General features: G+C 55.5%; 55 protein-coding genes (1 of these 55 only partly in view). 31 read left to right on the plus strand and 24 right to left on the minus strand.

What is annotated here, in order from left to right:
• Window positions 1-161: 161 nt before the first annotated feature.
• Together mobB and mobA are read right to left on the minus strand one after the other, a co-directional pair.
• The gene (mobB, locus tag A1WC_RS00780) at window positions 162-668 is read right to left on the minus strand and encodes a molybdopterin-guanine dinucleotide biosynthesis protein MobB (RefSeq protein ID WP_016162031.1); all 507 of its coding nucleotides are present in this window, start codon (window positions 666-668) and stop codon (window positions 162-164) included.
• Window positions 665-1,246 (minus strand): molybdenum cofactor guanylyltransferase MobA, encoded by a 582-nt coding sequence (gene mobA, locus A1WC_RS00775; protein WP_016162032.1) that lies wholly within the window; start codon window positions 1,244-1,246, stop codon window positions 665-667. The genes mobB and mobA overlap by 4 nt, the downstream gene beginning before the upstream one ends.
• Window positions 1,247-1,317: 71 nt before the next feature.
• On the opposite strand from mobA, the gene A1WC_RS00770 reads away from it, so the two are divergent.
• From A1WC_RS00770 to dsbA, 3 genes are all read left to right on the plus strand, one after another.
• Window positions 1,318-1,587: a YihD family protein gene (locus A1WC_RS00770; protein WP_002882612.1), complete on the plus strand. Its 270-nt coding sequence runs from the start codon at window positions 1,318-1,320 to the stop codon at window positions 1,585-1,587.
• 75 nt (window positions 1,588-1,662) lie between these two features.
• Window positions 1,663-2,649, plus strand: a complete 987-nt coding sequence (locus tag A1WC_RS00765; RefSeq protein ID WP_016162033.1) for a serine/threonine protein kinase — start codon at window positions 1,663-1,665, stop codon at window positions 2,647-2,649.
• A 27-nt stretch (window positions 2,650-2,676) separates the two neighbouring features.
• A complete protein-coding gene (gene dsbA / locus A1WC_RS00760) occupies window positions 2,677-3,300 on the plus strand; it encodes a thiol:disulfide interchange protein DsbA (RefSeq protein ID WP_008807917.1) in 624 nt (207 codons plus the stop codon).
• A gap of 49 nt (window positions 3,301-3,349) precedes the next feature.
• On the opposite strand, the gene A1WC_RS00755 is transcribed toward dsbA, so the two are convergent.
• On the minus strand, window positions 3,350-4,249 hold the full coding sequence (locus tag A1WC_RS00755; RefSeq protein WP_008807916.1) for an acyltransferase: 900 nt from the start codon (window positions 4,247-4,249) through the stop codon (window positions 3,350-3,352).
• A gap of 396 nt (window positions 4,250-4,645) precedes the next feature.
• Here A1WC_RS00755 and polA point away from each other — a divergent pair, with 396 nt between their 5' ends.
• Window positions 4,646-7,438, plus strand: a complete 2,793-nt coding sequence (gene polA / locus A1WC_RS00750) for a DNA polymerase I (protein WP_012543290.1) — start codon at window positions 4,646-4,648, stop codon at window positions 7,436-7,438.
• 347 nt (window positions 7,439-7,785) lie between these two features.
• Here polA and yihA read toward each other — a convergent pair whose 3' ends face one another.
• Window positions 7,786-8,418 carry a ribosome biogenesis GTP-binding protein YihA/YsxC gene (gene yihA / locus A1WC_RS00745; protein WP_008807914.1) on the minus strand — a complete coding sequence of 211 codons (633 nt, stop codon included), beginning with the start codon at window positions 8,416-8,418 and terminating at the stop codon, window positions 7,786-7,788.
• Between the two features lie 584 nt (window positions 8,419-9,002).
• On the opposite strand from yihA, the gene yihI reads away from it, so the two are divergent.
• Both yihI and hemN read left to right on the plus strand, forming a co-directional pair.
• The gene (yihI, locus tag A1WC_RS00740; protein WP_008807913.1) at window positions 9,003-9,509 is read left to right on the plus strand and encodes a Der GTPase-activating protein YihI; all 507 of its coding nucleotides are present in this window, start codon (window positions 9,003-9,005) and stop codon (window positions 9,507-9,509) included.
• 188 nt (window positions 9,510-9,697) lie between these two features.
• The gene (hemN, locus tag A1WC_RS00735; protein ID WP_008807912.1) at window positions 9,698-11,071 is read left to right on the plus strand and encodes an oxygen-independent coproporphyrinogen III oxidase; all 1,374 of its coding nucleotides are present in this window, start codon (window positions 9,698-9,700) and stop codon (window positions 11,069-11,071) included.
• Window positions 11,072-11,110: 39 nt separating this feature from the next.
• On the opposite strand, the gene A1WC_RS27725 is transcribed toward hemN, so the two are convergent.
• The 4 genes from A1WC_RS27725 to glnA form a co-directional block, all read right to left on the minus strand.
• Entirely contained in the window at window positions 11,111-11,221 is a 111-nt protein-coding gene (locus A1WC_RS27725; protein WP_004152951.1) for a YshB family small membrane protein, read from the minus strand.
• 110 nt (window positions 11,222-11,331) lie between these two features.
• On the minus strand, window positions 11,332-12,741 hold the full coding sequence (glnG, locus tag A1WC_RS00730) for a nitrogen regulation protein NR(I) (protein WP_008807911.1): 1,410 nt from the start codon (window positions 12,739-12,741) through the stop codon (window positions 11,332-11,334).
• A gap of 8 nt (window positions 12,742-12,749) precedes the next feature.
• Window positions 12,750-13,799 carry a nitrogen regulation protein NR(II) gene (gene glnL, locus A1WC_RS00725; RefSeq protein ID WP_008807910.1) on the minus strand — a complete coding sequence of 350 codons (1,050 nt, stop codon included), beginning with the start codon at window positions 13,797-13,799 and terminating at the stop codon, window positions 12,750-12,752.
• A 188-nt stretch (window positions 13,800-13,987) separates the two neighbouring features.
• Window positions 13,988-15,397: a glutamate--ammonia ligase gene (gene glnA, locus A1WC_RS00720; RefSeq protein ID WP_004203622.1), complete on the minus strand. Its 1,410-nt coding sequence runs from the start codon at window positions 15,395-15,397 to the stop codon at window positions 13,988-13,990.
• A gap of 378 nt (window positions 15,398-15,775) precedes the next feature.
• Between glnA and typA the strand changes: the two genes are divergently transcribed.
• From typA to fabY, 5 genes are all read left to right on the plus strand, one after another.
• Window positions 15,776-17,599, plus strand: coding sequence for a ribosome-dependent GTPase TypA (typA, locus tag A1WC_RS00715; protein ID WP_008807909.1), 1,824 nt, complete (start codon window positions 15,776-15,778; stop codon window positions 17,597-17,599).
• A 134-nt stretch (window positions 17,600-17,733) separates the two neighbouring features.
• The gene (gene yihX / locus A1WC_RS00710; protein WP_008807908.1) at window positions 17,734-18,333 is read left to right on the plus strand and encodes a glucose-1-phosphatase; all 600 of its coding nucleotides are present in this window, start codon (window positions 17,734-17,736) and stop codon (window positions 18,331-18,333) included.
• Window positions 18,327-19,187: a virulence factor BrkB family protein gene (locus A1WC_RS00705; RefSeq protein ID WP_008807907.1), complete on the plus strand. Its 861-nt coding sequence runs from the start codon at window positions 18,327-18,329 to the stop codon at window positions 19,185-19,187. The genes yihX and A1WC_RS00705 overlap by 7 nt, the downstream gene beginning before the upstream one ends.
• Window positions 19,184-19,621, plus strand: a complete 438-nt coding sequence (gene dtd / locus A1WC_RS00700; RefSeq protein WP_012543288.1) for a D-aminoacyl-tRNA deacylase — start codon at window positions 19,184-19,186, stop codon at window positions 19,619-19,621. The genes A1WC_RS00705 and dtd overlap by 4 nt, the downstream gene beginning before the upstream one ends.
• 44 nt (window positions 19,622-19,665) lie before the next feature.
• Window positions 19,666-20,607, plus strand: a complete 942-nt coding sequence (gene fabY / locus A1WC_RS00695; protein ID WP_012543287.1) for a fatty acid biosynthesis protein FabY — start codon at window positions 19,666-19,668, stop codon at window positions 20,605-20,607.
• A gap of 13 nt (window positions 20,608-20,620) precedes the next feature.
• Here fabY and A1WC_RS00690 read toward each other — a convergent pair whose 3' ends face one another.
• On the minus strand, window positions 20,621-21,538 hold the full coding sequence (locus A1WC_RS00690) for an alpha/beta hydrolase (RefSeq protein WP_016162034.1): 918 nt from the start codon (window positions 21,536-21,538) through the stop codon (window positions 20,621-20,623).
• A 204-nt stretch (window positions 21,539-21,742) separates the two neighbouring features.
• On the opposite strand from A1WC_RS00690, the gene A1WC_RS00685 reads away from it, so the two are divergent.
• Together A1WC_RS00685 and A1WC_RS00680 are read left to right on the plus strand one after the other, a co-directional pair.
• Window positions 21,743-21,985: a CopG family transcriptional regulator gene (locus A1WC_RS00685; RefSeq protein ID WP_172437970.1), complete on the plus strand. Its 243-nt coding sequence runs from the start codon at window positions 21,743-21,745 to the stop codon at window positions 21,983-21,985.
• Window positions 21,985-22,368 carry a type II toxin-antitoxin system VapC family toxin gene (locus A1WC_RS00680; RefSeq protein WP_008807903.1) on the plus strand — a complete coding sequence of 128 codons (384 nt, stop codon included), beginning with the start codon at window positions 21,985-21,987 and terminating at the stop codon, window positions 22,366-22,368. The genes A1WC_RS00685 and A1WC_RS00680 overlap by 1 nt, the downstream gene beginning before the upstream one ends.
• 173 nt (window positions 22,369-22,541) lie before the next feature.
• Here the strand turns inward: A1WC_RS00680 and fdhE are convergent, their stop codons facing one another.
• The 4 genes from fdhE to fdnG are packed head-to-tail and all read right to left on the minus strand — an operon-like array spanning window position 22,542 to window position 28,065.
• Complete coding sequence (gene fdhE, locus A1WC_RS00675; protein ID WP_004150358.1) at window positions 22,542-23,471, minus strand: formate dehydrogenase accessory protein FdhE; 930 nt, start codon at window positions 23,469-23,471, stop codon at window positions 22,542-22,544.
• A complete protein-coding gene (fdoI, locus tag A1WC_RS00670; RefSeq protein ID WP_008807902.1) occupies window positions 23,468-24,103 on the minus strand; it encodes a formate dehydrogenase cytochrome b556 subunit in 636 nt (211 codons plus the stop codon). The genes fdhE and fdoI overlap by 4 nt, the downstream gene beginning before the upstream one ends.
• The gene (fdxH, locus tag A1WC_RS00665; RefSeq protein WP_002882822.1) at window positions 24,100-25,002 is read right to left on the minus strand and encodes a formate dehydrogenase subunit beta; all 903 of its coding nucleotides are present in this window, start codon (window positions 25,000-25,002) and stop codon (window positions 24,100-24,102) included. Before fdxH ends, fdoI begins: the two co-directional genes overlap by 4 nt.
• A gap of 12 nt (window positions 25,003-25,014) precedes the next feature.
• Entirely contained in the window at window positions 25,015-28,065 is a 3,051-nt protein-coding gene (gene fdnG, locus A1WC_RS00660) for a formate dehydrogenase-N subunit alpha (protein WP_086512137.1), read from the minus strand.
• A 156-nt stretch (window positions 28,066-28,221) separates the two neighbouring features.
• On the opposite strand from fdnG, the gene fdhD reads away from it, so the two are divergent.
• The 9 genes from fdhD to A1WC_RS00610 all read left to right on the plus strand — a co-directional run bounded on the left by fdhD (window position 28,222) and on the right by A1WC_RS00610 (window position 34,653).
• On the plus strand, window positions 28,222-29,058 hold the full coding sequence (fdhD, locus tag A1WC_RS00650) for a formate dehydrogenase accessory sulfurtransferase FdhD (RefSeq protein WP_012969233.1): 837 nt from the start codon (window positions 28,222-28,224) through the stop codon (window positions 29,056-29,058).
• A gap of 128 nt (window positions 29,059-29,186) precedes the next feature.
• Window positions 29,187-29,399, plus strand: coding sequence for a YdgH/BhsA/McbA-like domain containing protein (locus A1WC_RS00645; RefSeq protein WP_004127125.1), 213 nt, complete (start codon window positions 29,187-29,189; stop codon window positions 29,397-29,399).
• A 393-nt stretch (window positions 29,400-29,792) separates the two neighbouring features.
• Window positions 29,793-30,773 (plus strand): 6-phosphofructokinase, encoded by a 981-nt coding sequence (locus tag A1WC_RS00640; protein ID WP_016162037.1) that lies wholly within the window; start codon window positions 29,793-29,795, stop codon window positions 30,771-30,773.
• Window positions 30,774-30,784: 11 nt separating this feature from the next.
• Window positions 30,785-31,099 (plus strand): PTS sugar transporter subunit IIB, encoded by a 315-nt coding sequence (locus tag A1WC_RS00635; protein ID WP_004151864.1) that lies wholly within the window; start codon window positions 30,785-30,787, stop codon window positions 31,097-31,099.
• Window positions 31,092-32,459 carry a PTS sugar transporter subunit IIC gene (locus A1WC_RS00630; RefSeq protein ID WP_004203642.1) on the plus strand — a complete coding sequence of 456 codons (1,368 nt, stop codon included), beginning with the start codon at window positions 31,092-31,094 and terminating at the stop codon, window positions 32,457-32,459. Before A1WC_RS00635 ends, A1WC_RS00630 begins: the two co-directional genes overlap by 8 nt.
• The gene (locus A1WC_RS00625) at window positions 32,446-33,288 is read left to right on the plus strand and encodes a class II fructose-bisphosphate aldolase (RefSeq protein WP_008807896.1); all 843 of its coding nucleotides are present in this window, start codon (window positions 32,446-32,448) and stop codon (window positions 33,286-33,288) included. The genes A1WC_RS00630 and A1WC_RS00625 overlap by 14 nt, the downstream gene beginning before the upstream one ends.
• Window positions 33,289-33,346: 58 nt before the next feature.
• Entirely contained in the window at window positions 33,347-33,616 is a 270-nt protein-coding gene (locus A1WC_RS00620; RefSeq protein WP_002882858.1) for a hypothetical protein, read from the plus strand.
• Window positions 33,617-33,625: 9 nt separating this feature from the next.
• Window positions 33,626-34,063 carry a PTS sugar transporter subunit IIA gene (locus tag A1WC_RS00615; RefSeq protein WP_008807895.1) on the plus strand — a complete coding sequence of 146 codons (438 nt, stop codon included), beginning with the start codon at window positions 33,626-33,628 and terminating at the stop codon, window positions 34,061-34,063.
• A complete protein-coding gene (locus tag A1WC_RS00610; RefSeq protein ID WP_008807894.1) occupies window positions 34,060-34,653 on the plus strand; it encodes an AAA family ATPase in 594 nt (197 codons plus the stop codon). The genes A1WC_RS00615 and A1WC_RS00610 overlap by 4 nt, the downstream gene beginning before the upstream one ends.
• Here A1WC_RS00610 and A1WC_RS00605 read toward each other — a convergent pair.
• Entirely contained in the window at window positions 34,650-34,973 is a 324-nt protein-coding gene (locus A1WC_RS00605; RefSeq protein WP_008807893.1) for an AzlD domain-containing protein, read from the minus strand. The genes A1WC_RS00610 and A1WC_RS00605 overlap by 4 nt on opposite strands.
• Entirely contained in the window at window positions 34,973-35,632 is a 660-nt protein-coding gene (locus tag A1WC_RS00600) for an AzlC family ABC transporter permease (RefSeq protein ID WP_008807892.1), read from the minus strand. The genes A1WC_RS00605 and A1WC_RS00600 overlap by 1 nt, the downstream gene beginning before the upstream one ends.
• A 100-nt stretch (window positions 35,633-35,732) precedes the next feature.
• On the opposite strand from A1WC_RS00600, the gene A1WC_RS00595 reads away from it, so the two are divergent.
• The 7 genes from A1WC_RS00595 (at window position 35,733) to A1WC_RS00565 (ending at window position 45,238) form a co-directional block, all read left to right on the plus strand.
• Complete coding sequence (locus A1WC_RS00595) at window positions 35,733-36,281, plus strand: helix-turn-helix domain-containing protein (protein ID WP_002882865.1); 549 nt, start codon at window positions 35,733-35,735, stop codon at window positions 36,279-36,281.
• Between the two features lie 87 nt (window positions 36,282-36,368).
• Window positions 36,369-37,364, plus strand: a complete 996-nt coding sequence (locus A1WC_RS00590; RefSeq protein ID WP_016162039.1) for a substrate-binding domain-containing protein — start codon at window positions 36,369-36,371, stop codon at window positions 37,362-37,364.
• Between the two features lie 115 nt (window positions 37,365-37,479).
• Window positions 37,480-39,603, plus strand: coding sequence for an alpha-galactosidase (locus A1WC_RS00585; RefSeq protein ID WP_016162040.1), 2,124 nt, complete (start codon window positions 37,480-37,482; stop codon window positions 39,601-39,603).
• A gap of 41 nt (window positions 39,604-39,644) precedes the next feature.
• Entirely contained in the window at window positions 39,645-40,910 is a 1,266-nt protein-coding gene (locus A1WC_RS00580) for an MFS transporter (RefSeq protein ID WP_016162041.1), read from the plus strand.
• Window positions 40,911-41,290: 380 nt separating this feature from the next.
• The gene (locus tag A1WC_RS00575; protein WP_016162043.1) at window positions 41,291-42,301 is read left to right on the plus strand and encodes a LacI family DNA-binding transcriptional regulator; all 1,011 of its coding nucleotides are present in this window, start codon (window positions 41,291-41,293) and stop codon (window positions 42,299-42,301) included.
• Window positions 42,302-42,371: 70 nt separating this feature from the next.
• Window positions 42,372-43,760 carry a glycoside-pentoside-hexuronide (GPH):cation symporter gene (locus A1WC_RS00570; RefSeq protein ID WP_004187899.1) on the plus strand — a complete coding sequence of 463 codons (1,389 nt, stop codon included), beginning with the start codon at window positions 42,372-42,374 and terminating at the stop codon, window positions 43,758-43,760.
• Between the two features lie 104 nt (window positions 43,761-43,864).
• On the plus strand, window positions 43,865-45,238 hold the full coding sequence (locus A1WC_RS00565) for a NosD domain-containing protein (protein WP_016162044.1): 1,374 nt from the start codon (window positions 43,865-43,867) through the stop codon (window positions 45,236-45,238).
• 90 nt (window positions 45,239-45,328) lie between these two features.
• Here A1WC_RS00565 and rhaM read toward each other — a convergent pair whose 3' ends face one another.
• The 9 genes from rhaM to rhaB all read right to left on the minus strand — a co-directional run bounded on the left by rhaM (window position 45,329) and on the right by rhaB (window position 55,381).
• Window positions 45,329-45,643 carry an L-rhamnose mutarotase gene (gene rhaM / locus A1WC_RS00560; RefSeq protein ID WP_002882870.1) on the minus strand — a complete coding sequence of 105 codons (315 nt, stop codon included), beginning with the start codon at window positions 45,641-45,643 and terminating at the stop codon, window positions 45,329-45,331.
• Window positions 45,640-46,788, minus strand: a complete 1,149-nt coding sequence (gene fucO / locus A1WC_RS00555; RefSeq protein WP_016162045.1) for a lactaldehyde reductase — start codon at window positions 46,786-46,788, stop codon at window positions 45,640-45,642. The genes rhaM and fucO overlap by 4 nt, the downstream gene beginning before the upstream one ends.
• Before the next feature lie 157 nt (window positions 46,789-46,945).
• Window positions 46,946-47,950, minus strand: a complete 1,005-nt coding sequence (locus A1WC_RS00550; protein ID WP_016162046.1) for an ABC transporter permease — start codon at window positions 47,948-47,950, stop codon at window positions 46,946-46,948.
• Window positions 47,947-48,954, minus strand: a complete 1,008-nt coding sequence (locus A1WC_RS00545; RefSeq protein WP_016162047.1) for an ABC transporter permease — start codon at window positions 48,952-48,954, stop codon at window positions 47,947-47,949. Before A1WC_RS00545 ends, A1WC_RS00550 begins: the two co-directional genes overlap by 4 nt.
• The gene (locus A1WC_RS00540) at window positions 48,951-50,462 is read right to left on the minus strand and encodes a sugar ABC transporter ATP-binding protein (protein ID WP_016162048.1); all 1,512 of its coding nucleotides are present in this window, start codon (window positions 50,460-50,462) and stop codon (window positions 48,951-48,953) included. Before A1WC_RS00540 ends, A1WC_RS00545 begins: the two co-directional genes overlap by 4 nt.
• A gap of 146 nt (window positions 50,463-50,608) precedes the next feature.
• Window positions 50,609-51,595: a rhamnose ABC transporter substrate-binding protein gene (gene rhaS, locus A1WC_RS00535; protein ID WP_008807884.1), complete on the minus strand. Its 987-nt coding sequence runs from the start codon at window positions 51,593-51,595 to the stop codon at window positions 50,609-50,611.
• 81 nt (window positions 51,596-51,676) lie between these two features.
• Complete coding sequence (rhaD, locus tag A1WC_RS00530) at window positions 51,677-52,507, minus strand: rhamnulose-1-phosphate aldolase (protein WP_008807883.1); 831 nt, start codon at window positions 52,505-52,507, stop codon at window positions 51,677-51,679.
• A gap of 151 nt (window positions 52,508-52,658) precedes the next feature.
• Window positions 52,659-53,918: an L-rhamnose isomerase gene (gene rhaA / locus A1WC_RS00525; protein WP_012543272.1), complete on the minus strand. Its 1,260-nt coding sequence runs from the start codon at window positions 53,916-53,918 to the stop codon at window positions 52,659-52,661.
• A complete protein-coding gene (rhaB, locus tag A1WC_RS00520; protein ID WP_016162049.1) occupies window positions 53,915-55,381 on the minus strand; it encodes a rhamnulokinase in 1,467 nt (488 codons plus the stop codon). The genes rhaA and rhaB overlap by 4 nt, the downstream gene beginning before the upstream one ends.
• Window positions 55,382-55,691: 310 nt before the next feature.
• On the opposite strand from rhaB, the gene rhaS (A1WC_RS00515) reads away from it, so the two are divergent.
• Together rhaS (A1WC_RS00515) and rhaR are read left to right on the plus strand one after the other, a co-directional pair.
• Window positions 55,692-56,528, plus strand: a complete 837-nt coding sequence (gene rhaS, locus A1WC_RS00515; protein ID WP_008807880.1) for an HTH-type transcriptional activator RhaS — start codon at window positions 55,692-55,694, stop codon at window positions 56,526-56,528.
• A gap of 73 nt (window positions 56,529-56,601) precedes the next feature.
• Window positions 56,602-56,815: the 5' portion of an HTH-type transcriptional activator RhaR gene (gene rhaR / locus A1WC_RS00510; RefSeq protein WP_008807878.1), read on the plus strand. It continues 632 nt past the right edge of the window; 214 of the gene's 846 nt are visible here — the first part of the coding sequence; the start codon lies at window positions 56,602-56,604; its stop codon lies off the right edge, out of view.

Here is a 56,815-nt window from a genome sequence, read left to right on the forward strand (position 1 = left end):
TCTCCCCGGTGGCGCTGCGCTTACCGGGGCTACGGATTCGCACCCGCCCTGCACGACCTGTAGCCCGGACAAGGTGCGCAGCACCGCCTCCGGGGAGGCCCCTGTCTGCCGATGCCATTCATTAACGTCTGTGTTAAGAAGCAATCCCTACCGATAAACTGCTAATGCCTCTCTAACCAATTCGCAATAAATGTCGCGATCTGTTGAATATCATTTAAATCCAACTGCGGAAGCGAGGTCGCGATGGGCATATCGCTGGCCACGGCGATGGTATGTTCATCAATTATCAGCTCTTCTACACGATGGCCGCTGTTTTGCCGAAAAAGTAGGATCTTCGGCACGGGTTCATGTTTGAACCCCTCCACTAAAACCAGGTCCAGTTTGCTGACATCCATTCGACTGACAAGCCACGTGAGATCTAATCCCGGCGTCTCTGGCGTCTCCGTCATCAACGCCCAGCGCTGTTCGCTGGCGACAATAGTCTGCGCAGCGCCCGCCTTACGTAATTCATAGCTATCTTTGCCGGGCTTATCGACGTCCATATCATGATGGGTATGTTTTATCAGCCCGGGACGCAGACCTCTGACGCAAAGCTCAGGGATAAGACGCTTTAATAATGTTGTTTTTCCGGTACCGCTCCATGCGGCGATCGCCAGTAATGGGGTCATGATGGCTCCTGCATCTGCTGCAAATCTTCAAGCGTATTTACATTGATGAACGCTGATTTCACATCGCTGAAATTCACCGGGCGCCCACCCACTTGTCGCATAAAGACCATCACCCTGCGCTCTCCATGAGCCAGATAAGCCTCCAGTTCCGGAATGATTTGACGATGAACTAATGCAACGGCGGGATGATCCCGTTCGCCGTCATGGGCCCAAACGACCGGTGCGGCCCCTTTCTGCTGGATAAAGCGCTCCACCAAAAAGGATGGAATGAACGGCGTGTCGCAGGGGCAAAAAACAAACCATGGGCTCGCGACCTGCTGCATCACAGCAAGCATTCCGGCCAGCGGCCCCTGATAACCCTCCTGTATGTCTCGAAAGACCGGATATCCGCTGGCACGCCACTGTTCAAGATGACGATTGGCGCTAATGACTAACTCATCTACCTGCGGGGCTAATGTCTCCGCGACGTGACGCCAGAGAGGGCGACCATTTAGCGCCTGTAATCCTTTATCAATGCCGCCCATTCGCGTGGCTTTGCCGCCTGCCAGCACGACGCCGGTTATCGCCTCGCTTTGCATCTGAATATCGCCTCTTTCATTGTGGGATTGACCCTGTTAACTTGTCCCTATCAAGAGTAAGGAGCATGACCATGAAATGTAAACGTCTGAATGAAGTAATTGAACTCCTCCAGCCTGCCTGGCAGAAAGAGCCTGAACTGAATCTGATGCAATTTTTGCAGAAACTGGCGAAAGAGGCTGGCTATGATGGCGAACTGAGCGATCTTTCCGACGATATTCTGATCTATCACCTGAAGATGCGTGACTCTTCTAAAGATGCTGTCATTCCCGGTATTCAGAAGGATTATGAAGAGGACTTTAAAACCGCGCTGCTGCGCGCCCGCGGGGTAATAAAAGAGTAAAAGGTTGTAAGCGCTGCCGCGTAAAGTGCAATGAGATGATATCCTGAACTATTCGTACGATTATCGGAAGTCAGGATGCACGATAAGGCTTTTACTTTTCAGACGCTTCGCCCGGATACCATTATCGATGGGTTATTCGATCTGGGTATACGGGTGGACTCCGGTCTCACCCCGCTAAACAGCTATGAGAACCGCGTTTATCAGTTCCAGGACGAAGAGCGCCATCGCTATGTGGTAAAGTTCTATCGTCCTGAGCGCTGGTCCGCAGAACAGATCCTTGAAGAACACCAGTTTGCGCTTCAGCTTGTAGAAGATGAAGTGCCCGTTGCTGCGCCGCTCTTCTTTAACGACAGCACGCTTCATCAGCATCAGGGATTCTACTTTGCCGTTTTCCCAAGCCTTGGCGGTCGTCAGTTTGAAGCGGATAACCTTGATCAGATGGAATGGGTTGGCCGCTATCTGGGGCGCCTGCACCAGACGGGCCGCAAACAGCGCTTTACTGCCCGCCCGGAAATTGGCGTCCAGGAGTACCTGCTGGAACCGCGCCAGGTATTTGAACAGGCGACGCTGATCCCCTCTGGCCTGAAGGCCGATTTCCTGAAGGCGACCGATAAACTCATTGCTGCCGTCATGGAGCAATGGCACGGCCGCGGGAACACGTTACGCCTGCACGGTGACTGCCATGCGGGTAATATCCTCTGGCGCGACGGGCCACTGTTTGTCGACTTAGACGATGCGCGAACCGGCCCGGCGATTCAGGATCTGTGGATGCTGCTCAACGGTGATAAGGCTGAACAGCGTATGCAGCTGGAGACCATTGTCGAGGCCTATGAGGAATTCAGCCCCTTTAACAGCGATGAAATCGCGCTAATTGAACCTTTACGCGCTATGCGACTGGTTTATTATCTGGCGTGGTTGCTCAGACGCTGGGACGATCCCGCTTTCCCGGTCAATTTCCCCTGGTTAACCGGGGAGGATTACTGGCGGGGGCAGACGTCGACTTTTCTTGAGCAGGTGAAGGTTCTACAGGAACCCCCGCTTCAGTTAACGCCAATGTATTAATGTGATATATCCAGGAGAGAGTAAATCATGAAAAAAGTTTGGCTGGCGCTGGCTGGTATGATTCTGGCTTTTAGTGCATCCGCTGCCCAGATCACCGATGGCAAGCAGTACATTACCCTTGATAAGCCGATTGCTGGCGAGCCGCAGGTGCTCGAGTTCTTCTCATTCTACTGCCCGCACTGCTACCAGTTTGAAGAAGTGCTGCATGTTTCTGACAATGTGCGTCAGAAACTGCCGGAAGGCACCAAAATGACCAAATACCACGTTGAGTTCCTGGGCCCTCTGGGCAAGGATCTGACGCAGGCGTGGGCGGTGGCCATCGCGCTGGGTGTTGAAGATAAAATTACTGCGCCGATGTTCGAAGCCGTGCAGAAAACCCAGACCGTGCAGAGCGTGGCTGACATTCGTAAAGTGTTTGTCGACGCTGGCGTGAAAGGGGAAGACTACGATGCCGCATGGAATAGCTTCGTGGTGAAATCTCTGGTCGCTCAGCAAGAGAAAGCGGCAGCCGATCTGCAGCTGCAGGGGGTACCGGCTATGTATGTTAATGGTAAATACCAGCTGAACCCGCAGGGGATGGACACCAGCAATATGGATGTCTTCGTCGCTCAGTATGCGGATACCGTGAAGCAACTGGTAGAGAAGAAATAAAAAAAACGCCGGTCACTGACCGGCGTTACCTTAGCTATTCTGGCAGTGACTACCTTTCTTTGTCCCGCATGATGTCAGTCAACTGACGGTCTTTCTCTTCCCATAGCCCATTGAGCCAGCGCTGGAAGCCGCGCTTAAAGTTCTTATCGTTAACGTAATCGCCGTGCAGCTCTTCACCAATAGGAACCAGATTGATACGTACTACAATGCGCGTCAGGCGGCCGCTTAACATATCGTAAAACGGCTTTGTATTATTCTCCGGGTAGCACAGCGTGACATTCAGTAGTTTATCGAACTGCGAACCGAGCACGTTTAACGCCATGGCGATACCTGCCGCTTTAGGCGGTAGCAGGTTATCGTAAGGCGAGCGCGTCTCGTGCTTTTTGGCTTCGGTAAAACGCGAGCCTTCCACAAAATTGACGATAGTCGTCGGATGCGCGCGAAATTTTTCACATGAACGGCGGGTGGTTTCGACATCTTTACCGCGGCGTTCCGGGTGTCTAATAAGGTAACTGCGTGAATAGCGGCGCATAAAGGGCATATCCAACGCCCAGCAGGCGAGGCCGATGAAGGGTACCCACGCCAGCTGTTGTTTAAGGAAGTACTTATTCATCGGAATATGCTTGCGGAACAGCACGCACAGCACCACGATATCTGCCCAGCTATGGTGGTTACTGATCAGCAGATACCAGTTCTTTTTATTTAAGCCTTCCAGACCCTCGACGTCCCATTTAAGCCAGGGATTGAGATGCAACAGCAGCGCCAGCCCTTCGCACCAGCAATACATCATAAAATTGCAAAAAACAGATATAGAGCGCCATACCGCTGGAATGGGGACCAGCAGTTTAATCAGCCCGGCGACGATGATCGGTACAGAGCAGATAATGGTGACTAAGATGGTTAAGGCGATACTCAGCGGAAGTGTTATCGCAGCGAGTAATCTCGACATAGTTAGTTTATTCAGAAAGTTAGGCTGACAAAGAGCGCCTTTAAGCTGCGCAAGGGGCTGATTTTACCAGAAAACGCGGCAAATGACGGGTCTTACGAGAACAGAAAAAAACAAGGATCTTCTATCCACATGGAACATTGGGTCATCAAATTGATGCCAGGATCGTCGATCTGTTTTTAATTAACTGATATATAAAGAGTAATAGTATTTGTTCATTTATTTTCAGGGGCGGTAAAGCTGACGCTGTAAAACTATACACAAAGTTATCCACAAGCAAAGTTCTTGTGCGATCGCGACGATCGTTGAATCTTTTCCGCGAAATGCGGGAAAAATTCAGGATTTCATGCCCGTCTGTGGCATCCTTTACCCATAATCTGATAAACAGGCACGGAAATTATGGTTCAGATCCCAGAAAACCCTCTCATCCTCGTTGACGGCTCATCCTATCTTTATCGGGCGTATCATGCGTTTCCGCCGCTGACTAACAGCGCAGGGGAGCCGACCGGGGCTATGTACGGCGTACTGAATATGCTGCGCAGTTTGATCCTGCAGTATCAACCGACTCACGCCGTCGTGGTCTTTGATGCGAAAGGGAAAACCTTCCGTGATGAATTGTTCGAACATTACAAGTCCCACCGCCCGCCGATGCCGGACGATCTGCGCGCGCAGATTGAGCCGTTGCATAAGATGGTGAAAGCGATGGGGCTGCCGCTAATGGCGGTTCCGGGTGTTGAAGCCGACGATGTGATTGGCACCCTGGCGCGGGAAGCGGAAAGGGCGGGTCGTCCGGTGCTGATCAGCACCGGTGATAAAGACATGGCTCAGCTGGTGACGCCGGGGATCACCCTAATCAATACCATGACTAACACCATCCTTGGACCGGATGAGGTGGTCTCCAAGTATGGCGTCCCGCCGGAGCTGATTATCGATTTCCTGGCACTGATGGGCGACTCTTCGGATAACATTCCTGGCGTGCCGGGCGTGGGCGAGAAGACCGCCCAGGCGCTGCTGCAAGGCCTTGGCGGCCTTGATACGCTGTATGCGGAACCGGAGAAAATTGCTGCACTGAGCTTCCGCGGCGCGAAAACGATGGCGGCGAAGCTGGAGCAGAACAAGGACGTGGCTTATCTCTCTTATCAGCTGGCGACCATTAAAACCGACGTCGAGCTGGAGCTCACGTGCGAAGAGCTGGAGGTGCAGCCTCCGGCGGCTGACGATCTGCTGGCGCTGTTCAGGCAGTATGAGTTTAAGCGCTGGACAACCGACGTCGAGGCCGGGAAATGGCTGCAAGCGAAGGGCGGCAAACCGGCCGCTAAACCTGCAGAGCCTGCGGCAGCGGCACAGGCAGAAGCAGAGGATGAACCGGCCTCCGCCCTTTCAGCAGAGCACTACGTCACTATCCTTGATGAGGCCACGCTGGTCACCTGGATCGATAAGCTGAAGCAAGCGCCTCTCTTTGCCTTTGATACGGAAACCGACAGCCTGGATAATATCTCTGCCAATATGGTCGGTCTTTCATTCGCGGTTGAGCCTGGCGTGGCCGCCTATGTCCCTGTGGCGCATGATTATCTTGATGCACCGGATCAGATCCCCCGCGAGCGCGTACTGGCGTTACTTAAACCGCTGCTGGAGGATGAGAAGCTGCTCAAGGTCGGGCAAAATCTCAAATACGATCGCGGTATTTTGGCCAACTATGACATTGAGCTGCGCGGGATTGCATTCGATACCATGCTGGAATCCTACATTCTCGACAGCGTGGCGGGCCGCCACGATATGGACAGTCTTTCCGACCGCTGGCTGAAGCATAAAACCATTACCTTTGAAGAGATCGCTGGTAAAGGTAAGAACCAGCTCACCTTTAACCAGATTGCACTGGAGGAGGCTGGCCGCTACGCGGCGGAAGATGCCGACGTCACGCTCCAGCTGCATCTGAAGATGTGGCCGAAGCTGCAGCAGCATGAAGGTCCGCTGAATATCTTTAAGCATATCGAAATGCCGCTGGTGCCGGTGCTGTCTCGGGTTGAGCGCAATGGTGTGAAAATCGACCCTGCCGTGTTGCATGCGCATTCCCAGGAGATCGCCCAGCGTCTGGTTGAGCTGGAGCAGCGCGCACATGAGATTGCCGGGGAAGCGTTTAATCTCTCCTCCACTAAACAGCTGCAAACGATCCTGTTTGAGAAACAGGGTATCAAGCCGCTGAAGAAAACGCCGGGTGGCGCGCCATCCACGTCTGAAGAGGTCCTGGAGGAGCTGGCGCTGGATTATCCGTTGCCAAAAGTGATTCTGGAGTATCGCGGGCTGGCGAAACTGAAGTCGACCTATACCGATAAACTGCCGCTGATGATTAACCCTAAAACGGGGCGCGTGCATACCTCCTATCATCAGGCGGTTACTGCCACTGGCCGTTTGTCGTCTACCGATCCAAACCTGCAAAATATTCCAGTGCGTAACGAAGAAGGACGGCGCATTCGCCAGGCGTTTATCGCGCCGGAAGATTACGTCATTGTCTCAGCGGACTACTCGCAAATCGAACTGCGTATTATGGCGCACCTGTCGCGGGATAAAGGCCTGCTAACCGCCTTCGCTGAAGGGAAAGATATTCACCGGGCGACGGCGGCTGAAGTGTTTGGCTTACCACTGGACAGCGTCAGCAGCGAACAGCGCCGCAGTGCGAAAGCCATCAACTTCGGTCTGATCTACGGCATGAGCGCCTTCGGCCTGGCCCGCCAACTGAACATCCCGCGTAAAGAAGCACAGAAGTATATGGATCTTTATTTCGAGCGTTACCCGGGCGTCCTGGAGTATATGGAGCGCACCCGCGCTCAGGCGAAAGAGCAAGGGTACGTTGAAACGCTGGATGGCCGTCGACTCTATCTGCCGGATATTAAATCCAGCAATGGTGCCCGTCGCGCCGGCGCGGAACGTGCGGCGATCAACGCCCCGATGCAGGGGACAGCGGCAGACATTATCAAGCGGGCGATGATTGCTGTTGATGAATGGCTGCGGAAGGAGCAACCTCGCGTGCGGATGATCATGCAGGTTCACGATGAACTGGTCTTTGAAGTGCATAAAGATGAGCTCGATGCCGTGTCGAAAAAAATCCATGAACTGATGGAGAACAGCACTACGCTGGCGGTGCCGCTGCTGGTGGAAGTCGGTAGTGGCGAAAACTGGGATCAAGCGCACTAAGTATACAAAGCGCAAAGCGATTTTCTGTAAGTAAGCAACATAACTTATAGCGTTTTGTGAGGATCATTTGAATTTGCTATGTAAATAGTGAAAAAAAACTACAAAAAATGCTTTATCCGTGAGCGAAAGAAGAGTAGAGTTAATCGCGTAGGGTACAGAGGTAAGATGTTCTATCTTTCAGACCTTTTACTTCACGTAATCGGATTTGGCTGAATATTTTAGCCGCCCCGGTCATTTATGACCGGGGCGTTTTTTATTGCGCGAAAGAAAAGTTTGATGCAGTTAAAAGCGCGTAATATGAACGTCCGGATAGGGCGCTACGCGCCGTTATCCGGAAAAAGCGGGGGTTACTCGGCGTCTTCAACGGCTTCTTGCGGCGGGATTTCGTTAAACCAGCTATCCAGCTTCTGTCGCAGCTTATCCACGCCAGATTTTTTCAGCGAAGAGAAAGGTTCAACCTGAATATCGCCATTGAAGGCCAGTACCGCTTCACGCACCATATTCACTTGCGCTTTACGCGCGCCGCTGGCGAGCTTATCGGCTTTGGTCAACAGCACCAGCACCTGAATATCACTTTCTACCGCCCACTCGATCATTTGCTGATCGAGATCTTTAAGCGGGTGGCGAATATCCATTAGCACCACCAGGCCCTTCAGGCACAGACGTTTTTCCAGGTACTCTCCCAGCGCGCGCTGCCACTTGATCTTCATCTCTTCAGGTACTTGCGCATAACCATAGCCGGGCAGGTCAACCAGGCGTTTGCCCTCGGCGACTTCGAACAGGTTAATCAGCTGCGTACGTCCAGGAGTCTTGGAGGTACGCGCCAGGCTCTTCTGGTTGGTCAGCGTATTTAGCGCGCTGGATTTTCCCGCGTTGGAGCGGCCGGCGAACGCCACTTCAATGCCGGTATCGGCAGGAAGATGGCGGATATCTGGCGCGCTAGTGACAAAGTGCGTCAGTTGATAATTCCAGTTGGTCAAGACGGTCGTCTCCGTTAAAACAGGCTATGGCAGGGATTATACCTGAACAGCAGAAAAAGGCTGTTTTTACCGCACGCCGTTCCTGTAAGTAAAAACCATATGGTTTGTGAGACATTGACTATTCTTCGTATAGGACATACCTGAGAAAAATAAGACGATACAGATGTAATTAACTGAAAAAAAACAAGTTATAAAAATAGAGAAATCTGAAAATGTTTTTTTAACGGCCTGGCTGGTTGTCGATTTTTGTCAACAGGGTAAAGTAATACACAACGGCGGGGATGCTGAAAGGATTAAGACTCAGGACGAGGGGTCAGGAAGCGCCAGGAGGCGAAGACCACAGGATAGTCAGGATGACGCGCGTCTTGGAGACGTTTCAAAGGGAAAAGGAAGAAACAGGGACCGTTGGACGCTAAGGGAAAGACAGGGTAAGTCGTTAGCGAACAGGGAAAGAAGAAGCCCGTTAAGGGTGGTCAGTGAGGAAAAAGGCGACAGAGTAATCTGTCGCCTTTTTTCTTTGCTTGCTTTCTGCTAGATTCCGCCTCAATTCTATACTGAATAATACTGTCTGAAGATTACACACCATGAAAAAACCGACATCCGCCACCCGTGGCAAATCCGGCCGCAAGTCGCGTGAAGAGTTAAATCAGGAAGCTCGCGATCGCAAACGGCAGAAGAAACATCGTGGCCACGCGGCAGGCAGTCGCGCGAACGGCGGCGATGCGGCTTCAGCGGGCAAAAAACAGAGCCAGACGCAAGACCCGCGCGTCGGCAGTAAAAAACCGATCCCGCTGGGCGTGAGCGAAAGCAGCACCCCAGCCCCCAAGCAGCATAAACCAAAGAGCGAGAAACCTATGCTTTCACCGCAGGCTGAGCTGGAGTTGCTGGAGAATGATGAGCGCCTGGACGCGCTGCTGGAACGTCTGGAAGAGGGCGGCACCCTGAATGCTGAAGAGCAGAGCTGGGTGGACGCCAAACTGGATCGCATTGATGAGCTGATGCAGCAGCTCGGCCTCTCTTACGATGACGAAGATGAAGAAGAGGAAGAGCGTCAGGAAGATATGATGCGTCTGCTGAAGGGCGGAAACTAACATTTGCATCCCATCGGATTCCCGGTATTGCTTATAACCCTTCTGGTTATATGTTATCTGCTGTGGTTATTCGTTAAACTACGACGGTTGTCGCGGCGTCAGAAATGGCTGCGCAACCGGCTCATGACCCGCGGTGCGGTGGGGCCGGGACGGCGTACCCGTCGGCGGCACCATCGGAAGGAGTGAGCATGTCTGAGCAGATAATCGACTGGGATCTGGCCCTGATCCAGAAATATAACTATTCCGGGCCGCGCTATACCTCGTATCCCACCGCGCTGGAGTTTTCACCGCAATTTGGCGCGGCGGAATTCGATGCCGCTGTGGCCCGTTACCCACAGCGTCCCCTGTCGCTGTACGTGCATATCCCGTTTTGCCATAAGCTGTGTTATTTCTGCGGCTGCAATAAGATAGTCACCCGCCAGCAGCATAAGGCCGATCAATATCTCGATGTCCTTGAACAGGAGATCATCCACCGCGCGCCGCTGTTTGCCAGTCGCCAGGTTAAGCAACTGCACTGGGGTGGCGGCACGCCAACCTATCTCAATAAGGCGCAAATCAGTCGCCTGATGGATCTGTTGCGCAGCCACTTCCATTTCAGCGCGGAAGCCGAGATTTCCATTGAGGTCGATCCACGTGAGATCGAGCTGGATGTCCTCGATCATTTACGCACCGAGGGGTTCAACCGCCTGAGTATGGGCGTGCAGGACTTCAATAAAGAGGTTCAGCGCCTGGTTAACCGTGAGCAGGACGAAGCGTTCATCTTTGATTTGCTCCACCATGCGCGGGAGATTGGTTTTACCTCGACCAATATCGACCTCATCTACGGCCTGCCGAAGCAAACGCCGGAGAGCTTCGCCTTTACCCTGCAAAAGGTCGCCGAGCTCAATCCTGACCGCCTGAGCGTGTTTAACTATGCGCATCTGCCCACGCTCTTTGCCGCACAGCGCAAAATTAAAGATGCCGATCTCCCCTCCGCTGAACAGAAGCTGGAGATCCTCCAGGAGACCATCGGCTCGCTGACGGCGGCAGGCTATCAGTTTATCGGCATGGACCACTTTGCTCGCCCAGACGATGAATTAGCGGTCGCGCAACGTCATGGCATACTGCACCGCAATTTCCAGGGTTACACCACCCAGGGGGATACCGATCTGCTGGGGATGGGCGTGTCCGCGATCAGCATGATTGGTGACAGCTACGCCCAGAACCAAAAAGAGCTGAAGCTGTACTACCAGCAGGTGGCAGAGCAAGGGGACGCTCTATGGCGCGGGATCGCGTTAACCCGCGATGACTGTTTACGTCGCGACGTGATTAAGGCGTTGATCTGTAATTTCCGTCTGGATATTGAGGCTGTAGAGGCGCAGTGGGATGTGGATTTTCAGTCTTATTTTGCCGAAGACCTGAAGCTGCTGGCGCCGCTGGCGCATGACGGGCTGGTGGCTGTGGATGATAAGGCCATTCAGGTGACGGCGAAAGGCCGACTGCTGATCCGCAATATCTGCATGTGCTTTGATGCCTATCTACGGCAAAAAGCTCGGATGCAACAGTTCTCCCGGGTCATTTAATGTTTTCCCCTCTCCCGCGGCCGCAGGAGAGGGGAACCATTAGCTGAACAGCCCGACCAGCGCAGCGCACAGCACGGCAGCGACTGCCGTTTGTGGCGTGTGACTGGCTGCGGCGCCGCTCGATATCATACTCACCAGTGATTCAAACATGATGCTCTCCCCTAATGCCGGGCACGATCATACTCAACTCATCGGAACAGTAAAGTACAAAATAGCAGCACTTTGCGCTGAACGGCTAATTTTCATCATGCCGTTAATCACTACTCCATTCCCAGCTCTTTTAGCTTACGCGTCAGGGTATTACGACCCCATCCCAGCAGACGCGCAGCCTCCTGCTTGTGCCCCTGGGTATGGCGCAGGGCGGTCGTCAGCAGCGTGCGCTCCATTTCGGGTTGCGCTTCTGAGAGCAGGTTTTGATGACCGGATCGCAACGCCCGATCGGCCCACTGACCCAGCAGCGTCGCCCAGCTGTCGGGCTGCATCTGCGTCGGGCTGTCCGGAACCGTGGTCTCAAACAGTTCGCTCGGCAGATCCTGCGTCAGTACCTCCTGGCCGGCGGCCATGACGGTGAGCCAGCGACAGGTGTTTTCCAGCTGACGGACGTTGCCAGGCCACGCCAGGCGTGTCAGCGCTGTCTCCGTTTCCGGATGCAGCTGTTTGGCTTCAACACCGAGCTCGCGGGCGGCTATCTGCAGAAAATGGCGGGCCAGGCGTGGAATATCTTCCCGGCGCTCGCGCAGCGGCGGTAAATGTACCCGGATCACGTTCAGGCGGTGGAACAAATCTTCACGGAATTTCCCCTCCTGCACGCGCTGTTCCAGGTTCTGGTGGGTGGCGGCGATGATCCGCACATCGACCTTCACCGGCGCGTAACCGCCCACGCGATAAAACTGGCCATCCGCCAGCACGCGCAGCAGACGAGTCTGGACATCAAGCGGCATATCGCCAATTTCATCCAGGAATAGCGTGCCGCCGTCAGCCTGTTCGAAGCGTCCCTGGCGGACGGTATTGGCGCCGGTAAAGGCCCCTTTTTCATGCCCGAACAGCTCGGACTCAATCAGGTCTTTGGGTATTGCCGCCATATTCAGTGCGATAAACGGCGCTTTTGAACGTGGGCTATGACGATGCAGGGCGTGAGCGACGAGCTCTTTACCGGTACCGGATTCGCCATTAATCAGCACGCTGATGGATGAGCGCGACAAGCGGCCAATAATGCGAAAGACATCCTGCATTGCCGGCGCTTCGCCGATGATGTCGGCAGTTGGGCTGCTTATCGGCGCATTTCGCGGCTGTTGCTGCTCCTGGTAGTGGCTTATCGCCCGGTCGACCAGGGCGACGGCTTCATCAATATCAAAAGGTTTGGGCAGATAATCAAACGCGCCTTGCTGATAAGCGCTGACCGCAGCGTCCAAATCGGAATGCGCGGTCATTATGATGACCGGAAGCATCGGATGACGCTGCTTAATCTGTTTGAGCAGCGCCAGACCATCCATTCCCGGCATACGGATATCTGACAGCAGTACATCCGGGGTTTTGGTGGTGAGGGCATCTAGCACCTCATTGCCGCTTTCGAACGTTGTGCAGCTCAAGCCGGCTCCGGTGAGCGCGCGTTCAAGCACCCAGCGGATGGAGCTATCGTCATCAACGATCCAGGCTATCCCTCGTTGCATAAACACCTCTACTTCCGAATAGGCAGGTATACCGAAAATTCGGTATGACCCGGCCAGCTGGTGAATTCAATTTTGCCGGAGTGCTGATCGATAAGGCTGCGGGCGATAGATAAGCCCAGGCCGGTACCACCTTCGCGGCCGCTGACCATCGGATAAAACAGCGTATCCTGGAGATGGGGCGGAATACCCGGGCCATTATCTTCAACGTCAATACGTGCGGCGAGGCGATAACGCACCCCGTGCAGCGTCAGCTGGAAAGCGGTGCGGGTGCGGAGAACAATTTCGCCCCCTTCCGGCCCCAGCGCCTGCAGCGCATTACGGACGATGTTCAGCAACACCTGTTCAATTTGATCCGGGTCGTGGGGCAGCTCTGGTAGGCTGGGGTCGTAATCACGGATTAACTTCACGTTGTCCGGTAACTCCATGGAGACCAGTTTCACTACCCGCTCGGCGACTTTATGGATACTTTCAGTAACGTGCATGCCCGGATGCTGTGGCCCAAGCAGGCGATCGACCAGATTTCTCAGCCGGTCAGCCTGCTCGATGATCACTTTGGTATATTCCGTTAGCGCCGGGTCGGGCAGGGCTTTGCTGAGCAGCTGTGCCGCGCCGCGCAGGCCGCCTAACGGATTTTTTATCTCATGTGCCAGGCCGCGGACCAGATCGCGGGCGGCGACCTGCTGCGCGTGCTGCAGCTGCTCCTGGCTCAGGCGGCGCTGGTTATCCATCGGCGCCATTTCCAGCAGAATAAAGCCTTCCGGCAGCCGCTGGGCGGTCAGCGACAGGATGTGCGAGCGGCCATCAATAACCAGCGTGACTTCGTTATCGGTAAACCCCTGGCCCGCCTGCAGGCTCTCCTGCATCAGCCCGATATTCAACGAAAAATAGCTCAACAGCTCAGGTAACGGGGTGCCAAACAGCTTGCGTGAACTTTGCGCCAGCAGCTGCTGCGCCGCAGGATTGGCAAAGTGCACCGCCAGGTCATCATCGACCAGTAAGATACTGTTGATAAGAGAGTTGAGGATCTGCCCAGCATCGGGCAGTGTGCCTGTTGCCATTCGACAGTCTCCTGAAAAAGAGTGCACCAATTTAGTGCAGTATAGCTTTTTATCGGTAAAAAGCTCGCGAGATCAGCGTGTTGGTGGAGAAAAAAGCCCATCCTGAGATGGGCTGAAAGTTTCCACGGCAACAAAATATCCCGGGCATCCCGCGCCACAACACGACATACCCTGGATTTACAGCAAAATTAGACGCTGTAGTACAGTTCGAACTCAACCGGATGCGGAGTCATGCGTACGCGGTCGTTCTCTTCCAGACGCAGGGCGATGTAAGCATCGATAGCGTCATTGGTGAACACGCCGCCAGCCGTCAGGAACTCGCGGTCAGCATCCAGGGCCTGCAGGGCTTCTTCCAGAGAACCAGCAACCTGCGGGATCTCTTTCGCTTCTTCCGGCGGCAGGTCATACAGGTTTTTGTCCATTGCTTCGCCCGGATGGATTTTGTTCTTGATACCATCAAGGCCAGCCATCAGCAGCGCCGCAAAGCACAGGTACGGGTTGGCAGCCGGGTCCGGGAAGCGCACTTCGATACGACGCGCTTTCGGAGAGGTCACCACCGGAATACGGATGGAGGCAGAGCGGTTACGCGCAGAGTAAGCCAGCATAACCGGCGCTTCGTAACCCGGGACCAGACGCTTGTAGGAGTTGGTGGTCGGGTTCGCCAGGGCGTTGATAGCTTTAGCGTGTTTGATTACGCCGCCGATGTAGAACAGCGCCTGCTCAGACAGACCTGCGTATTTGTCGCCGGAGAACAGGTTAGTCCCGTTTTTCGCCAGAGACATATGGCAGTGCATGCCGGAGCCGTTATCGCCGAACATTGGTTTCGGCATAAAGGTCGCGGTTTTACCGAAGCGGTGAGCGACGTTGTGAACAACGTATTTGTAAATCTGAATTTCGTCCGCTTTTTTGGTCATGGTGTTGAAGCGGGTTGCCACTTCGTTCTGACCTGCGGTAGCCACTTCGTGGTGGTGAGCTTCAACAACCAGGCCCATCTCTTCCATGATCATACACATGGTGGAACGGATATCCTGAGAAGAGTCTACTGGCGGAACCGGGAAGTAACCCCCTTTCACGCCCGGACGGTGACCTTTGTTACCGCCTTCGTATTTGGTGGAGGAGTTCCACGCACCTTCGATGTCATCGATCGCGACATGGGAGCCGGAGATAGAGGCGCCAAAACGGATGTCGTCGAACAGGAAGAATTCTGGTTCTGGCCCGAACAGGACGGTGTCAGCGATGCCGGTGGCGCGCAGGTACTCTTCAGCGCGTTTCGCGATGGAGCGCGGGTCACGGTCATAGCCCTGCAGGGTGCCTGGCTCGAGGATATCGCAGCGGATGATCAGGGTCGGTTCTTCGTAGAACGGGTCAATGACCGCGGTGGAAGCGTCCGGCATCAGGACCATGTCAGATTCGTTGATACCTTTCCAGCCACCGATCGAGGAGCCATCAAACATTTTGCCTTCTTCGAAGAATTCGGCATTTACCTGATGAGACGGAATCGTGACGTGCTGTTCTTTACCTTTGGTATCGGTGAAGCGCAGATCGACAAACTTCACTTCGTGCTCGTTCAGCATCGTCAAAACGTGTTCAGCGGACATACTTAAACTCTCCCGGATTGGTCATTGTCGTCGTGGTAACGAAAACTTCATACTGCTTAAAAGTGGCGTTGTTGCCTTAAAAAATATAAAGCGAAATCTGTGCCAACTTTTAAATGCCCTATAAAACGCTGTATCATGCGCACCATAGTGCAAAAGGACTGCACCATGATGGAGATAATGCACCAAAATAGTGCCTCAGTGTGAACATTGAGCACCATTTTGGTGCAATTTTTGTTACGGTGCCCTTTTATCGCTCCGTGAAAGCGGTCACAAAGAAACTCTGCAATACTTGTTTGCGGAGGATGTTTGTGATCCTGTTCAGTCCTTCGCTTAATACGTGTACAATAACGCGCTATTTCTAATGCCTGAGGCAAAGTTGTGATCGAAAATCTGCGTAATATCGCCATCATCGCGCACGTTGACCATGGTAAAACTACCCTGGTTGACAAGCTGCTACAGCAATCCGGTACGTTCGACGCACGTACTGAAGCACAAGAACGTGTGATGGACTCCAACGATTTGGAGAAAGAGCGTGGGATTACCATCCTCGCGAAAAACACCGCAATCAAATGGAATGATTACCGTATCAACATCGTTGATACCCCAGGGCACGCCGACTTCGGAGGTGAGGTTGAGCGTGTTATGTCCATGGTTGACTCTGTGCTGCTGGTGGTCGATGCCTTTGATGGCCCGATGCCGCAAACGCGCTTCGTGACCAAAAAAGCTTTTGCCCACGGCCTGAAGCCGATCGTGGTCATCAACAAAGTTGACCGCCCGGGCGCCCGTCCGGACTGGGTTGTCGATCAGGTCTTCGACCTGTTCGTTAACCTTGATGCGACCGACGAACAGCTGGACTTCCCGATCGTTTACGCGTCCGCGCTGAACGGTATCGCGGGCCTGGACCACGAAGACATGGCTGACGACATGACCCCGCTGTACCAGGCGATTGTTGATCGCGTGCCGGCGCCGGACGTTGACCTTGACGGTCCGCTGCAGATGCAGATCTCCCAGCTGGACTACAACAACTACGTTGGCGTCATCGGTATCGGCCGCATCAAACGCGGTAAAGTGAAGCCGAACCAGCAGGTCACTATCATCGATAGCGAAGGCAAAACCCGTAACGGTAAAGTCGGTAAAGTGCTGACTCACCTGGGTCTGGAGCGTATCGAGAGTGACGTAGCCGAAGCTGGCGACATCATCGCGATCACCGGTCTGGGCGAGCTGAACATCTCCGACACCATCTGCGATCCGCAGAATGTCGAAGCGCTGCCGGCACTGTCCGTTGATGAGCCGACCGTAACCATGTTCTTCAACGTCAACACCTCGCCGTTCTGCGGTAAAGAAGGTAAGTTCGTTACCTCTCGCCAGATCCTGGACCGTCTGAACAAAGAGCTGGTGCACAACGTGGCGCTGCGCGTTGAAGAAACCGAAGACGCTGATGCGTTCCGCGTTTCCGGCCGTGGTGAACTGCACCTGTCCGTTCTGATTGAAAACATGCGTCGTGAAGGTTTCGAGATGGCGGTTTCCCGTCCGAAAGTTATCTTCCGCGAAATCGATGGCCGTAAACAAGAGCCGTTCGAAAACGTGACGCTGGACGTCGAAGAGCAGCACCAGGGTTCTGTCATGCAGGCGCTGGGCGAGCGTAAAGGCGACCTGAAAAACATGAATCCAGACGGTAAAGGCCGCGTACGTCTCGACTACGTGATCCCAAGCCGTGGTCTGATCGGCTTCCGTTCAGAGTTCATGACCATGACTTCTGGTACCGGTCTGCTGTACTCCACCTTCAGCCACTACGACGACGTTCGTCCGGGCGAAGTGGGTCAGCGTAACAACGGCGTACTGATCTCTAACGGTCAGGGTAAAGCGGTTGCGTTCGCCCTGTTCGGTCTGCAGGATCGCGGTAAGCTGTTCCTCGGCCACGGCGCTGAAGTTTACGAAGGCCAGATCATCGGTATTCACAGTCGTTCTAACGACCTGACGGTAAACTGCCTGACCGGTAAGAAACTGACCAACATGCGTGCGTCCGGTACTGACGAAGCAACGGTTCTGGTTCCGCCGATTAAGATGACCCTGGAGCAGGCTCTGGAGTTCATCGATGACGACGAACTGGTAGAAGTGACCCCTACGTCTATCCGTATCCGTAAACGTCACCTGACTGAGAACGACCGTAAACGCGCAATGCGCGGTGCAAAAGAAGAGTAATTTTTCTTCTTGTTGTTCGCTAAACCCCGCCTCTCCGGCGGGGTTTCTTTTTTTCATTCCTGCATCATACGCCAATAGTCAAATCCTGCCTTTCCCGCTAAAGTTAATTTTCCACGGCGCGGAAGGAGACAAAAATGCTCTATATCTTTGATTTAGGTAATGTGATTGTCGACATTGACTTCAACCGGGTATTGGGAGCCTGGAGTGATTTAACCCGCATCCCGCTGGCGACGCTGAAGCAGCATTTCACCATGGGAGAGGCTTTCCACCAGCATGAGCGTGGCGAGATTAGCGATGAAGACTTTGCCGCCGCCATGTGTCATGAAATGAATATGTCCCTCAGCTATGAGCAGTTTGCTCACGGCTGGCAGGCGGTATTTGTCGCGCTGCGCCCGGAGGTAATTACCATCATGCATAAACTTCGTGCCCAGGGGCATCGGGTGGTGGTGCTCTCCAATACCAATCGTCTTCACACCACATTCTGGCCCGATGAATACCCGGAAGTGCGCGCTGCCGCCGATCGCATTTATCTGTCACAGGAGATGGGATTGCGTAAGCCTGAAGCGGAAATTTATCTGCGAGTACTGGAAGAAGAGGGATTTTCCGCCGCAGATACGGTCTTTTTTGATGATAACGTCGATAATATAGCAGGGGCCAACCGGTTAGGGATCACCAGTATTCTGGTGACCGGGAAGAAGACCATCCCTGACTATTTCGCGAATCAGCTATGCTAAAAACCGTTCAGCAAAAATTACACCACCATACCCGGCCGCTGCTGGCTTGGCTTAAGCTGCTGTGGCGGCGCATTGATGAAGACCATATGACGACTCTGGCGGGGAACCTCGCCTATGTGTCATTACTTTCCCTGGTGCCGCTGATAGCCGTCGTGTTCGCGCTGTTTGCGGCCTTTCCCATGTTTTCCGAAGTCAGCGTGCAGATTCGCCATTTTATCTTCGCCAATTTTATTCCGGCGACCGGGGATGTGATTCAGGGGTATATCGAACAGTTCGTGGCTAACTCCAGCCGTATGACCGCCGTAGGCGCGTTTGGCCTGATCGTCACCTCGCTGCTGCTGATGTACTCGATCGACAGCGCGCTAAACACCATCTGGCGCAGCACGCGCAGCCGTCCCAAAGTTTACTCCTTTGCCGTTTACTGGATGATCCTGACTCTTGGCCCGCTGCTGGCAGGCGCCAGCCTGGCGATCAGTTCGTATCTGCTGTCGCTGCGCTGGGCGAGCGATCTGGACGGCGTGATTGATAATCTACTCCGCCTCTTCCCGCTGATCCTTTCATGGGCGGCATTCTGGCTGCTCTACAGTATTGTACCGACCACCCAGGTGCGTAACCGCGATGCAGTGATCGGGGCGCTGGTGGCGGCGCTGCTGTTCGAGGCAGGTAAAAAAGCGTTTGCCCTCTATATCACCACCTTTCCGTCCTATCAGTTAATTTATGGCGTGATTTCGGTGGTGCCGATTTTGTTCGTCTGGGTGTACTGGACCTGGTGTATCGTCTTGCTTGGCGCTGAAATAACTGTCACTCTCGGTGAATACCGCAAACTTAAAACAGAAGAAACAGAACAACCATGATTGCATTAATTCAACGCGTATCCCGTGCAAGCGTTACCGTGGAGGATGAAGTGACGGGCGAAATTGGTCCGGGGCTTCTGGTGCTGCTGGGCGTCGAGAAAGACGATGATGAACAAAAAGCGAATCGCCTTTGTGAACGTGTGCTGGGCTACCGCATCTTTAGCGATGCGGAGGGAAAAATGAATCTGAATGTCCAGCAGGCGGGCGGCAGCGTGCTGGTGGTTTCGCAATTTACGCTGGCGGCCGATACCGAGCGGGGGATGCGTCCGAGTTTCTCGAAAGGTGCAGCACCGGACCGTGCCGAGGCACTGTATGAGTATTTCGTCGCCCGCTGTCGTCAGCAGGAAATGAACACCCAGACCGGAAGATTCGCTGCGGATATGCAGGTTTCTTTGGTCAATGATGGTCCCGTGACCTTTTGGTTGCAGGTATGACCCAGCTTCCGGGCAGGCTGCGGGTAACAAAAGAGAGTACGACTATGTATCACCTTCGTGTACCGCAAACAGCAGAAGAGTTAGAGAGCTACTACCAGTTCCGCTGGGAGATGCTGCGTAAGCCGCTGCATCAGCCAAAAGGATCGGAACGCGACGCCTGGGATGCGATGGCGCATCATCAGATGGTGGTGGATGAGGAGGGCAATCTGGTTGCCGTCGGCCGACTGTATATCAATGCGGAAAATGAAGCTTCCATTCGCTTTATGGCCGTGCATCCCTCCGTGCAGGATAAAGGGCTGGGGACGCTGATGGCAATGACCCTGGAGTCGGTAGCGCGTCAGGAAGGGGTGAAGCGGGTCACCTGTAGCGCTCGCGAAGATGCGGTGGAGTTTTTCGCCAAGCTTGGCTTTGTCAATCAGGGGGAGATCACTACCCCGACCACCACGCCGATCCGTCATTTTCTGATGATTAAACCGATCGCGTCGCTGGACGATATTTTGCACCGCGGTGACTGGTGCGCACAGCTTCAGCAGGCGTGGTATCAGCATATCCCGCTGAGTGAAAAAATGGGCGTACGCATTCAGCAGTACACCGGGCAGAAATTTATTACCACCATGCCGGAAGCGGGGAACCAGAATCCGCACCATACGCTGTTTGCCGGCAGCCTGTTTTCGCTCGCTACCTTAACAGGATGGGGGCTTATCTGGTTGATGCTGCGCGAGCGGCATCTGGGGGGCACCATCATTCTGGCGGATGCGCATATCCGTTACAGTCAGCCCATTAGCGGCCGCCCCAGCGCCATCGCCGACCTGGGATCGCTGAGCGGCGATCTCGACCGCCTGGCGCGTGGGCGTAAAGCCCGCGTGCAAATGCAGGTTGAGCTTTTTGGTGATGATAAACAGGGGGCAGTTTTCGAGGGGATCTACATCGTGCTGCCGGCGAAGCCCTTTGGCTCTTATGAAGAGGGCGGCAACGAGGAAGAGTAATCCCCTGCGGCGGTTATCGTCCTGGCGATGCCACACGCCAGGCGATATCCCGTATAGCATCACGCGCGGCGTGGCTGACGCCTCCCAGCTGAAAGAAGCCGTGGATCACCCCCAGATAACGCTGACAGGAACTCTCCACCCCTTGCTCTGTCAGTCTTCGGTACAGCACTTCACCCTCATCGCGTAAAGGATCGAACTCCGCCGTCAGAATATGCACCGGTGGCAGCCCGTGAAAATCTTCGCGCCAGAGCGGACAGGCATCCGGATGGTTTGCCGGCGTCGGGGAGAGGTACATTTCGTAGCCGCTCAGTAGCGTGTCCCGGGTAATCACATAGTCATCGCCATTGCTGAGGTAGCTCGCCATGCTGGCGGTGGGGTCGAGCATTGGATAAATCAGAATCAGTTGTGCAGGACGCCACGCCGCTTTCGCTTTCAGGCGCAGAGCCGTGACCAGGGCGAGATGACCTCCGGCGCTGTCGCCGGCCAGCGTGATACGCGAGGCATCAATGCCAAGCTGCTTTGCGTGCTGGTGAATAATCGTAGCACCTCGTTCTGCATCATCGTGCGCCGCCGGAAAGGTATGCTCCGGCGCAAGGCGGTACTGCACAGCGATCACCCGGCAACCGCTGAACATGGCTAACTGACGGAGTTGGTTATCGTGCGTGGCAAAGCCGCCGCTGACAAAACAGCCGCCGTGGAAGTAGATAAGCGCGGGTAGCAGGCCGTCGGCATTAGGCGGTGAAACGACGCGGAAGTGCATACCCTCCAGAGTGGTATCCTCCACCCGCACTCGCGTTTCCGTCTCCCCGGCGAGTACCGCACTGGCGATATAGCCGGCCCTCCGGTCATCAATATGTTGATCGCGTGATGACGGACGACCTGCCGCAATAAATGCCTCAACCAGCGAAGCAATCCCTTTTTCCAGCGCCATATGAAGTTCCTTATACTGTTTTAATATCCAGTGTTATAGCCTGGATTATGACGAAAAGACAGGCCTGTTGAGGTCGCCTGTGCATTATGGAAAGCGGCTCGCAAAAAAGCGTTTACCTGGCAAAATCCTGTTTGTTTCCGATTTCAAAAGCTGTAGATTGCTCATAATTTCATCACTGGTGATATACTTGAGGTATATATGAGCATGATGGCTGAAAGGGATATGGGCAGAATTCTTCTCGATTTATCAGACGATGTCATTCAACGTCTCGATGACCTCAAAGTGCAGCGTAACATTCCGCGAGCGGAACTGTTACGTGAAGCGGTTGAACAATATCTGGAGAAACAAGATCGAGCTAAAGATACCATCTCCAATGCGCTGGGTCTGTGGCAAGACTGCGAAGAAGACGGCATGGAATATCAACGTCAGCTACGCAAGGAGTGGTAATGACCTCCGGATCTGCGCTTTTTGATACCAATATTCTTATTGATTTATTTAGCGGGCGTCGCGAAGCCAAACAGGCGCTGGAGGCCTGGCCACCGCAGAATGCGATCAGTCTGATTACCTGGATGGAGGTGATGGTTGGCGCTAAAAAATATCACCAGGAGCAGCGTACGCGAATGGCGCTAAGCACCTTTAATATCATTAACATCTCACAGGATATTGCAGAGCGAAGCGTTGCGCTGCGGCAGGAGTATAAGCTTAAGCTGCCGGATGCCATCATTCTGGCGACGGCGCAACTCCATCGTCTGGAACTGATTACGCGGAATACGAAGGATTTTGCCGGTATTCCTGGCGTAGTCACGCCGTACGAACTACACCCTGAATAATTCGAGTGGCAGGAGGACGACAAGTGAGCGACAAACTCGTCTGAAACGAGTGTGTCCAGCCAAAGGCTGACCTCTGATGACAGTCAGTGACGCGGGTGAGTCATTCCTGACTACGCTCGTGTCGCAAGAAGGAAAGTGGGCGGCAAGAGCCGCCCGAAATCACACCGCAGAACTTACTCCCCTTCGCCGGGGAACATGAACGGGTTAATTGAGCTCCTGGCGAAGCCTTCCTGTTCCATACGGGCGTCGAGCACCAGGGACGCCAAATCGTCGGCGACGGCTTCGACTTTCGGATCCTTCTCCTGATACATAATCTTCAGGTAGGTTCCGCAGTCGCCACAGCTTTCGGCTTTCACCGCTGCCTGCTCGTTGTCCAGCGACCAGTAGTGCAGGTCGCGGCTCTGTTCACAGTTGCTGCACTTGACGCGCACCACGTGCCACTCGGTTTCGCACAGGTTGCAGTGCAGATAGCGCAGCCCCTGAGTGGTGCCGATCTGCACGATGCTGGAGACCGGCATCGAGCCGCATACCGGGCAGAACTGACGCTGTTCGCCGTATTCGGCGCGCGCTTTCCCCGGGATCAGGCTGGCCATCTGCGCCCAGTAGAGCGACAACGCGGCCCAGATGAACGGCGCTTTATCACTGCTGACGGAGGCGAAGTCGGAAACAAACAGCGCGCTGGCCATCTGCTCCAGCTCCTGCTCAGAGGCTTTTTCCAGATTCTCAATGACCGCCAGCGCCGGGCCGCTCATTTCCGGCTTCAGCTCGGCAATCAGCGAGTGCAACAGCTTGTGCCAGTGCTTGTCGCGCGGCAGAACGTGGATATCCAGCGGCGGTTTACCCTGTTCGCTGGCCGCTTTAATGCGGGCCGTCAGATCCATTTGCAACGGATGGTCGTACAGCACCACTTCCTGGGCATGGGCGATCAGCGCGGCAAAGCGCAGGTAATCGCCCAGCGGGTTGTTGGCGGCCAGCTCACGCAGGCGTTCAGCGCGGCGGTTGTACAGATTTTTCAGCCTGGGGAACAGTAACGGCGGAATTGCTTCCGCCGTGCGTTTCTCGCTCGAACCCAGCTCGTCTTGCGGGATTATGCGAATACTCATTCAGATGACTTTTCCTGTTTCTGGCGGACCTCTCGGTACCAGCGCGGGTGATGTTTCTTCGCCCACGTTTTGGTAACCCAGCCTTCCACCATCGCGGTAATGGTGCCTTTCACCCAGAGGGCGGCGTAGATATGCACCATGATAACCACAATTAACGCCACTGCGGCAAATGAATGCAGCATCAGCGCAAATCGGATCACCGGGATTGAGAAAGCCGGCGCAAAATACGGACGCCAGATGATCACACCGCTCACCAGCAGCAGTACCAGCAAAATAATCGCCGCCCAGAACACGCATTTCTGGCCGAAGTTATAGCGCCCGGTATCGCCCACCTCCTCGTTGACGACGATCTTACGAATATTCTTCGCCCAAAAGATATCATCCCGATTGATTAGGTTGTGGTGCCAGTAACGGAAAAACATGATGATAAACGACGCGAACATCACCACCCCGACGAACGGGTGGAGAATACGCGCCAGCTGCGGCGTACCGAGAATATGCATCAGCCAGTTAAAGGACGGGAAGAAAAAGCCTAACCCGCTCACTGCCGCCAGGACGAAGCAGAAGGCGGTGACCCAGTGGTTGATGCGTTCCGGCGCCGTGTAGCGCACGATGGTGTCACGTCTTTTCATTTGCGCACCTCGTCTTTCTCTTCATGCAGGTTGTCCTCTTCCTCTTCCGCGCGGTTCGGACCGACGCCGACGTAGTGGAAGATACTGGCTGCGAAGGTCGCGGCGAAGCCGACGGCCGCCAGCGGTTTCCAGATGCCTTTCCAGAACTTCACGGTCTGGCTGATCTCCGGGTTTTCCGGCAGGCCATGGTACAGATTCGGCTTGTCGGCATGGTGCAGCACATACATGACGTGGGTGCCGCCGACGCCGGCCGGATCGTACAGGCCCGCATTGTCATAACCGCGGGTTTTCAGCTCAGCCACGCGTTCACCGGCCAGCGTTTTCATATCCTCTTTGGAGCCAAAGTGGATTGCGCCGGTCGGACAGGTTTTCACGCAGGCAGGCTCCTGGCCGACGGTCACGCGGTCTACGCACAGGGTACATTTGTAGACGCGGTTGTCTTCCGGGTTCAGACGCGGTACATCGAACGGACAGCCGGCGATACAGTAGCCGCAGCCGATGCACTGCTCGGACTGGAAGTCGACGATACCGTTGGCGTACTGAATGATCGCGCCTTCTGACGGGCAGGCCTTCAGGCAGCCCGGGTCCGCGCAATGCATGCAGCCATCCTTGCGAATGAGCCATTCCAGCTTGTCGTTTTGTTCCACTTCCGAGAAGCGCATGACCGTCCATGACTTGGCGGTCAGGTCCGCCGGGTTGTCATACACACCGACGTTGTGACCGACTTCATCACGAATATCGTTCCATTCGGAGCAGGCCACCTGACAGGCTTTGCAGCCGATACAGGTGGTGACGTCGATAAGCTTCGCCACCTCCTGCTGGTGGTCCCGCGCCTGAGGCGCGGGGGTGAAACCGTTAGTCGCGGAACGACGAATAATATCTTGCGATTGATAAGCCATAAGTCGTCTCCGTTACACCTTTTCCACGTTCACGAGGAAAGCTTTGAACTCCGGTGTCTGCGTATTTGCATCACCGACGAACGGCGTCAGGGTATTAGCAATAAAGCCTTTTTTCGCTACGCCCTCATAGCCCCAGTGAATAGGAATGCCGATGGTATCGATATCCTTACCGTCAACTTTCAGCGTGCGAATACGCTTGGTCACCACTGCCTTGGCTTTGATATAGCCGCGGTTAGAGGAAACTTTCACGGTATCGCCGTGGCCGATGCCGAGCTTATTCGCCAGTTTTTCACCGATCTCCACAAACTGCTCCGGCTGCGCGATGGCGTTAAGCAACGCGTGCTTGGTCCAGTAGTGGAAGTGTTCGGTCAGGCGGTAAGTGGTGCCGACGTACGGGAATTTGTCCGCTTTGCCCATCTGCTCGAGATCGCCTTTGAAGACGCGAGCGGCCGGGTTAGAGACCACGTTCGGATGCAGCGGGTTAGTCCCCAGCGGCGTTTCAAACGGTTCGTAGTGTTCCGGGAACGGTCCTTCCGCCATCTTATCGATAGCGAACAGACGGCCCATCCCTTCCGGCTGCATGATAAACGGACCGACGTCGCTGCCAGGGGCGGCGGCGCTGTAGTCCGGAATATCCACGCCGCCCCATTTCGCGCCGTCCCACTTCAGCAACTGACGTTTAGGATCCCACGGTTTGCCCTGCGGGTCCGCGGAGGCGCGGTTATACAGGATGCGGCGGTTGAGCGGCCAGGCCCAGGCCCAACCCAGCGTGTTGCCGAGGCCTGACGGATCGGCGTTATCGCGGCGCGCCATCTGGTTGCCGTCCGGCGTCCAGCTACCGGCGAAGATCCAGCAGCCGCTGGAGGTGGTGCCATCATCGCGCAGCTGGGCAAAGGAGCTCAACTGCTGCCCTTTCTTAACGATCACCGCGCCGGTCGCCGGGTCGGTGATATCCGCCAGCGCTTTACCGTTGCTTTCCATCGCCACTTCTTCAGATGCCGGCTCGTGCGGAGTGGAGTAGTTCCACGTCATGTTGAGCACCGGCTCCGGCGCCGGGCCACCCTCGTCGGCATACATCTTACGCAGACGAGTGAAGATACCGGCGAGGATTTCACCATCGGTGACAGCGATCCCCGGGGCGTCCGCGCCTTTCCAGTGCCACTGCAGCCAGCGGCCGGAGTTGACGATCGACCCGTTCTCTTCAGCGAAACAGGTGGAGGGCAGGCGGAACACTTCGGTCTGGATTTTCGACGGGTCAACATCGTTCGACTCACCGTGGTTTTGCCAGAAGGTGGACGTTTCGGTGTTCAACGGGTCGATGGTCACAAGGAACTTCAGCTTCGACAGAGAAGCCACCACCTTGTTTTTGTTCGGGAACGAGGCGACCGGGTTAAAGCCCTGGCAAATATAGCCATTCACTTTGCCCTGATTCATCATCTCGAAATACTGCAGAACGTCGTAGCTCTTATCCCACTTCGGCAGCCAGTCAAAGCCCCAGCTGTTTTCTGCCGTAGCTTTGTCGCCGAAGAAGGCTTTCATCATGGAGACGAAGAACTTCGGATAGTTGCCCCAGTAGTTGACCTGGTCTTTCAGCAGCGGCTTCGGCGTGTTAGCCGTCAGGTAGGTCTGCAGGTCGGCCTGTTTTTCATTCGGCAGCGACATGTAGCCCGGCAGGCTGGTGGAGAGCAGGCCGAGGTCGGTCAGACCCTGGATATTGGAGTGACCGCGCAGGGCGTTGACACCGCCGCCGGCCATCCCCATGTTGCCGAGCAGCAGCTGGATCATCGCCATGGTGCGGATGTTCTGTGCGCCGATGGAGTGCTGGGTCCAGCCGAGAGCATACAGGAACGACGCGGTCTTATCCGGCGCGCTGGTTTCGGCAATGTATTCGCAAACTTTAAGGAAGTCGGCCTTCGGCGTACCGCAGATGTTTTCGACTACATCCGGGGTATAACGAGAAACGTGCTGCTTCAGCAGGTTCCAGACGCAGCGCGGATGTTGCAGCGTGGTATCGCGTTTGGCGAAGCCGTTCTCATCCAGCTCATAGTTCCAGCTGGTTTTGTCGTACTGGCGTTTTTCTGCGTTATAGCCGCTGAACAGCCCGTCGTCGAAGCTATAGTCCTCACGCACGATCAGGCTGGCGTTGGTGTAGGCTTCGGTGTATTCGCGGTTGAATTTTTCGTTATTCAGCAGGTACAGGATCACGCCCGACAGGAAGGTAATGTCGGTACCGGAACGAATCGGGGTATAGAAATCTGCCACCGATGCCGTACGCGTAAAGCGCGGATCGATAACGATGAGCTTGGCGCCATTATGAATTTTGGCTTCCATCGCCCAGCGGAACCCCACCGGATGCGCTTCTGCGGCGTTACCGCCCATCACCACGATCAGGTTGGCGTTCTTAATATCCACCCAGTGGTTGGTCATCGCACCGCGACCAAATGTTGGAGCAAGACTTGCTACCGTTGGTCCGTGTCAAACACGCGCCTGGTTATCCACCGCCAGCATCCCGAGGGCGCGGGTGAATTTTTGCGTTAAATAACCGGTTTCGTTACTGGAGGCGGAGGCGCACAGCATCCCGGTGGTCAACCAGCGGTTGACGGTGGTGCCGGCGTCGTTTTGCGCGATAAAGTTGGCGTCGCGGTCCTCTTTCATCAGCTTGGCGATGCGATCAAACGCTTCGTCCCAGCTGATTTGCTGCCATTTATCGGAACCTGGCGCGCGATATTCCGGGAATTTCAGGCGGCTTTCAGAATGGATAAAGTCCACCAGACCGGCCCCTTTCGGGCAGAGCGCACCACGGTTAACCGGATGATCCGGATCGCCTTCGATATGGAAAATGGATGCTTTGGCGTTTTTTGCGCCGTCGCCGAGGCTATACATCAACAGCCCACAGCCGACAGAACAGTATGTACAGGTGTTACGGGTTTCGCGCGTGCGCAGCAATTTGTACTGCCGTGTCTCCGCGAGCGCAGTTGCCGGGGCAAAGCCCAGCGCTGCTGCCGTGGTTCCCGCCATACCGCCAGCGCAGATCTTAAAGAACTGCCTTCTGCTGACCTGCATGGTTCGCTCCTTGTTTCGACATTGTCACATGTAGTTATTTGCTTTGCGGTGAAGGCCGCAAAGGTTCAGAATTAGGGCTAATTTCCCTCATTCCTGAAGGGATAAAAACAGAATACCACATTGTGTGTATGCCTGTTCCAATACGGTTAAAGCAAAGTGAACAAGAAGCCTCTCGAACAAATCAAAAATGTGACGAATGTCACAGGATATCGCCAGGTCTCCCTCTGGAAACGCGAGGATCTGCAACACCCTCAGCCAGACGAGTTAGCCGAAGAAATTCCCGTCGCGCTGGTCTACAACGGTATCTCCCATGTGGTGATGATGGCCACGCCGAAAGACCTGGAGCAATTCGCCGTCGGCTTTTCCTTATCCGAAGGGATTATCGAGCATCGGCGGGAGATTTTCGGCATGGACGTGGTGTCGGTGTGCAATGGCCTTGAGGTACAGATTGAGCTCTCCAGCCGACGTTTTATGGGGCTCAAAGCCCGGCGTCGCGCGCTGGCCGGGCGCACCGGCTGCGGGGTATGCGGCGTCGAGCAGCTCAATGATATTGGTAAGCCAGTTCAGCCGCTACCGTTCACTCAGACGTTCGATCTAGCCAACCTCGACCACGCCCTGGCGCATCTTAACGACTTTCAACCGGTCGGCCGGCTCACCGGCTGTACCCATGCGGCTGCCTGGGTCAGGACGACTGGCGAGCTGGCGGGCGGTTTTGAAGACGTTGGCCGGCATGTCGCCCTGGATAAACTGCTGGGCCAGCGCGCGGAAATTGGCGAGGACTGGCAGCATGGCGCCGCGCTGGTCTCCAGCCGCGCCAGCTATGAAATGGTGCAGAAGGCCGCGATGTGCGGCGTCGAGATCCTGTTCGCGGTCTCGGCGGCCACCACCTTAGCGGTGGAAGTGGCCGAGCGCTGCAATCTGACGCTGGTGGGCTTTTGCAAGCCGGGCAGGGCGACAGTTTACACCCATCCGCAGCGTTTAATTGCGGGTTAAATATCGATCAATAAATTTGAACAATGACAGCAAATCCTTCCGCTTTTTGTTTAGCGATGTGCGGGCTACTATTTAACACATCAAGGCACGGCGCCTTATCTAAACAACTAAATGAAAGGGTTTATATCATGAAAAGCATCAAAACTTTTGTCGCAGTAATCGCACTGGCCGCTTCTTTTGGTTCATTCGCTGCTGAAACCGTGACTGCAACCGCTGCCACGATGGATGGTGCGGAAGCGAAAATCGCTGCTCAGGCGCAGGCTGCTGGCGCTTCGTCTTACAAAATTACCGAAGCCTTTACCGGCAACCGCGTGCATATGACTGCGGAACTGAACAAATAAGCATAAAGTTACTGTCGAAAGAGCGCCTTAGGGCGCTTTTTTTGTTTCGCTTCCCGCATCGGCGAAATTACCCGATATTCCCCTCTGCTACGAAAAAATGTGGCAGTAATCACGTTTCCGCTCTTTTCTTAAATCCCCATATTAACGGCAAAGGAAAGGTCTGCACGCCTGAATATCTCGATATTTTAACGCTATGAAATATAAAGATATTAAAAACAGAAAGCGATGGCGATCACCCTCTTTAAATGAGATGTTTATCACAGAAATAAGCATGTCACTGCTACTGTCAACCATTCACTGACGTAATTTAATACGCATTATGTGATCTTTATTGCAAATAGAAGGCTTGTACTCAGGGAAAAATGTTGTCAGGCAAATGAGCGAGGAAGCGTCATGAAAATTGGCATCGTTATTAGCGGCGGGGATGTTTCGGGAATGAATAATTTTATATTCCAGGTAGCCAGGCAGGCTAATGCCGATATCACGCTGTTTAATGGCGGTATTCCAGGGCTACTGGAGAAAAATCATCAGGATATGGCGTGGCGCGATCTGGTTGATTTCTCCATTACCGCGGTGCCGATCATTACCTCGGGGCGAACCAGTCGCAAACTGCAGCGCAGTGAATATGAAAGCATTGCTAAAAAACTTAAATCTCTGCGTATTGATGTGCTCATTATGGCCGGGGGGGATGGCAGCCTGCAGTTTCTGAATACCCTTAGTGAATTTGAGATTAATTGCTTTGGTGTCGGGATGACTATCGATAATGATGTGTATGGCAGTGATTATACGATTGGTTTTTCCACGGCCTGTGAGCAAATTATTAAAGAAGTCTCCCGTTTAAGAAATACCGGAAGAGCGCTGCCGGGTCGGGTTTTTATGGTTGAGATATTAGGAGGCTATTGTGGAGAACTAACGTTACAGTCCGCCATTAAATGTAATGCTGATATTGCCCTGATCCCGGAGGCACAGATGCCGCTGACCATGCTTGCGGAACGGATTACCCGGAAGCTGAGCACGCAAAATAGCGTCGTGATCCTCTGCTCAGAAGGCTATACCAAAGAGTACTCTCCCGGCTTTCAGGGGGCGATTGATACCATGATTAAACAGCTGGAACCACAAATAGGTGTCCGTATCCGTAAAACGATCGTCGGCTATGGTTTACGCAGCGGTGATCCAACCTGTGAAGAGATTTATCAGGGTACCATTATGGCCAGTGAAGTGGTTCGCTGTATTCAGTCAGGTATGAAAAATAAAGCCATAATAATTAATTCCAGTAACAAACCTATTCCGATTGATTTAGTCAGTATGAAAAAACGTCTGGTCGATACTGAAGGACATCATTATAAACTTGCCAAGCAACTCAATATTATTTGAGGAGACCCTCCATGCTGAAAATTTTATGCGTATGTGGCTGCGGCCTCGGTTCAAGCTTTGCCATTGAAATGACGGCGAAGGCAGTTTTAAAGAAGCTGGAAATTCCCGCTCATATTGAACACACCACCGTTTCCGAAGCTGGGGCCTTTAAATCGGATATGATTCTGACGCAAAAAACCTTTGCCGACATCTTAACCGCCGATGCCAGTGAAGAAGAAATTAAACGTGTCGTGGTATTGAATAAACTTACTGATAAAGAGGAGATTGAAACCAAGATCGTCGCATTCTTAAAAGAACGTCATCTGAAGGTGGCTGATTATGAATAGCTTCGTTGCGTTTATCGTTAAGGATTTACTCGGCCAGGCATCCATCCTTATTGCTTTTATTGCCATGCTTGGCCTGATCCTGCAAAAGAAATCGCCAGGCAAAACCGCGGAAGGGACATTTAAAACGCTGCTCGGTTTCTTAATTATGATGGCCGGGATAAACATCATTGTCGCCACCCTGACCTTCCTGAATGATATCTTCACCCAGGGGTTTGGCATGAAAGGCTACATTACCGATGTGGCCGCCATCGCCGGGTTAGCGAATCGGGAATTAGGTTCGGAAGTGGCGCTGACGCTGCTGGTGATCTTTGCCGTCAATATTATTATCGCCCGTCTGACGCCGCTGAAATATATTTTCCTGACCGGCCAGGCGCTACTGTGGATGGCGACAATTGGGGCTGTGATTGGCTATAAGTCCGGGCTCACTGGCGTACCGCTGATTTTAACCGGGGGTATCTTCGGCGGTGTGATGGCGGTCTTAATGCCGGCCCTGGCGCAGCCGGTGGTCAGGCGCATTACCGGGTCTGACGATGTGGCCCTGGGGCACTTCTGTACCATCGGCTATCTGGTGCAGGCTGCGGTCGCTAAAGTTGTCGGAAAAGGCTCTCGCTCCACGGAAGATCTCGAACTGCCTGATAACTTTAAGTTTCTGCAGGATACCTATCTGGCCATGGCGGTGGTGATGGTGCCGATGTATCTCATCCCGGCTATTGCGGCGGGGCCGCAGTACATCGCGCAATTCTCCGGCGGCATTAATTACCTGATGTATGCCTTCATGCAGTCCATTCAGTTTGTCGCCGGGGTCTTTGTCCTCTATAGCGGTGTGCGTTTATTACTCAATGAGCTGGTGCCGGCTTTTCGCGGTATCGCGATGCGTATTGTCCCGGATGCAAAGCCTGCTCTCGATTGCCCGGTGCTGTTTCCCTATGCGCCAAATGCGGTGATTGTCGGATTTCTGGCGACGACTGTCGGCTCGATTATCGGCATGCTGGTTTTCCCGATGTTCGGTCTGGCGATGATCCTCCCCGGGCTGTTAACCAACTTTTTCGCCGGCGGTACGGCAGGGGTATTTGGTAATGCGCTGGGCGGACGTCGCGGGGCGATGATCGGCGGGGTTATCCACGGTCTGTTTATCACTTTTCTGCCGGCTATTCTGGTGCCCATGCTGGAGAGCTACGGCTTTACGGGCGTCACCTTCAGCGATTCTGACGTCATCAGCTCCGGTCTGGTATTAGGCCACGCCTTCCAGAATAACTGGCTCTTTGTCGCCTTGTTTATTGTGTTTGTCGCCGCACTGGCATGGTTTGTAAACGGTAAATCCGCTAAGCCGAAAGGGGAAAATGTTCATGAGTCTGTATAATTTTAATGAGATTTTAAACATCGCTCAGGAAAGAAATTTTAAAGCGATTGGCTCGTTTAACTTGCACTGTATTGAGATGTTACCGGCTTTTTTCAAAGCCGCGCAAAACAGCCACAGCCCATTAATGATCCAAATATCAACCGGTACCGCAGAGTATCTGGGGTATCGGTTACTGGTCGATGCCGTGCGTTCATTAGCAGACAGTGAAAATATCCCGACCTGCCTGCACCTCGATCACTGCTCCGATATTAAAGCCATCGAGACGGCAATGAATGCGGGCTTTTCTTCGGTGATGTACGACGGGTCTCACTTAAGCCTCGAGGAAAATATCGGTAACACGCGGATTGTGGTGGAAATGGCCCGGCCGCGGAATATTACGGTAGAAGGTGAGCTGGGGGCGATCGGCGGGTCAGAGGATGGAAAAGCGGTGGCTGCCGAAGATATCTGTTTTACTACCGTCGACGACGCGAAACGTTTTGTGGAGGAGACGCAGGTCGATATGCTGGCCGTCTCGGTGGGCACTGTGCATGGCCTGTACACCGGTAAAGCGCAGATACAGCATGCGCGGCTGAAGGCGATAAGCGAAGCGACTGGCGTGCCGCTGGTGCTGCATGGCGGCACAGGCGTTAGTGACGACGATATGCGGCTGGCCGTCACTGAAGGGATTAATAAAGTGAACGTCGGAACGGAAATGAACGTGCAGTGGGTCGACCGCTGTAAATCAACGTTCGAGAAAGGAAAAGTAAATGACAGCGTACGGAAATTTTTAATTCCCGCCAACCAGGCAGTGACTGCCGTATTAATGGAAAAAATGGCGCTATTTAAATAGCGTTTTTACCGACACATATCTTTTGTTGCCCTGTCTTCCGCCAGGGAGGGAGCTTGCTATGTTTGAATCATTGAAAACGCTGTGGAAAAAAGAGCAAAACCCGCTGCAGGATTATGATCAACAGTCCCGTCAGCTGGCGGAAGAGATCGCCAGACTGGAAGGCGAATTACAGCGCCAGCCCGATAATAGCGACGTGCAAAAAACATTGATGTTGACTTACAACCGGGCATTATCGGTATATGCCAAGAGTAAGAGCCACCGGCAGGATATCGATGCGCTGTTTCTGCAGATTGATAATTTACGCAATATTATTCGTCGCAATATCTAGGAACAGAGAATGACCATAAAAGAACTGCTTATTGAGGCCGATGCCATTCAGGTTGGCGTTGTGGAATCCGACTGGCAGCGGGTAATAAAGTTGGCTGCCCGCCCGCTGGAGGCGAAAGGCTTTATTTCGGCGGAATATAGCCAGGCGGTGATCGATAATACCTTGAATCATGGCGCTTATTACGTTTTTGATGAAGGGATTGCCATCCCCCATGCCCGCCCCGAGTGCGGCGTCAGACGCAACTGCTTTAGCCTGGTGGTGCTGAAAAAGCCCATCCCGTTTGCGGACAGTGAAAAGGCGGACATTGTTATTATGTTTGGTGCCCGGGACAGCAATGCGCATATCGAGGAGGGCATCCGTTCCATCGTCGCGCTGCTGGATAACAATGACACCATGGCCAAACTGCGGACGGCCCGCAGCCGGGAGGAGGTCGTCGCATTACTATGAACAGACATCTGACCCCAGGCTGCAAAACGGCCATATTAATCAACGGCATTCCGGCGTCGGGGAAGAGCACCATCACCCGTTTGCTGGCGGAGACCTTTAGCCTGCCAGTGTTGACGATCGACGGCATCAAAGAGCCGTTTATGGCGCGCCTGGCCCCTGTCGACCGGCCGATGAATCGCCAGCTGGGCTGTGCGGCGTATGAGGTGATTTGGTCGATTGTCGGCGCGTCGCCTGCCAGCATGGTTTGGTTGATCGACGCCTGGTTCGGTTTTCAGCCGCGGGAGACCTTGCAGCGACTGCTACAGCAGGCGGGCGTGGAGCAGGTAATTGAGATCTGGAACCATATCACCCCGGAGCTGGCCGTCGCACGCTATGCCTCGCGGCTGGCGACGCGGCCGCCGGGCCACCCCGGCGAGGAGTATCTGCCGGAGCTGGCCCAGCTGGCCGGGCGGGCGCAGCCCATGTCTTTAGGGCCCGTATTGACGATAGACCAGCGGTATCCGCTGGAGATAAAACCGATTATTCACTGGCTTGAAGGCACGATCGCTGGAAAGCACGCCGGTTTGGCGGATTACGCTTACCCGCCCTAAGGCATACCCGCCAGGCGCAGCAGCGCGGTCACCACGGCGGCGGCGATAATCACGCCGATCAGCGGGACCTTGCGCCAGGCGAGGAACACGGCGACAGCCACACCCAGAACGCGCGCCATGCCGGCGAAATGCGCCCCTTCATAGAAGGTGGTGGCCAGGGCGACGGAAAAAAGCAGCACCGTCGCCGCATCGGAAAGCAGCGCCTGCGAGCGCTCGGAAAATGCCAGCCGATTGCCGAGCTTCGCGCCGCCGAGGCGCATCAGATAGGTTCCCAGCGACAGGATGGCGATACCGGCGATAAACAGCGTCATATTGCCCATTATTTTTTTCTCGACAGTAAACCAAACAGCGAAAGCAGCACCGGCAGCCCGGTGGGCACAAACGGTACGGCGGCAAGCGCAAGTGCGGCGCCGCTGGCGGCGCGGATCAGCGTAGTGCGGTTTTTAAAGGCCGGGATCACCAGCGCCAGCAGGATCGCCGGGAAGACCGCATCAAGCCCGATGGTTTCCGGCGCTGGCAGCAGTTTGCCGACGGCCGCGCCGGTTAGCGTGCCGAGGGGCCAGATCAGCGCGACGCCGGCGCCGCACAGCCAGTAGGCCGCTTTGCGCTGCGCAGGGGTGGGCTGCGACAAGCCAAAGACCACGCTCTCGTCGTTCATAATGTGGCACCCGATAAAGCTTAAGGCGCGCCGACCAACCAGTTCGCGCACGGTCACCCCGAACGGGATATGGCGCGCGTTGACTAACAGGCCAGCGGCAGCGGCGGCCAGTGGGCTACCGCCGCTGGCGATAATGCCGATAAACATGAATTCAGAAGCGCCTGCCAGCACGGACACCGAAAGCAAGAGCGGCACCCATAAGGGGAAGCCGTAAGCCACCGCCAGCGACCCATAGGACATACCCACCACCCCGACGGCAAGGCAGACCAAAACGATCGCTTTTATCGTGTCTCCGCTGAGACTGGAGAGAGTTTGTTTCATATCATTTAGCCATATCGAACGAATTTCCATTATAATGAACACATAATAATCGTTTTTCAAGGCGAACGAATCGTTCGATATAAAAAACAAAGGGGCGGGTATGACACAGCCAATCAGCGTTATTGCCAAAAGCCTGGTGCGGGAGCGGGCGCGGACCGGTCTCTCGCTGGCGGAAGTCGCGCGTCGGGCGGGTATCGCAAAATCCACGCTATCGCAACTGGAGTCCGGCAACGGCAATCCGAGTCTGGAAACGCTGTGGTCGCTCTGCGTGGCGCTGGATATCCCGTTTGCCCGCCTGCTTGAGCCGCAGGTGAACAAAACGCAGGTGATCCGCCGCGGAGAGGGGACAAAGGTGGTGGCGGAGCAGGCGAACTATCAGGCCATTTTGCTGGCCGCTTGTCCGCCAGGCGCGCGTCGGGACATCTATTTACTGTTAACCCAGCCCGGCGCCGATCGTATTTCGCATCCGCATCCGCCAGGCTCGGTGGAACATATTATCGTCACCCAGGGGCGGGCGCGGGTAGGGCTGACGTCGGCGCCGGAAGAGCTCGGCGAGGGCGACTATATCTGCTACCCGGCGGATCAGGAGCATGTTTTTCAGGCGCTGGAACCGGATACGCAGGCTCTGCTGATCGCTGAGCAAAACTGACATCGCGTCGGCGGGGGACGCGCGCTCGCTGGACGTCATAGCCATATTGCGGGAAACTAGCTTTCCTATGCGAAAACAGGGATTTTTATGTCGCTGAAAGCCATTGCCAAACAACTTGGGATCTCCGTCACGACCGTCAGCCGGGCGTTGAACGGCTATGACGATGTGTCACAGGAGACCCGCGCCCGGGTTGAGGCTGAAGCGCAGCGCCGGGGCTATCGCCCCAACACTTTCGCCCGCCGTCTGAAAATGGGCACCATTGATGCCGTTGGTCTTGTCTTCCCTGTCCGCCCCGCGCCGCTCAACAATAACGTTTTTCTCGAGATGGTCGGGGAGATCAGCCATGAGCTGGCGCGCCATGACATTGATTTGTTGCTGATCGCCGATGATGAACAGTCGGATAAACATGGCTATATGCGCATGGTGCAGGGCCGTCGCGTCGACGCTTTAATCGTGGCCCATACCCTGGATGACGATCCGCGGCTGGCGCAGCTGCAGGCCTCAGGCTTTCCGTTTCTGGCGCTTGGCCGTAGCCGCCTGGCACAGCCCTACGCCTGGTTTGATTTCGATAACTATGCCGGCACCTGCCGCGCCACCCGCCATCTGATTCAACAGGGCCACCAGCGTATCGCGCTGTTGGGCGAGAACAACAATCAGGCGTTTATTTTGCAACGGCGTAACGGCTACCTCGATGCTCTGCGCGAGGCGGGGTTATCCGATGCGTGGCTGCGTAGCGTGCCGGCGACGCGCCGCGGCGGCTATCAGGCCACGCTGGAGCTGCTGCGTCTGCCGGAGCCGCCCACCGCGATCATCACCGACTGCAACACCCATGGCGATGGCGCCGCCATGGCGCTCGCCCATCTGGGCCGTTTAACCGGCGACAACCGCGTCGCCCTGGTGGTGTATGACGGGCTGCCGCAGGACAGCATCATAGAGACCGATGTCGCCGCGGTGATCCAGTCCACGCGCCAGGGCGTGGGGCGGCAGATTGCCGATATGGTCCGCCGCTTAATTGCTGGCGAGGATCTGGCCTCGCTGCAGGTGCTCTGGCAGCCCGAATTCATCCCCGGCGAAACTGCCTGACCTGACCCCTTTTTAACCCGTAATTCTGAAGCCGATCACGGATCCGAAACGTTTTGGTTGGCATCCGAAACGTTTCGGATCAACAGTAAGACATTCCTTGTTATGGAGATGTCTGATGTCTGATTCGCTGATTCACCTGCAAAGCGCCGGTGCCGATGTTGTCATTAAAACTCGCCCTTTCGCCGAAATTGTCTACTGGGGGCCACATTTAAGCCACTTTTCACCGCAGGATGCCGACAGCCTGACGCGCCCGGTCGCCAACGGCAGACTGGATGTCGATTCGCCAGTGACCTTAATGGCGGAGCTGGGCCATGGCCTGTTTGGCGCGCCGGGCATTGAAGGCCATCGTCAGGGTCTGGATGCCTCTCCGCTGTTCACCACCAGCGAAGTGCGGCACGAGGGCCAGACGCTGACCCTGGTCAGCGAAGATCCACAGGCCGGCCTGCGTCTGCACAGCGAGATCGCGCTGGATGCCAGCGGCGTGCTGATCGTGCGCCATGGCGTGACCAATCTGCGCGCCAGCCCATGGCAGGTGGATCGCCTGGCGGTCACATTGCCGGTCGCCGAACGCGCTCGCGAGGTGATGGCTTTCCATGGCCGCTGGATCCGCGAGTTCCAGCCTCACCGCCTGACGCTGGAGCACGACAGCTTTGTGCTGGAGAACCGCCGCGGGCGCACCTCTCACGAACATTTCCCGGCCCTGATCACCGGCAGCCGCGCCTTTAGCGAGATGCAGGGTGAAGTCTGGGGCGTACATCTGGCCTGGAGCGGTAACCATCGCCTGCGGGCAGAGGTGAAAACCGATGGCCGCCGCTATCTGCAGGCCGAGGCGCTCTATCTGCCGGGCGAAATGGCGCTGGCGGAAGGGGAAACCTTGTGGACGCCGTACCTGTATGCCAGCTACTCGGCGAACGGGCTGAACGGCATGAGCCAGCAGTTCCATCGTTATCTGCGCGAACGGATTATTCGCTTCCCGGGCAACAAGCCGCGTCCGGTGCATCTCAACACCTGGGAGGGGATCTATTTCGACCACGACCCGGACTACATCATGCGTATGGCTGACGAGGCGGCGGCGCTGGGCGTCGAGCGCTTTATTATCGATGACGGCTGGTTTAAAGGGCGCAACGACGACTGGGCGGCGCTTGGGGACTGGTATCTTGATGAGAAAAAATACCCCTACGGCCTGACGCCGGTTATTGATCACGTGAAATCGCTGGGGATGGAATTCGGTATTTGGGTGGAGCCGGAAATGATTAACCCGGACTCCGATCTGTACCGGGCGCACCCGGACTGGGTGCTGGCGCTGCCGGGCTATACCCCGCTGACCGGCCGCCATCAGTTTGTCCTGAATCTCAACATTCCGGAAGCGTTTGATTATCTGCTGGAGCGGATGAGCTGGCTGCTGGGCGAGCACGCGGTGGACTACGTGAAGTGGGATATGAACCGCGAGCTGGTGCAGCCTGGGCATCAGGGACGCGCCGCCGCGGACGCGCAAACGCGCCAGTTCTACCGCCTGCTGGATACGCTGGTGGCCCGTTTCCCGCACATTGAATTTGAATCCTGCTCCTCCGGGGGCGGGCGGATCGATTATGAAGTCCTCAAGCGCAGCCATCGCTTCTGGGCGTCTGACAACAATGACGCCCTTGAGCGCAACACCATCCAGCGCGGCATGAGCTACTTCTTCCCGCCGGAGGTGATGGGCGCGCATATCGGCAACCGCCACTGTCATGCCACTTTCCGCCAGCACAGTATCGCCTTTCGCGGCCTGACGGCGCTGTTTGGTCATATGGGACTTGAGCTGGATCCGGTGAGCGCTGATGAAGAAGAGCGCGCCGGATACCGGAAATATGCGGCCCTGCATAAGCAGTGGCGCGACGTGATCCATCACGGCGTGCAGTGGCGGATGGATATGCCGGACGCTACCACCCTTGCCCATGGCGTCGTCAGCCCGGATAAAGCGCAGGCGATTTTCCTCGTCAGCCAGCTGGCGATGCCGGACTACACCCTGATGGCGCCGCTGCGCCTGGCGGGGCTGGAGGCGAACGCCCGCTATCAGGTGACGCTCCTCGATCATCCGAACATTCAGATCACCGGCGAGGGTGGCCACACCATGCGGAAGCTGCCGGCATGGATGACGACGCCGCAGACGGTGAGCGGTGAGTGGCTACAGCAGGCGGGGCTGGCGCTGCCCATCCTCGACCCGGAAAGCGCCATTCTGATTGGCCTGCAACGCGTGTGATGGTATCGGGCCGCGTCGCGGCCCTTCTTGAGGAAAATATAATGAACCCGACCGTCTGTACCCACAAAAACAACCCCAACTTCTGGATTTTCGGGCTGTTCTTCTTTCTCTACTTCTTCATCATGGCCACCTGCTTTCCGTTTCTGCCGATCTGGCTGTCGGACGTCATCGGCCTGAATAAAACCGAAACCGGCCTCGTTTTCTCCAGCCTGTCGCTGTTCGCCATCTGTTTCCAGCCGGTCCTCGGGGTGATCTCTGACAAGCTGGGGCTGAAAAAACACCTGATGTGGATCGTGACTGTTCTGCTGGTGCTGATTGCTCCCTTCTTCCTCTATGTTTTCGCTCCGCTGCTGAAAACCAACATCTGGCTCGGGGCGCTGAGCGGCGGCGCCTATATCGGCTTTGTATTCTCCGCAGGTGCCGGCGCGATGGAGGCCTATATCGAACGGGTAAGCCGCAACAGCGGGTTTGAATACGGCAAGGCGCGCACCTTTGGCTGTCTGGGATGGGCGTTGTGCGCGACCACCGCCGGAATGCTGTTCAGCATTAATCCCGAATGGGTGTTCTGGATGGGGTCGGCCGCCGCGCTGCTGCTGGTGGTACTGGTGGCCATCGCCAAACCGCAGGCCAGTCAGTCCGCGCAGGTGATGGATTCGCTCGGCGCCAATCGCCCGGCGATCGATTTAAAAACGGCGGTGCGCATGTTCCGCCAGCGTAAGATGTGGATGTTTATTCTGTATGTTATCGGCGTGGCCTGCGTGTATGACGTTTTCGATCAGCAATTCGCCACCTTCTTCAAATCGTTCTTTGCGACCCCGGAAGCGGGCACCCGCGCCTTTGGTTTCGCGACCACCGCGGGAGAAATATGTAACGCCATCATTATGTTCAGCTCGCCGTGGATTATTAACCGCATCGGGGCGAAGAATACCCTGCTGATCGCCGGGATGGTGATGGCGGCCAGAATGATTGGCTCTTCCTTCGCCACCACCGCCGCGGAAGTCGTAGCGCTGAAAATGCTCCATGCGCTGGAGGTGCCGTTCCTGCTGGTGGGCGCCTTTAAATACATTACCGGCGTGTTTGATGTCCGGCTGTCGGCGACGATTTATCTGGTAGGCTTCCAGTTCGCCAAGCAGGTGGCGGCGATCTTTCTCTCCGCGTTCGCCGGCAATATGTATGATCGGATCGGCTTCCAGGAGACCTATATGATCCTCGGCGGTATTGCTCTGACGGTTACCTTAATCTCCGCGTTTACGTTAGCGGGTAAGGCGAAAACCGAGCCGCTTCGGGATAATGCGATGATTGTTTAATCTCCGAAATTTCATGGCACAGGAGTGTGCCTGAAAGATAAGAAAGTTGATATGTTAAATATGAGAAACACATGAAAGGGCTATGGATTATTTTTCTTCAGTAAAGAAGTATTAATACTTGAATAGCTAACCCCCTCATCCCCGTGATGAGGGGTAATGATATAATCACTCCTCTGTTTTTCCTGCCTAAAAATATTGATATCTTTTGAGTTCATTAATTTCTCTCAAGGAACGTAAATGAATAACGATGGCCAGTAAAATAAAAATGCGAGGCCAGAGTATGGATCTATGTAACGCAGCAACATGTGAACTGGATTACATTCTTGGCAGAGATCACAATTTATAGTGAACACCATTGTTAGAGGGTATGTTCAATCATCATGGCATCTATTAAAGACGTAGCGAAAAGAGCTGGGGTCTCGACAGCAACCGTATCGCGAGTGCTCAACAATCATCCCAGCGTCGTGCCGGAAACGCGGCAGGCTGTGCGTGATGCGATGGATTATCTCTGCTATGTCCCCAGCAAAAGTTCGTTTCAGCTTAGCGGTAAATGTTCAGGGTTGATTGGTGTGGTTTTGCCTAACCTGGTGAACCCTCACTTCTGTGAACTGCTGGCGACGGTGGAAGAAGAGGCCCGGTATATCGGCAAATCGGTGATCGTTAAAACGCATCAGAACCAGCCGCAGCAGGATAAACACATTATTCAGACCTTGGTGGGGATGGGCATTGACAGCTTGCTATGGGTGCCGACAGAAGCAGAAGTCGAACTTTCAGAATGGTTAAGTATTACCCGGATCCCGGTCGCCGTCGTCACCCAGGTGTCCCGGTTCTTTAACTCCGTATCGATTAACCAGGACCGGGGGGCAGAAAGTATTGCGGAACATTTTATTCATACAGGCCATCTTTCGTTTGGCTTTGTTGCCCAGGAAGGGGTTGATAATCGTAAGGTTTCATCGTATACCAAAAAAATAGCGAGTCATGGTTTAAAACTTGCTAAAGATAATTCGTTCTGGATAGCCAAAGGTGAGGGGGAAAAGATATCAGGCCATATTAGCATTCTTGATGATATTATTGCGAAACTCAGCGATCCGAAGCGAATCTGTACATGTCTACTAGTGTATAACGATATTGCGGCAAATTATATTATCGATGGGCTAAAAGAAAAAGGCATCTCCATTCCTGAAGATGTTGCGATTGCCAGTTTTGACAATACCTTGCTGGCACAAACTAAAAAAATAACCAGCGTTGCACAGCCGGTAAATGAAATTGCTCACCTCGCGTTTCAGATGGTGAAGCATCAACAGCAGCCGGACAGTATTGAAATGCACGAAATTGTCTCTCGGTTAATTGTTCGTGAGAGCAGCGTAAAAATTAATATTACTTCCCTGTAAGGGATATATGTTTAGAAATGGCGCGACAATTTGCGCCATGGGCTCCTTTTAACAAAAAATAGGTATATTTATGTCTGCTACCGCAATGGAAAAGCCAAGTGCTTATGAAAAGCTGGGGTTGAGGGAGAAGATCGGCTACGGGATGGGGGACGCTGGTTCAGGAATGATATGGAGTGTACTGGCGCTCTATCTGACGTGGTTTTATACCGATGTCTATGGCCTCAATGCCGGGGTGGTGGGTACATTATTCCTCGTTATTCGCATCTTTGACGCGTTTAGCGATCCGCTGATGGGGGCAATCTGCGACCGCACGGTGTCACGCTGGGGAAAATTCCGTCCATGGCTATTATGGATGGCGCTTCCGTTTGGTCTAGGCGCGGTACTGATGTTCACTACCCCAGAACTCAGCATGAACGGAAAGATTATCTATGCCTGGGTTACTTATCTGGTCATGTCGCTGATTTATACCGCGATTAATATTCCCTATTGCTCCGTCGGCGGCGTCATTACCCTCAATCAAAAAGAGCGCATGGGTTGTCTGTCATGGCGCTTTTTCCTGAATGGCCTGGCAACATTAATTATCTCCTCCTCTATTCTGCCGTTAACCGACTGGCTGGGTAACGGCGACCGCGCCTCCGGTTTCCAGCTGACCATGGTCATTATGGGCGGGGCGGCAACGCTGATGTTCCTGTTCTGCTTTTCCAGCATTAAAGAGCGGGTGGTATCGGTTAAGCAAAACGAGTCGTTGAAGAAAGACCTGCGGGATATTATCAAAAACGATCAGTGGCTCTTAATGATCTCTATTACTTTCCTGAACGTTTTTCCGGCATTTATCCGCGGTGGCGTCACTATTTATTATGCGACTTATGTCATGAAGGCGTCTGTCGGATTTATTACCTTCTTTATGGCGCTGGGCGTGGCCTGTAATATGCTGGGCAGCGTGCTTGCCAAACCGCTTACCGATCGCTTTGATAAGCTGGCGCTGTTCCGTATTATTAATATTATTCTCGGGTTTCTGTCATTGGCGCTGTGGTTTATCGATCCGCAATCGTTGACCCCGCTGATGGCGCTATTTATCGTCATTAACGTTCTGCATTTAATTCAATCTGGCCCCATTCTGTGGGCGATGATGTCCGATGTCGATGACTACGGTGACTGGAAGTTCGGTAAACGCCTGACCGGTATCTCTTTCGCGGGTAACCTTTTTATGCTCAAAATGGGGCTGGCGGTGGCTGGCGCAATCGTCGCCTGGATTCTGGCGTTTACCGGCTATATCGCTAATGAACCACAGCAAAATTCCCAGACCATTCAAGGCATTATCATGATGTTCTCACTGCTGCCGATGGTGAGTTATTTCATTAGTGCGTATCTGGTGCGCTACTTCAAGCTGAATAACGCCTTCCTTGAAAAAATCAAAGCCGATCTTGCAAAACGTGAACTGGAAAAAGGACGCGGTTAATGGGTAGGGGAGCAGGCTATCCGTATTATTTATCATTCAATATCAGTCTTAATGAAACTAGAATGTTTTAAGTGATTTTCTTTTCATATCAGAGGAGGTTCTTTATGACGCATAATAATTATTATGACGTGACGCAGTGGCATATCGGTAATCCTTATAAGGATATTGGGGAGGTTATTAACAGTATTATCCTCGATATTAAAAAACGACAAACCGCAACTGATGTTAATAACGGCGGGAAACCTGGCGCCGTTATCTATATTCCGCCCGGCGATTATCATCTCAAGACGCAGGTTTTTATCGATATCAGTTATTTAAAAATTATGGGTGCCGGACACGGTTTTGTCTCCTCAAGTATTCGTTTCAATACGCCGGCTGTCGAGTGGGCGTATTTGCATGATGTTTGGCCGGGTGGTAGCCGTATTCTGGTCGATATTTGTGTGTATCCCGGCGATGAAGAACATGCTGGCGCTGCATTTTACGTGAAACGCAGCGGAGCGCCGCGAATTAGTTCGGTGGCGTTTGAAAACTTCTGTATTGATGGCCTGCACTTTATTGATGATGGATTGGGAAACAACGATCCGGAAAATAGCTATATTAACGGCAAAACAGGGATTTATATCGCCAGCGCTCAGGATGCTTTCCGGATTACAGGCATGGGATTTATCTATCTTGAGCATGGTCTCACGACGTACAATAGTGATGCTATGGCTATCCATAATAACTTTATCGCCGAATGCGGCAACTGCATCGAGCTTCGTGGCGCCGGACAGGCTTCTAAAATAACCGATAATCTGATTGGCGCAGGCTATAAAGGTTATTCGATTTATGCCCAAAACTTCGGTGGGTTATTGATTTCCGGTAACAATATCTTTCCGCGTGGCGCCAGCAGCGTTCATTTATCTGGCGTTGTTCGTTCTAGCGTTACTAGTAATCGATTGCACTCATTTTATCCAGGAATGTTGGTTCTTGAAAATAACTGTGCGGAGAATCTCATCGCTGCAAATCATTTTTTCCGCGATCGCGAACCCTGGCCGCCGATGCAGACCTATGACAATGGCCTGGATGATGCCTATGGTCTGCTGCATATCAATGGTAGTAATAACTCGGTTATTGCCAATCATATTTCCGAAACTATTGATATCCAGTATCTTCGGCCACAGGGAATAAAGCCGGTCATCATCCGGCTGGTTGCCGGTAAAGGAAACTACCTTGCGAATAATCATATTGTTGCGACCACGGAAGCGTCAGTGCAGCAGGCGCACCCTTCCGAAGAGGACGCTTGCTTTGCGGCTCAGGTCAGCGCTTTGCTGACGACGGATAGATTAAAAGCCCTTGATGCGGTCGCGGTGCTGGTAGAAAAAGCGTCGTCTCAAAACACGATACTTGATTGCGGCAATAGCCAACAGGTGATGATGGACAGAGCGACGAATGCCTTCAGGGCTACGCCAGCTCCCGGCAATATAGAGATGGAATAAACCGGCAGGAGACGCAACGGCGCAGAGTAAGTCGTCCTACTCAGCGCTGAAAACGGCTGCCCCACTCAGCACAGCGAGGCAGCCATGATTTCACGCCAGATAAAACACTTCTTTGAGCTCCGCGCTCAGCGGGCTGTTGTCCGGGTTGCTGGGCATCACCTCGCGCATGTATTTCCACCAGCGCTGGCATACTTCCGTGCTGGCAACCGCCTCCCAGCGGGCTTCCGACTCAATCTCCACCGTCGCGAACAGCAGATGGCGTTCTTTATCGAGATAAATGGCGTAATGGTGCGCGCCGTGGTCCTTCAGCACCGCTTCCAGCTCCGGCCAGATGGGGTTATGGCGGCGCTGGTACTCCTCGTGCGCGTCGGGGTTCACCTGCATGACGAAAGCTTTACGGATCATAAGGCCTCCAGATAGAGCTCGCGAACCTCATCGCGGCTGGCGGGGCGCGGGTTACACGGCGCGCAAGGGTCGGCCAGCGCTTTATCCAGCCAGCCTTCGATATCGGCTTTGCTGACGCCAAGCTGGCTGAAACCCTGGGGGATCCCTACGCGTTTGCTCAGCGTGCGGATGGCATTGATGGCCTCCATGCTGGCAGCCTCATCGCTCATGCCGCGAGTATCGACGCCCATCGCCTGCGCCACGCGGGCGAAGCGCGCCACCGCGTTCGGGCGGTTAAAGTTTTCGATGATCGGCAGCAGGATGGCGTTGCACACCCCGTGCGGCAGGTTGTGGGTGGCGCCAGGCTGATGGGCCAGGGCGTGTACCAGCCCGAGACCGGCGCTATTGAACGCCATGCCCGCCAGGTATTGGCCAAACGCCATCTGCTCGCGGGCCTGCAGATCGTGACCATCGTCTACCGCTTTCGGCAGCCACAGGTTGATCAGGCGAATGGCCTCGAGGGCGTTGGCGTCGGTCAGGGGATGGGCGCCAACGGAGACAAAGGCCTCGATGGCGTGGGTCAGGGCATCCATGCCGGTGGCGGCGGTAACGGCTGGCGGGATGTCGAGCATCACGCTGGCGTCGTCGACGGCGATATCCGGGATCAGGTTCGGGTCGATAATCACCTCTTTTACCTGCCGCTCGCTATCGATAATCACGGCGTTGCTGGTCATCTCCGCCGCCGTGCCGGCGGTGGTGTTGATGGCCACCAGCGGCACGCCAGCGTTTTTCACTTTGCCGACGCCGGAGTATGCGGTGGAGGGACCAGGGTTGGCGGTGAGGATTTTTATCGCCTTGGCGGTATCAATCGGGCTGCCGCCGCCGAAGGCGATCAGGTAATCGCAGCGGGCCGCCTGGTACGCCGCGTAGCCTTGCTGCACCAGCGCTTCGGTGGGATTGGGGTACACGCCGTCAAACAGCTGATAAGCCATCTGCTGTTCATCCAGCGCAGAAAACAGACTGTCCAGCAGGCCCAGCTTCACCAGTTGACCGTCGGTGACGATCAGCGCCTTGCCCCATTGTTTGCCCGCTACCAGCTTGACCATATCACCGATAGCGCCTGCGCCGTGGAGGCTGATTTTAGGTAGTGCCAACATAAAACTCATGATAATTCTCCTTAATGTTGATTTTGGAAAATCCGTTTCCCCTCACCCCAGCCCTCTCCCGCAGGGAGAGGGGGAAAACCGGTCCCGGACTACAGGCTGCCTGCGTGCGCCGGGCAGTCCCCTCTCCCTTGGGGAGAGGGCCAGGGTGAGGGGGAAATTAACATCGTCTTCGCTGCATCATCCGCCGGGTCATAATCGGCAGGGAGATCACCACGATCAGCATGGCGCCGATAATCACCGACATCACGATACCGGGGACGTTCAGCAGGCTCAGGCCGAAGGTCACCAGCCCCATCAGAAAGGCGGCAATGATCACCCCGGGCATGCTGCCGGAGCCGCCGAGAATATTGACGCCGCCGAGCACCGCCATGGTGACAACCGCCAGCTCCCAGCCCATTGCCAGGGTAGGGCGGGTACTGCCGAGCCGTGAGGTCAGCAGGACCGCCGCCAGCCCGGCCATCAGCCCGACCAGCGCGAACAGCACCAGGTTATGACGCTTAACGTTGATCCCCGAAAACCAGGCGCCGGTCGGGTTATTGCCGATGGCGTAGGTCCGGCGACCAAAGTTGGTTTTATGCAGCAGGAAGGTGAAGGCGGCCGCGAGGAGGATAAACAGCGCAAACTCAAAAGAGAGCGCCCCCCACACGTAGCCCTGGCCGAACCAGGCGAAGCTCTCCGGATAGTGATTGAGCGCCTGATCGCCCAGCAGGATATAGGTGATGCCGCGATACAGGCTCATGGTGCCGATGGTGATCACAATGGACGACAGGTTAAAGCGAGTCACCAGCAAGCCGTTGAACAGGCCGCACAGCAGACCTACGCCCAGGCCGATGACCACCAGCAGCGGCGTGTCCACCCCCGCTGCCGCGCAGAGGCCCATCACCGTTGAGCTGAGCGCCATCGTCGAGGCCACCGACAGATCGATTTCCCGGGCGATAATCAGCATCGCCATCGGCAGGACGACGATCGCCTTCTCGGTAAAGGTAAAGGTCGCGTCCGAGAGGTTCCAGATATTGAGGAAGTACGGGGAAGCCACCGCGTTGCCGATAAATACCGCCAGGGTGACCGCCAGTAAAAACCCTTCCCAGCACAGCAGGCGGCGCAGCGGCGACGGCGCGGCCGGGGCGTTTTTCATCTCTTCAGATACCATCATCTTGCTCATGATTTCACCGCCTGTTTCTGTCGGGCTAACGCCGCGTTGCGCAGGATTAACCGCCCGTGACCGCGATTGCCGCGCTCGTTGAGCAGCACCGCCATGACGATCACCGCCCCGGAGATCGCCATTTGCCAGAAGGGCGAGATGCCGATCACCGGCAGGGCGTTATTGATGACCCCGAGGAACAGCGCGCCGCACAGGCAGCCCAGCACCCGTCCGCTTCCGCCCATGGTGCTGATACCGCCGATCACGCAGGCCGCGACCACCTGCAGTTCAAAGCCGTTCGCCACGTCGACATAGGCGACGGCGAAGCGCGAGATCCACAGATAGCCGCAGAAGCCAGCCAGCGCGCCGGAGAGACAGAAGCTGACGAACTGCATTTTTCCGGCGTTAATGCCGGTGTAGTACGCCGCCGTCGCGTTGCCGCCCGCGGTGTATAAGGCCCGGCCGGTGCGGCTGTAGCGCAGGAAATAACCCACCAGCAGCAGCGCGGCGATGGCGCACCAGCTCAGCAGCGGCAATCCCAGGAGCGTGCTGCGCGGCAGACTGAGAAAATCAGCGCTCATCTGATGTGAGTTAACCCAGCCGCCGTCAGTCAGCAGGAAGATAATGCCGCGATAAATGCTCATGGTGCCCAGGGTCACCACGATGGCGGGAATGCCGAGGCGCCAGACCAGCAGGCCGTTAATCATCCCCATCAGCAGGCCCAGCAGGGTTGCCAGTGCCAGCAGCGCCACCACCGGAATACCCGGATAGTGGGCGTTAAGCAGGGCGACGATCATCCCGGTCAGCGCCAGGTTGGCGGCCATCGACAGATCGATGCCTTTGGTGAGCAACACCATCATCTGCCCGAGGGCGAGGATGATAAGGATGGCGGTATCGTTAAACATCTCCACCAGATTGCCCGGTGAAACGAACGACGGCGCCCGGCTGCCGATGGCGCCGATCATCAAAATGATGACCACCGCCAGCAGCGCTTCGCGATGTTTAAGCCATGCGTGTCCCATCATGCCGCCTCCTGGCCGATGCCGCTGGCGGCGCTAACGATGGTTTCCGCTGTCGCTTCACCGGCCTGGTATTCGGCGACCATCAGCCCTTCGTGCATCACGATAATCCGGTCGGCCATGCCCATCACTTCCGGCAGCTCTGACGAGACCATAATCACCGCCAGTCCCTGGCTGACCAGCTCGGACATAAACTGATGCACGGCGGCTTTTGAGCCGATATCGATGCCTTTGGTCGGCTCATCGAGGATAATCACCTCGGGATGGGTCGCCAGCCATTTGCCGATCACCACTTTCTGCTGGTTGCCGCCAGAGAGGGTCTCCACCGGCTGCCGCCAGCTGAAGGCTTTAACCTGCAGGCGCGAGGCGTACTCGTCCGCCAGCCGCCATTCCCGGGCGTCGTTCAGGACGCCGTTAGGATTGAGCTTGCTGAGCTGCGGCAGACTGATGTTCTGGGCGATGGGCAGGGCGATGATCGCCCCCTGTTTCTGCCGCTCTTCCGGCACGCAGACGATGCCCGCGCGGATGGCGTCGGCGGGCTGGCGAAAGCGCATGGGGCTGCCGTTCAGGCGGATCTCGCCGGAGGAGGGACGCGAGACACCGGAGAGCGCCTGCATCAGCTCGGTGCGTCCGGCGCCCACCAGGCCGTAAAAGCCGAGAATTTCGCCCTTGCGCAGGCGGAAGCTGATATGGGCAAACTCGGTAGGATGACAGAGATCGGTCACCTCCAGCACCGTTTCTCCGGGCGTGCAGTCGATTTTCGGGTAGGTTTGGGTGATCGCCCGGCCCACCATCATCGACACCATTCGCTCTTCGGTGATGTCGCTTATCGCCCCGGAGCTGACGTACACCCCATCGCGCAGGATGGTGTAATAATCGGCCAGCTCGAAAATTTCATCGAACTTATGCGAGATAAACAGGATCGCTTTGCCGTCCTGCTTCAGACGCTCAACGATGTGATAAAACTCCAGGATTTCATGCTGGGAGAGGGCGGCGGTCGGCTCATCGAGGATCACCACCTGGGCGTCGAAAGCCAGCGCCCGGGCAATCGCCACCATGTGCCGCTGGGCGATGCTGAGGGTTTTCAGCGTGGCCCGCGGGTCGATCTGGACTTCCAGCCGGGTGAGGATCTCGCTGGCTCTGCGGTGCATCGCCGGCCAGTCGAGCGTTTTTAACAGTCCCTTATACAGATACTGGCCGACGAAAATATTTTCACTGACCGAGAGTTCGTCAAACAGCACGGTTTCCTGGTGAATGGCGGTGATCCCTACCTTATGCGCCGATTCCGGCGTTGGCAGATGAATAGGGATCGCTTTATAGAGGATCTCGCCCTCTTCGGGCTGATAAATACCGGTCATCACTTTGACCAGCGTGGATTTCCCCGCGCCGTTTTCGCCGATTAAGGCGGTCACTTTGCCGGGCCAGAGATCAAGCTGCACGTTCTCAAGGGCGCGCACACCGGGAAAAATCTTGGTGATCCCCTTCAGCGACAGCAGTGGCGTTGATGCTGACATGATAGTTCTCCACAAAAATCACCCCTCACCCTAACCCTCTCCCCAAAGGGGCGTGGGAACGGTCCGGCGTCCGCTGGCCACATCGTGCAGAGGACCAGCCTTTCCCCCTCTCCCTCCGGGAGAGGGCCGGGGTGAGGGAACAAGGGTTAGAAAATTTTCGAGAACTTATCGATGTTGCTCGCATCGTAGACGAACGGCTCGGCCATCGCGCCATTCCCCTCAGCATCCAGCTTCACTTTGCCCAGCTTGCCCATACTGGCTTCGGTTTTGGTCGCCGTGCCTTTGACTAAATCGTCGGCCAGATAGGTGGCGGCGTAGCCCAGGTCAATCGGGTTCCAGATGGCGAAGCTTTTGCTGGCGCCGGACTTGATCGCGCCGGCCATTTCCGACGGCAGCCCCAGCCCGGTGACATAGACTTTGCCGATTTTGCCCTGATCCTTCACCGCCTGCGCGGCGGCAACAATGCCCACCGACGACGGCGAAACAATGACTTTCAGGTCCGGATATGATTTCAGCAGGCCCACCGCTTCGCGGTAGCTTTTATCCGACAGATCGTCCCCGTAGGCGACGGTGACCAGCTGTACGGACGGATACTGCGGCAGCACCTTTTTCATCTCCTCAATCCAGATGTTCTGGTTAGTGGAGGTTGGGGTGGCGCTTAACACGGCCACCTCGCCTTTCTCAACGTTCAGCGCCTTCAGCGCATCGGCGGCGAGCTTGACGTTGGTTTCGCCAATTAAGGCGTTATTCGAGGGGTTAAGATGGATCTGGCGGCCTGCCGGCGCCACGCCGGAGTCCCACGAGACCACCTTGATGCCGCGCTGCATCGCTTTTTTCAGCACCGGTACCACGGCGTCCGGATCGTTGGCGGAAATGGCGATCGCATCCACGCCCTGGGCGATCAACCCGTTCAGCACATCGATCTGCGCTTCGGCGGTGGTAGTGGTCGGGCCGGTGTAGATCACTTTGACATCACCTAACTCTTTGGCTGCCTGTTGGGCGCCAACGTTGGCGGCTTCGAAGAAGCCATTTCCCAGCGATTTCGCCACAAGGGCGATCTTAACTTCTGCTAAGGCGGAACCGGACAACGCCAGGGCGGCAACGGTGAGGATCAAGCTTGTCTTTGTTTTCATTGCTTTTACTCCACATGAGTTAGTTTTGTAGGGTTTGCAGGTGATGTTTCGCCCCGTCTCGGTGAGCGGGGCGCGATGTTGTTATGGATAAAGATCTAAAGCGGACTGCAGCGGCTGCACGTTGAAGCGTTTGCCAAGGGCGATAAGCTCTTCGCGGGTGATGGTCTGCTTCATCCCGCCCATGGACAAGACTTTCACCAGCACTTCGGCGGACTTCTCGGCGGTGTCGATCAGGCCGAAGGTCTCATCCAGCGTGGGGCCGCTGCCGAAGACGCCGTGGAATGGCCACAGCACCAGCGAGTGTTTTTGCATGGTTTCGGCGGTCGCCTGGCCGATTTCATCGGTGCCCGGCACCATCCACGGCAGAATGCCGACGCCGTCCGGGAAGACCACCAGACATTCGGTGCTACCTTCCCACAGCTTGCGGGTGAACAGATCGCTGTGGTTCTCCAGAACATAGGTCAGGGCGATCAGGTTGGTGGCATGGCAGTGCATGATCACCCGGTCTTTGCCGCCGGTCAGTTTGATGCGCTCGCTATGCGACAGGAAGTGTGCCGGCAGCTCGGAGGTCGGTACGGCATCCTCGGTGAGGCCCCACAGGATATGGTATCCCGCGCCATCGCTGTCGACCTTTACCACGCCGAGGTTAGCGGCCGGGTCGAGCTGGACGTTACGGAAGAATTTGCCGGAGCCGGTGACGATAAATGGCTGGTTGGCCAGGATTGGCATCGGCTGGCTGAGGGCGATGTAACGCGGTTTGGCGTGGAAATCCGCCGCATAAGGTTCGATATCCGCTTCATCCAGACGCAGCGTCAGGTTGCCGCCGTTGCGTTCGTCCCAGCCTTTCAGCCAGGCGTCGGAGGTGGCTTTGATCATGCCCTGGACGAACCAGGCGTCGATAATGGTCTGCATAGTCTTGTCTTTCCTGTTGATTTGGTGGGGGTAGCCCCTCACCCTAACCCTCTCCCCACAGGGGAGAGGGAACTGTTCGGTGCGCTCTGGCAACATCGCGCAGTTCGTAGCCCGGGTAAGGCGTCAGCCGCGACCCGGGAAAGCCCGTGCATTACCCGCGCTGGCTCAGAACCGCATTCTCATAAGCCCGTACGTTGTCCAGCCACTGACTGCCCGCCGGCGTGTCGTGACGCTGACAGTACATCTCCCAGATGGCCTGCCATGGCAGCGATTTTTGCTCTTCGAGCAGCGCCAGGCGGGCGGTGTAATCGCCGTCGTTCTCCAGCTGACGAAGCTGAGCGGTCGGTTCCAGCAGGGCGCGCAGCAGCGCTTTTTTCATATTGCGGGTACCAATTACCCAGGCCGCGATGCGGTTGATGGAGGCATCGAAGAAGTCGAGGCCGATGTGCACGCGGTCAAACAGGTTGTGGCGAATGATTTCACTGGCGATGGCCTGGGTTTCATCATCCAGCAGCACCACGTGGTCGCTGTCCCAACGTACCGGGCGGCTGACGTGCAGCAGCAGGCGCGGGATGTAGAGCATGGCGGCAGAGATTTTGTCGGAGATCACTTCCGTCGGGTGGAAGTGGCCGGCATCGAGGCACAGCGCCGTCTGGCGGCTGGTGGCGTAGCCCATATAGAACTCGTTGGAGCCGACGGTGTAGCTTTCGGCGCCGATGCCGAACAGCTTGCTCTCCACGGCGTCAATATGGTGCGCCGGGTCGAGCTTCTCGCTGATCACTTCATCAAGGGCATTCAGCAACCGCTGGCGCGGCGCGAAGCGGTCAACGGTAATATCTTTCATGCCGTCCGGCACCCAGATATTCATCACCGATGGGGTACCCAGCTGTTCGCCAAAATAAGCGGATACGCGACGGCTGGCTTTGCAGTGGTCGATCCAGAACTGGCGGATCTCATCGTTGGCGTGCGACAGGGTAAAGCCGTCGGCGCTCAGCGGATGCGAGAAGCAGGAGGGGTTGAAATCCAGCCCCAGTTTGTTGGCTTTCGCCCACGTAACCCAGTTTTTAAAGTGCTCCGGCTTAATCTCATTGCGCGCTACCGGCGCGTCGGATTCCAGGTAAATAGCGTGCAGGTTGAGACGCTTTGGTCCCGGGATCAGGCTCAGCGCCTGCTCAAGGTCGGCGCGTAGCTCTTCAGCATTGCGCGCTTTGCCTGGGTAGTTGCCGGTCGCCTGGATGCCGCCGGTCAGGCTTCCCGCCGGGTTTTCGAAACCGGCGACGTCGTCACCCTGCCAGCAGTGCATGGAGACGGGCAGACGGTCCAGCTGGCGCAGGGCCTCCTCGACATCCACGCCGACGGCGGCGTAGCGCTGCTTAGCAATTTCCCAGGCTTGTTCAAGTTGAGTGGTCATGCGCAAAGCTCCTTGGTCTGTTGTGGCTGAAACTGCGCCACGAAACGGGCAATTTCACTATCAGGATTGGGGGTAAAAGCGGTGAGCGCCGCGTTGTCGCGCACCACTTGACGAAACTCATCGACATTGGCCAGCTCGTCGAGGGTCATTAACTGGATGCCGATATTGCCGAGGGTGGAGGCTTCTATCGGGCCGGCCACGACGGCGATCCCGCAGGCGTCAGCGCACAGCTGGTTAAGCAGCGCGTTCTGGCAGCCGCCGCCGACGATATGCAGCTGGCTGAAGGGCTCGCCGCGCAGCGCCGCCAGCTCGTTAAGCACCCGGGCGTAGAGCAGCGCCAGGCTGTCGAAAATGCAGCGCGCCAGCTCGGCATCGCTTTCAGGAACGGGCTGCCCGGCATCGCGACAGGCGGCCTGGATCTCGGCGCTCATACTGGCCGGGTTGATAAAGCGGTCATCGTTGCAGTCAATCATGAAGCGGCACGCCGGTAGCGCGGCGGTGCGGGCGATCAGCCCCTGCAGGTCGCTGACGTTTTGCTCTTTCAGCACCCGCTGCAGCAGCCACAGGCCCATGATATTTTTCAGCACCCGGTAGCGGCCTTCCGCTCCGCCTTCGTTGGTGATATTGGCCTGCAGCGCCGCGTCGCAGTTGTATGGGGTCAGGCTCTCAAACCCCATCAGCGACCAGGTGCCGGAGGAGAGATAGGCGGCATCACGGTCGGCCAGCGGAGAGGCGATCACCGCGCTGGCGGTGTCGTGGCTGGCGACAGCGACCACCGGAATACGGTTGCCCTGCGGGCAGATCCAGTGACCAATCACATTGCCGGGGTGGGTCGGCGTTCCGAACCACGCCAACGGCGCGCCGGTCCAGTTCAGCAGCGTCTCATCCCAGCTATCGCTATTGATGTTAACCAGCTGGGTGGTGGTGGCGTTGGTATATTCCCAGTTCAGATTGCCGGTCAGGCGGAAGCTGAAATAGTCGGGGATCAGCAGGGCATGCGCGGCCTGACTGACCAGCTCCGGCTGCTGCTCCACCAGGGCGCGCAGCTGGTAAAGGGTGTTAAACGGCAGAAACTGAATACCACTGCGGCGATAGATCTCCGCCCGGCCCAGCTGTTCTTCAGCGTGACGTAGCAGGCCCTGGGTGCGGTCGTCGCGATAGGAGATCGGCAGTCCGACGCGCTGGCCCTGCTTATCCAGCAGGACATAATCCACCCCCCAGGTATCGATGCCGATACTGTCGATCAGGATGCCCTGCTCACACACTTTCTCCAGCCCGCGACGGATCTCGCCTTCCAGGCTATCCACATCCCAGCAGTCGAAGCCATCCACCTTCTGCAGGCTGTTGGTGAAGCGATGGATTTCCCGCAGGGTCAGGGCGCGTGGCCCGGACTGATAGCTGGCGAGCATCACCCGCCCGCTGGAGGCGCCTAAATCGACGGCGACACAATGACGAATACTCATGGAAAGACCCTTCTTAAAATCATTGTCCGCAGTCTAAAAAAGGCCGCTTACTGACACCTTCTCGCTACGGACAGTCAAAACTGGCCGCTGGCAAGAAAGCAAAGGTGACCGTGAGGGAAATCACAATTTGCGGTTTTAGGGGGTGGCGAGGGGGATGTGATGGCGTCCGCAGTTCCGTATCTTTCCGACTGATTCTTGAAAAAGCGGCAGGATTTACGAATTTCATGGTCAAAAATTGAAGGCCGGATAGCCAACCCTTCATTACTATCAGCCGGTGACTGATAATTTTTCTCATTACGAGGGTGGCATCATGACCATATTGCACAGTACGGATTTCTTTAAGGCCGGGATCTCGACGGTGGCTATTGAACCCCGCCTCCCTCAGTCGGCCTTTCCGGAACATCACCATGATTTCCATGAAATTGTCATCGTGGAGCAGGGCACGGGTATTCACGTCTTCAATGGTCAGCCCTATACCATCGGCGGCGGTTCGGTCTGCTTTATTCGCGATCACGACCGGCATCTTTACGAGCATACGGACAATCTGTGTCTGACCAATGTGCTCTATCGCGCGCCGGATGCGTTTCGTTTTCTCGCCGGGGTCAGCCAACTGCTGCCCCAGGAGCAGGAGGGGAACTACCCGTCGCACTGGCGGGTGAACCAGACGGTCCTGCAGCAGGTTCGGCATATCGTGGCGCAGATGGAGGCCATGGGGAGCGAAACGGATACCCATGCCGTCGCCAGCCGTGAGATCCTGTTTATGCAGCTGCTGGTGCTGTTGCGTAAAAGCAGTCTTGCGGAAGAGGCCACCAACAATGATGCGCGGCTGAATCAGCTGCTGGCCTGGCTGGAAGATCATTTTGCCCAGGAGATCTGCTGGGAGGAGGTGGCGGCGCAGTTTTCGCTGTCGCTGCGTACCCTGCACCGCCAGCTGAAGCAGCAGACCGGCCTGACGCCGCAGCGCTATCTTAATCGGGTGCGCCTGATGAAGGCCCGGCATCTGCTGCGCCACAGCGATGAAAGCGTGACTGATATCGCTTTTCGCTGCGGCTTCGGCGACAGTAACCACTTTTCGACGCTTTTTCGCCGCGAATTTGACTGGTCGCCGCGCGATATCCGCCAGGGCCGCGACGCCATTCTTCAGTAACGCGAGAAGAGTCAACGTATTGCGGGCTAAAAACGCGAATAATGCGCCCTTATCCGCGTTTGGAGTGTGAACCGTGGCCGGTCTGATTCTACGTAAAGAGGAGTTTTTCCCTTCCGCCACGCAGGCAGTGGCGGTGGCTGACCGCTACCCGCAAAACGTTTTTGCCGAGCATACCCACGAGTTCTGCGAGCTGGTGCTGGTGTGGCGCGGCAACGGGCTGCACGTCCTTAACGATCGCCCCTGGCGCATTACCCGCGGCGATCTGTTCTATATTCGCGCCGAAGATA

It is taken from the genome of Klebsiella sp. KTE92 (assembly GCF_000398905.1).
Lineage (GTDB): Bacteria > Pseudomonadota > Gammaproteobacteria > Enterobacterales > Enterobacteriaceae > Klebsiella > Klebsiella variicola.

Coding starts and splice junctions, on each gene's coding strand:
- A1WC_RS00755 (WP_008807916.1), bottom strand. CDS start 4,249: ATGTCGAGATTACTCGCTGCGATAACACTTCCGCTGAGTATCGCCTTA.
- yihI (WP_008807913.1), top strand. CDS start 9,003: ATGAAAAAACCGACATCCGCCACCCGTGGCAAATCCGGCCGCAAGTCG.
- glnG (WP_008807911.1), bottom strand. CDS start 12,741: ATGCAACGAGGGATAGCCTGGATCGTTGATGACGATAGCTCCATCCGC.
- rhaM (WP_002882870.1), bottom strand. CDS start 45,643: ATGATCCGTAAAGCTTTCGTCATGCAGGTGAACCCCGACGCGCACGAG.
- A1WC_RS00765 (WP_016162033.1), top strand. CDS start 1,663: ATGCACGATAAGGCTTTTACTTTTCAGACGCTTCGCCCGGATACCATT.
- A1WC_RS00690 (WP_016162034.1), bottom strand. CDS start 21,538: ATGGCGCTGGAAAAAGGGATTGCTTCGCTGGTTGAGGCATTTATTGCG.
- A1WC_RS00770 (WP_002882612.1), top strand. CDS start 1,318: ATGAAATGTAAACGTCTGAATGAAGTAATTGAACTCCTCCAGCCTGCC.
- rhaB (WP_016162049.1), bottom strand. CDS start 55,381: ATGAGTATTCGTCATTGTGTCGCCGTCGATTTAGGCGCCTCCAGCGGG.
- hemN (WP_008807912.1), top strand. CDS start 9,698: ATGTCTGAGCAGATAATCGACTGGGATCTGGCCCTGATCCAGAAATAT.
- A1WC_RS00645 (WP_004127125.1), top strand. CDS start 29,187: ATGAAAAGCATCAAAACTTTTGTCGCAGTAATCGCACTGGCCGCTTCT.
- dtd (WP_012543288.1), top strand. CDS start 19,184: ATGATTGCATTAATTCAACGCGTATCCCGTGCAAGCGTTACCGTGGAG.
- A1WC_RS00550 (WP_016162046.1), bottom strand. CDS start 47,950: ATGAGCAAGATGATGGTATCTGAAGAGATGAAAAACGCCCCGGCCGCG.
- A1WC_RS00585 (WP_016162040.1), top strand. CDS start 37,480: ATGTCTGATTCGCTGATTCACCTGCAAAGCGCCGGTGCCGATGTTGTC.
- polA (WP_012543290.1), top strand. CDS start 4,646: ATGGTTCAGATCCCAGAAAACCCTCTCATCCTCGTTGACGGCTCATCC.
- A1WC_RS27725 (WP_004152951.1), bottom strand. CDS start 11,221: ATGTTTGAATCACTGGTGAGTATGATATCGAGCGGCGCCGCAGCCAGT.
- mobA (WP_016162032.1), bottom strand. CDS start 1,246: ATGCAAAGCGAGGCGATAACCGGCGTCGTGCTGGCAGGCGGCAAAGCC.
- mobB (WP_016162031.1), bottom strand. CDS start 668: ATGACCCCATTACTGGCGATCGCCGCATGGAGCGGTACCGGAAAAACA.
- A1WC_RS00590 (WP_016162039.1), top strand. CDS start 36,369: ATGTCGCTGAAAGCCATTGCCAAACAACTTGGGATCTCCGTCACGACC.
- A1WC_RS00595 (WP_002882865.1), top strand. CDS start 35,733: ATGACACAGCCAATCAGCGTTATTGCCAAAAGCCTGGTGCGGGAGCGG.
- rhaA (WP_012543272.1), bottom strand. CDS start 53,918: ATGACCACTCAACTTGAACAAGCCTGGGAAATTGCTAAGCAGCGCTAC.
- glnA (WP_004203622.1), bottom strand. CDS start 15,397: ATGTCCGCTGAACACGTTTTGACGATGCTGAACGAGCACGAAGTGAAG.
- A1WC_RS00580 (WP_016162041.1), top strand. CDS start 39,645: ATGAACCCGACCGTCTGTACCCACAAAAACAACCCCAACTTCTGGATT.
- A1WC_RS00625 (WP_008807896.1), top strand. CDS start 32,446: ATGAGTCTGTATAATTTTAATGAGATTTTAAACATCGCTCAGGAAAGA.
- rhaD (WP_008807883.1), bottom strand. CDS start 52,507: ATGCAGACCATTATCGACGCCTGGTTCGTCCAGGGCATGATCAAAGCC.
- A1WC_RS00620 (WP_002882858.1), top strand. CDS start 33,347: ATGTTTGAATCATTGAAAACGCTGTGGAAAAAAGAGCAAAACCCGCTG.
- A1WC_RS00610 (WP_008807894.1), top strand. CDS start 34,060: ATGAACAGACATCTGACCCCAGGCTGCAAAACGGCCATATTAATCAAC.
- fucO (WP_016162045.1), bottom strand. CDS start 46,788: ATGAGTTTTATGTTGGCACTACCTAAAATCAGCCTCCACGGCGCAGGC.
- A1WC_RS00640 (WP_016162037.1), top strand. CDS start 29,793: ATGAAAATTGGCATCGTTATTAGCGGCGGGGATGTTTCGGGAATGAAT.
- rhaS (WP_008807880.1), top strand. CDS start 55,692: ATGACCATATTGCACAGTACGGATTTCTTTAAGGCCGGGATCTCGACG.
- A1WC_RS00570 (WP_004187899.1), top strand. CDS start 42,372: ATGTCTGCTACCGCAATGGAAAAGCCAAGTGCTTATGAAAAGCTGGGG.
- glnL (WP_008807910.1), bottom strand. CDS start 13,799: ATGGCAACAGGCACACTGCCCGATGCTGGGCAGATCCTCAACTCTCTT.
- A1WC_RS00630 (WP_004203642.1), top strand. CDS start 31,092: ATGAATAGCTTCGTTGCGTTTATCGTTAAGGATTTACTCGGCCAGGCA.
- A1WC_RS00615 (WP_008807895.1), top strand. CDS start 33,626: ATGACCATAAAAGAACTGCTTATTGAGGCCGATGCCATTCAGGTTGGC.
- A1WC_RS00575 (WP_016162043.1), top strand. CDS start 41,291: ATGGCATCTATTAAAGACGTAGCGAAAAGAGCTGGGGTCTCGACAGCA.
- A1WC_RS00680 (WP_008807903.1), top strand. CDS start 21,985: ATGACCTCCGGATCTGCGCTTTTTGATACCAATATTCTTATTGATTTA.
- A1WC_RS00605 (WP_008807893.1), bottom strand. CDS start 34,973: ATGGGCAATATGACGCTGTTTATCGCCGGTATCGCCATCCTGTCGCTG.
- fabY (WP_012543287.1), top strand. CDS start 19,666: ATGTATCACCTTCGTGTACCGCAAACAGCAGAAGAGTTAGAGAGCTAC.
- A1WC_RS00565 (WP_016162044.1), top strand. CDS start 43,865: ATGACGCATAATAATTATTATGACGTGACGCAGTGGCATATCGGTAAT.
- fdxH (WP_002882822.1), bottom strand. CDS start 25,002: ATGGCTTATCAATCGCAAGATATTATTCGTCGTTCCGCGACTAACGGT.
- A1WC_RS00540 (WP_016162048.1), bottom strand. CDS start 50,462: ATGTCAGCATCAACGCCACTGCTGTCGCTGAAGGGGATCACCAAGATT.
- A1WC_RS00635 (WP_004151864.1), top strand. CDS start 30,785: ATGCTGAAAATTTTATGCGTATGTGGCTGCGGCCTCGGTTCAAGCTTT.
- dsbA (WP_008807917.1), top strand. CDS start 2,677: ATGAAAAAAGTTTGGCTGGCGCTGGCTGGTATGATTCTGGCTTTTAGT.
- A1WC_RS00705 (WP_008807907.1), top strand. CDS start 18,327: ATGCTAAAAACCGTTCAGCAAAAATTACACCACCATACCCGGCCGCTG.
- A1WC_RS00685 (WP_172437970.1), top strand. CDS start 21,743: ATGATGGCTGAAAGGGATATGGGCAGAATTCTTCTCGATTTATCAGAC.
- rhaS (WP_008807884.1), bottom strand. CDS start 51,595: ATGAAAACAAAGACAAGCTTGATCCTCACCGTTGCCGCCCTGGCGTTG.
- yihX (WP_008807908.1), top strand. CDS start 17,734: ATGCTCTATATCTTTGATTTAGGTAATGTGATTGTCGACATTGACTTC.
- A1WC_RS00545 (WP_016162047.1), bottom strand. CDS start 48,954: ATGATGGGACACGCATGGCTTAAACATCGCGAAGCGCTGCTGGCGGTG.
- fdoI (WP_008807902.1), bottom strand. CDS start 24,103: ATGAAAAGACGTGACACCATCGTGCGCTACACGGCGCCGGAACGCATC.
- fdhE (WP_004150358.1), bottom strand. CDS start 23,471: ATGAGTATTCGCATAATCCCGCAAGACGAGCTGGGTTCGAGCGAGAAA.
- A1WC_RS00600 (WP_008807892.1), bottom strand. CDS start 35,632: ATGAAACAAACTCTCTCCAGTCTCAGCGGAGACACGATAAAAGCGATC.